General features: G+C 61.0%; 59 protein-coding genes (2 of these 59 cut by a window edge). 22 read left to right on the forward strand and 37 right to left on the reverse strand.

Features of this window, described 5'->3' with window-relative positions:
- Window positions 1-108, reverse strand: partial view of a nitrogen regulation protein NR(II) gene (locus QN222_RS19635; RefSeq protein WP_283964718.1) — the 5' portion only. Its footprint begins 1,050 nt before the window's first position; the window shows 108 of its 1,158 coding nt (coding positions 1-108); the start codon lies at window positions 106-108; the stop codon falls past the left edge of the window.
- Entirely contained in the window at window positions 105-1,133 is a 1,029-nt protein-coding gene (gene dusB, locus QN222_RS19640; RefSeq protein WP_283964717.1) for a tRNA dihydrouridine synthase DusB, read from the reverse strand. The genes QN222_RS19635 and dusB overlap by 4 nt, the downstream gene beginning before the upstream one ends.
- A gap of 164 nt (window positions 1,134-1,297) precedes the next feature.
- Between dusB and QN222_RS19645 the strand changes: the two genes are divergently transcribed.
- Both QN222_RS19645 and QN222_RS19650 read left to right on the forward strand, forming a co-directional pair.
- Window positions 1,298-2,512 (forward strand): bifunctional 2-C-methyl-D-erythritol 4-phosphate cytidylyltransferase/2-C-methyl-D-erythritol 2,4-cyclodiphosphate synthase, encoded by a 1,215-nt coding sequence (locus QN222_RS19645; protein ID WP_283964716.1) that lies wholly within the window; start codon window positions 1,298-1,300, stop codon window positions 2,510-2,512.
- A complete protein-coding gene (locus QN222_RS19650) occupies window positions 2,512-3,009 on the forward strand; it encodes a CinA family protein (RefSeq protein WP_283964715.1) in 498 nt (165 codons plus the stop codon). Before QN222_RS19645 ends, QN222_RS19650 begins: the two co-directional genes overlap by 1 nt.
- Here QN222_RS19650 and QN222_RS19655 read toward each other — a convergent pair.
- The 17 genes from QN222_RS19655 to tpiA all read right to left on the reverse strand — a co-directional run bounded on the left by QN222_RS19655 (window position 3,000) and on the right by tpiA (window position 19,143).
- On the reverse strand, window positions 3,000-3,446 hold the full coding sequence (locus tag QN222_RS19655) for a type II toxin-antitoxin system RatA family toxin (RefSeq protein WP_283964714.1): 447 nt from the start codon (window positions 3,444-3,446) through the stop codon (window positions 3,000-3,002). The two genes, QN222_RS19650 and QN222_RS19655, sit on opposite strands and share 10 nt — an antisense overlap.
- Window positions 3,447-3,455: 9 nt before the next feature.
- Entirely contained in the window at window positions 3,456-4,013 is a 558-nt protein-coding gene (locus tag QN222_RS19660; protein WP_283964713.1) for an AAA family ATPase, read from the reverse strand.
- A gap of 76 nt (window positions 4,014-4,089) precedes the next feature.
- On the reverse strand, window positions 4,090-5,061 hold the full coding sequence (gene lipA, locus QN222_RS19665) for a lipoyl synthase (protein WP_283964712.1): 972 nt from the start codon (window positions 5,059-5,061) through the stop codon (window positions 4,090-4,092).
- Between the two features lie 135 nt (window positions 5,062-5,196).
- On the reverse strand, window positions 5,197-5,448 hold the full coding sequence (locus tag QN222_RS19670; RefSeq protein ID WP_180940923.1) for a GlsB/YeaQ/YmgE family stress response membrane protein: 252 nt from the start codon (window positions 5,446-5,448) through the stop codon (window positions 5,197-5,199).
- Between the two features lie 75 nt (window positions 5,449-5,523).
- On the reverse strand, window positions 5,524-6,969 hold the full coding sequence (gene lpdA, locus QN222_RS19675; RefSeq protein WP_283964711.1) for a dihydrolipoyl dehydrogenase: 1,446 nt from the start codon (window positions 6,967-6,969) through the stop codon (window positions 5,524-5,526).
- An 18-nt stretch (window positions 6,970-6,987) separates the two neighbouring features.
- On the reverse strand, window positions 6,988-7,569 hold the full coding sequence (locus QN222_RS19680) for a GNAT family N-acetyltransferase (protein WP_283964710.1): 582 nt from the start codon (window positions 7,567-7,569) through the stop codon (window positions 6,988-6,990).
- A gap of 2 nt (window positions 7,570-7,571) precedes the next feature.
- Complete coding sequence (locus QN222_RS19685; RefSeq protein WP_283964709.1) at window positions 7,572-8,213, reverse strand: SGNH/GDSL hydrolase family protein; 642 nt, start codon at window positions 8,211-8,213, stop codon at window positions 7,572-7,574.
- A 57-nt stretch (window positions 8,214-8,270) separates the two neighbouring features.
- The gene (locus QN222_RS19690; protein ID WP_283964708.1) at window positions 8,271-9,620 is read right to left on the reverse strand and encodes a pyruvate dehydrogenase complex dihydrolipoamide acetyltransferase; all 1,350 of its coding nucleotides are present in this window, start codon (window positions 9,618-9,620) and stop codon (window positions 8,271-8,273) included.
- Between the two features lie 15 nt (window positions 9,621-9,635).
- The gene (locus QN222_RS19695; RefSeq protein WP_284005561.1) at window positions 9,636-11,009 is read right to left on the reverse strand and encodes a pyruvate dehydrogenase complex E1 component subunit beta; all 1,374 of its coding nucleotides are present in this window, start codon (window positions 11,007-11,009) and stop codon (window positions 9,636-9,638) included.
- Window positions 11,010-11,026: 17 nt separating this feature from the next.
- Window positions 11,027-12,073, reverse strand: a complete 1,047-nt coding sequence (pdhA, locus tag QN222_RS19700) for a pyruvate dehydrogenase (acetyl-transferring) E1 component subunit alpha (RefSeq protein WP_283964705.1) — start codon at window positions 12,071-12,073, stop codon at window positions 11,027-11,029.
- A gap of 134 nt (window positions 12,074-12,207) precedes the next feature.
- Window positions 12,208-12,528, reverse strand: coding sequence for a septum formation initiator family protein (locus QN222_RS19705; RefSeq protein WP_136504430.1), 321 nt, complete (start codon window positions 12,526-12,528; stop codon window positions 12,208-12,210).
- 173 nt (window positions 12,529-12,701) lie between these two features.
- Window positions 12,702-13,976, reverse strand: coding sequence for a phosphopyruvate hydratase (eno, locus tag QN222_RS19710; protein ID WP_283964704.1), 1,275 nt, complete (start codon window positions 13,974-13,976; stop codon window positions 12,702-12,704).
- 130 nt (window positions 13,977-14,106) lie between these two features.
- Window positions 14,107-14,949: a 3-deoxy-8-phosphooctulonate synthase gene (gene kdsA, locus QN222_RS19715; protein WP_283964703.1), complete on the reverse strand. Its 843-nt coding sequence runs from the start codon at window positions 14,947-14,949 to the stop codon at window positions 14,107-14,109.
- The gene (locus tag QN222_RS19720) at window positions 14,949-15,836 is read right to left on the reverse strand and encodes a VOC family protein (protein WP_283964702.1); all 888 of its coding nucleotides are present in this window, start codon (window positions 15,834-15,836) and stop codon (window positions 14,949-14,951) included. The genes kdsA and QN222_RS19720 overlap by 1 nt, the downstream gene beginning before the upstream one ends.
- Before the next feature lie 157 nt (window positions 15,837-15,993).
- Window positions 15,994-17,631 carry a CTP synthase gene (locus QN222_RS19725; RefSeq protein WP_283964720.1) on the reverse strand — a complete coding sequence of 546 codons (1,638 nt, stop codon included), beginning with the start codon at window positions 17,629-17,631 and terminating at the stop codon, window positions 15,994-15,996.
- A gap of 137 nt (window positions 17,632-17,768) precedes the next feature.
- Window positions 17,769-18,239 (reverse strand): preprotein translocase subunit SecG, encoded by a 471-nt coding sequence (gene secG, locus QN222_RS19730; protein ID WP_283964701.1) that lies wholly within the window; start codon window positions 18,237-18,239, stop codon window positions 17,769-17,771.
- A 133-nt stretch (window positions 18,240-18,372) separates the two neighbouring features.
- Window positions 18,373-19,143, reverse strand: a complete 771-nt coding sequence (gene tpiA / locus QN222_RS19735; protein WP_283964700.1) for a triose-phosphate isomerase — start codon at window positions 19,141-19,143, stop codon at window positions 18,373-18,375.
- A 215-nt stretch (window positions 19,144-19,358) separates the two neighbouring features.
- On the opposite strand from tpiA, the gene QN222_RS19740 reads away from it, so the two are divergent.
- Together QN222_RS19740 and QN222_RS19745 are read left to right on the forward strand one after the other, a co-directional pair.
- Complete coding sequence (locus QN222_RS19740; protein WP_284005562.1) at window positions 19,359-19,979, forward strand: cytochrome b; 621 nt, start codon at window positions 19,359-19,361, stop codon at window positions 19,977-19,979.
- Between the two features lie 3 nt (window positions 19,980-19,982).
- Entirely contained in the window at window positions 19,983-20,582 is a 600-nt protein-coding gene (locus QN222_RS19745) for a YceI family protein (RefSeq protein ID WP_283966017.1), read from the forward strand.
- 9 nt (window positions 20,583-20,591) lie between these two features.
- Here QN222_RS19745 and QN222_RS19750 read toward each other — a convergent pair whose 3' ends face one another.
- Together QN222_RS19750 and QN222_RS19755 are read right to left on the reverse strand one after the other, a co-directional pair.
- Window positions 20,592-21,914, reverse strand: coding sequence for an FAD-binding oxidoreductase (locus QN222_RS19750; protein ID WP_283966016.1), 1,323 nt, complete (start codon window positions 21,912-21,914; stop codon window positions 20,592-20,594).
- Between the two features lie 22 nt (window positions 21,915-21,936).
- Window positions 21,937-22,866, reverse strand: a complete 930-nt coding sequence (locus QN222_RS19755) for an alpha/beta hydrolase (RefSeq protein WP_284005563.1) — start codon at window positions 22,864-22,866, stop codon at window positions 21,937-21,939.
- 211 nt (window positions 22,867-23,077) lie between these two features.
- Here QN222_RS19755 and parE point away from each other — a divergent pair, with 211 nt between their 5' ends.
- Window positions 23,078-25,141, forward strand: a complete 2,064-nt coding sequence (parE, locus tag QN222_RS19760) for a DNA topoisomerase IV subunit B (RefSeq protein WP_283965686.1) — start codon at window positions 23,078-23,080, stop codon at window positions 25,139-25,141.
- Window positions 25,142-25,207: 66 nt separating this feature from the next.
- Here the strand turns inward: parE and QN222_RS19765 are convergent, their stop codons facing one another.
- Window positions 25,208-25,678: a GNAT family N-acetyltransferase gene (locus QN222_RS19765; protein ID WP_283965687.1), complete on the reverse strand. Its 471-nt coding sequence runs from the start codon at window positions 25,676-25,678 to the stop codon at window positions 25,208-25,210.
- A gap of 239 nt (window positions 25,679-25,917) precedes the next feature.
- On the opposite strand from QN222_RS19765, the gene QN222_RS19770 reads away from it, so the two are divergent.
- Window positions 25,918-26,355 carry a hypothetical protein gene (locus QN222_RS19770; protein WP_283965688.1) on the forward strand — a complete coding sequence of 146 codons (438 nt, stop codon included), beginning with the start codon at window positions 25,918-25,920 and terminating at the stop codon, window positions 26,353-26,355.
- Between the two features lie 30 nt (window positions 26,356-26,385).
- Here QN222_RS19770 and QN222_RS19775 read toward each other — a convergent pair whose 3' ends face one another.
- Window positions 26,386-27,525, reverse strand: coding sequence for a DUF2336 domain-containing protein (locus QN222_RS19775; protein ID WP_283965689.1), 1,140 nt, complete (start codon window positions 27,523-27,525; stop codon window positions 26,386-26,388).
- A 72-nt stretch (window positions 27,526-27,597) separates the two neighbouring features.
- On the opposite strand from QN222_RS19775, the gene QN222_RS19780 reads away from it, so the two are divergent.
- A complete protein-coding gene (locus QN222_RS19780; RefSeq protein WP_283965690.1) occupies window positions 27,598-28,314 on the forward strand; it encodes an aldolase/citrate lyase family protein in 717 nt (238 codons plus the stop codon).
- 137 nt (window positions 28,315-28,451) lie between these two features.
- A complete protein-coding gene (locus tag QN222_RS19785) occupies window positions 28,452-29,168 on the forward strand; it encodes a hypothetical protein (protein ID WP_283965691.1) in 717 nt (238 codons plus the stop codon).
- 120 nt (window positions 29,169-29,288) lie between these two features.
- On the opposite strand, the gene QN222_RS19790 is transcribed toward QN222_RS19785, so the two are convergent.
- Together QN222_RS19790 and QN222_RS19795 are read right to left on the reverse strand one after the other, a co-directional pair.
- A complete protein-coding gene (locus tag QN222_RS19790) occupies window positions 29,289-29,891 on the reverse strand; it encodes a flavin reductase family protein (protein ID WP_283965692.1) in 603 nt (200 codons plus the stop codon).
- Entirely contained in the window at window positions 29,891-30,475 is a 585-nt protein-coding gene (locus tag QN222_RS19795) for a nitroreductase (protein WP_283965693.1), read from the reverse strand. Before QN222_RS19795 ends, QN222_RS19790 begins: the two co-directional genes overlap by 1 nt.
- 100 nt (window positions 30,476-30,575) lie before the next feature.
- Here QN222_RS19795 and QN222_RS19800 point away from each other — a divergent pair, with 100 nt between their 5' ends.
- On the forward strand, window positions 30,576-31,577 hold the full coding sequence (locus tag QN222_RS19800; RefSeq protein ID WP_284005564.1) for a hypothetical protein: 1,002 nt from the start codon (window positions 30,576-30,578) through the stop codon (window positions 31,575-31,577).
- A 48-nt stretch (window positions 31,578-31,625) separates the two neighbouring features.
- On the opposite strand, the gene QN222_RS19805 is transcribed toward QN222_RS19800, so the two are convergent.
- The 6 genes from QN222_RS19805 to QN222_RS19830 form a co-directional block, all read right to left on the reverse strand.
- Window positions 31,626-32,465, reverse strand: coding sequence for a 1-acyl-sn-glycerol-3-phosphate acyltransferase (locus QN222_RS19805; RefSeq protein ID WP_283963904.1), 840 nt, complete (start codon window positions 32,463-32,465; stop codon window positions 31,626-31,628).
- A 43-nt stretch (window positions 32,466-32,508) separates the two neighbouring features.
- Window positions 32,509-34,527 (reverse strand): threonine--tRNA ligase, encoded by a 2,019-nt coding sequence (thrS, locus tag QN222_RS19810; RefSeq protein ID WP_283963905.1) that lies wholly within the window; start codon window positions 34,525-34,527, stop codon window positions 32,509-32,511.
- Window positions 34,528-34,754: 227 nt separating this feature from the next.
- On the reverse strand, window positions 34,755-35,291 hold the full coding sequence (locus QN222_RS19815; RefSeq protein WP_283963932.1) for a DUF1697 domain-containing protein: 537 nt from the start codon (window positions 35,289-35,291) through the stop codon (window positions 34,755-34,757).
- A gap of 7 nt (window positions 35,292-35,298) precedes the next feature.
- Window positions 35,299-35,718 carry a DUF2267 domain-containing protein gene (locus QN222_RS19820; protein WP_283963906.1) on the reverse strand — a complete coding sequence of 140 codons (420 nt, stop codon included), beginning with the start codon at window positions 35,716-35,718 and terminating at the stop codon, window positions 35,299-35,301.
- 19 nt (window positions 35,719-35,737) lie between these two features.
- Entirely contained in the window at window positions 35,738-36,088 is a 351-nt protein-coding gene (gene yidD / locus QN222_RS19825) for a membrane protein insertion efficiency factor YidD (protein WP_283963907.1), read from the reverse strand.
- Between the two features lie 3 nt (window positions 36,089-36,091).
- A complete protein-coding gene (locus QN222_RS19830) occupies window positions 36,092-36,538 on the reverse strand; it encodes an iron-sulfur cluster assembly scaffold protein (protein WP_283963908.1) in 447 nt (148 codons plus the stop codon).
- Window positions 36,539-36,878: 340 nt separating this feature from the next.
- Here QN222_RS19830 and folE point away from each other — a divergent pair, with 340 nt between their 5' ends.
- From folE to QN222_RS19845, 3 genes are all read left to right on the forward strand, one after another.
- On the forward strand, window positions 36,879-37,496 hold the full coding sequence (folE, locus tag QN222_RS19835) for a GTP cyclohydrolase I FolE (protein ID WP_283963909.1): 618 nt from the start codon (window positions 36,879-36,881) through the stop codon (window positions 37,494-37,496).
- Window positions 37,497-37,579: 83 nt separating this feature from the next.
- Complete coding sequence (hisI, locus tag QN222_RS19840) at window positions 37,580-38,032, forward strand: phosphoribosyl-AMP cyclohydrolase (RefSeq protein WP_283963910.1); 453 nt, start codon at window positions 37,580-37,582, stop codon at window positions 38,030-38,032.
- Window positions 38,033-38,334: 302 nt separating this feature from the next.
- Entirely contained in the window at window positions 38,335-39,297 is a 963-nt protein-coding gene (locus QN222_RS19845; protein ID WP_283963911.1) for a patatin-like phospholipase family protein, read from the forward strand.
- Window positions 39,298-39,419: 122 nt separating this feature from the next.
- On the opposite strand, the gene QN222_RS19850 is transcribed toward QN222_RS19845, so the two are convergent.
- On the reverse strand, window positions 39,420-39,848 hold the full coding sequence (locus QN222_RS19850; protein ID WP_180940887.1) for a CBS domain-containing protein: 429 nt from the start codon (window positions 39,846-39,848) through the stop codon (window positions 39,420-39,422).
- Window positions 39,849-40,386: 538 nt separating this feature from the next.
- Window positions 40,387-41,118 carry a rhomboid family intramembrane serine protease gene (locus QN222_RS19855; protein ID WP_283963912.1) on the reverse strand — a complete coding sequence of 244 codons (732 nt, stop codon included), beginning with the start codon at window positions 41,116-41,118 and terminating at the stop codon, window positions 40,387-40,389.
- 345 nt (window positions 41,119-41,463) lie between these two features.
- Between QN222_RS19855 and QN222_RS19860 the strand changes: the two genes are divergently transcribed.
- From QN222_RS19860 to QN222_RS19885, 6 genes are all read left to right on the forward strand, one after another.
- Entirely contained in the window at window positions 41,464-42,075 is a 612-nt protein-coding gene (locus tag QN222_RS19860) for a PAS domain-containing protein (RefSeq protein ID WP_283963913.1), read from the forward strand.
- Window positions 42,076-42,168: 93 nt separating this feature from the next.
- Window positions 42,169-42,777 (forward strand): PilZ domain-containing protein, encoded by a 609-nt coding sequence (locus tag QN222_RS19865; protein ID WP_283963914.1) that lies wholly within the window; start codon window positions 42,169-42,171, stop codon window positions 42,775-42,777.
- 600 nt (window positions 42,778-43,377) lie between these two features.
- Entirely contained in the window at window positions 43,378-43,986 is a 609-nt protein-coding gene (locus tag QN222_RS19870) for a transglutaminase-like cysteine peptidase (RefSeq protein WP_283963915.1), read from the forward strand.
- A 376-nt stretch (window positions 43,987-44,362) separates the two neighbouring features.
- Complete coding sequence (locus QN222_RS19875) at window positions 44,363-45,094, forward strand: hypothetical protein (protein WP_283963916.1); 732 nt, start codon at window positions 44,363-44,365, stop codon at window positions 45,092-45,094.
- 181 nt (window positions 45,095-45,275) lie between these two features.
- Window positions 45,276-46,766: a D-alanyl-D-alanine carboxypeptidase gene (locus QN222_RS19880; RefSeq protein ID WP_283963917.1), complete on the forward strand. Its 1,491-nt coding sequence runs from the start codon at window positions 45,276-45,278 to the stop codon at window positions 46,764-46,766.
- Between the two features lie 78 nt (window positions 46,767-46,844).
- Complete coding sequence (locus tag QN222_RS19885; RefSeq protein ID WP_283963918.1) at window positions 46,845-47,114, forward strand: hypothetical protein; 270 nt, start codon at window positions 46,845-46,847, stop codon at window positions 47,112-47,114.
- 34 nt (window positions 47,115-47,148) lie between these two features.
- On the opposite strand, the gene QN222_RS19890 is transcribed toward QN222_RS19885, so the two are convergent.
- Entirely contained in the window at window positions 47,149-47,586 is a 438-nt protein-coding gene (locus tag QN222_RS19890; RefSeq protein ID WP_283963919.1) for a DUF1489 family protein, read from the reverse strand.
- A gap of 146 nt (window positions 47,587-47,732) precedes the next feature.
- Window positions 47,733-49,133 carry an L-serine ammonia-lyase gene (locus tag QN222_RS19895; protein ID WP_283963920.1) on the reverse strand — a complete coding sequence of 467 codons (1,401 nt, stop codon included), beginning with the start codon at window positions 49,131-49,133 and terminating at the stop codon, window positions 47,733-47,735.
- Window positions 49,134-49,694: 561 nt separating this feature from the next.
- Between QN222_RS19895 and QN222_RS19900 the strand changes: the two genes are divergently transcribed.
- The 3 genes from QN222_RS19900 (at window position 49,695) to QN222_RS19910 (ending at window position 52,107) form a co-directional block, all read left to right on the forward strand.
- Entirely contained in the window at window positions 49,695-50,399 is a 705-nt protein-coding gene (locus QN222_RS19900; RefSeq protein ID WP_283963921.1) for a DUF599 domain-containing protein, read from the forward strand.
- Between the two features lie 214 nt (window positions 50,400-50,613).
- On the forward strand, window positions 50,614-51,630 hold the full coding sequence (locus QN222_RS19905) for a DUF1624 domain-containing protein (RefSeq protein WP_283963922.1): 1,017 nt from the start codon (window positions 50,614-50,616) through the stop codon (window positions 51,628-51,630).
- Between the two features lie 3 nt (window positions 51,631-51,633).
- Entirely contained in the window at window positions 51,634-52,107 is a 474-nt protein-coding gene (locus QN222_RS19910; RefSeq protein WP_283963923.1) for an isoprenylcysteine carboxylmethyltransferase family protein, read from the forward strand.
- 219 nt (window positions 52,108-52,326) lie between these two features.
- Here the strand turns inward: QN222_RS19910 and QN222_RS19915 are convergent, their stop codons facing one another.
- Both QN222_RS19915 and mgtE read right to left on the reverse strand, forming a co-directional pair.
- Window positions 52,327-52,713, reverse strand: coding sequence for a MerR family DNA-binding transcriptional regulator (locus QN222_RS19915; protein WP_136504391.1), 387 nt, complete (start codon window positions 52,711-52,713; stop codon window positions 52,327-52,329).
- A gap of 73 nt (window positions 52,714-52,786) precedes the next feature.
- Window positions 52,787-54,205 (reverse strand): magnesium transporter, encoded by a 1,419-nt coding sequence (gene mgtE, locus QN222_RS19920; RefSeq protein WP_283963924.1) that lies wholly within the window; start codon window positions 54,203-54,205, stop codon window positions 52,787-52,789.
- Window positions 54,206-54,563: 358 nt separating this feature from the next.
- Here mgtE and QN222_RS19925 point away from each other — a divergent pair, with 358 nt between their 5' ends.
- Window positions 54,564-54,829: the 5' portion of a peptide deformylase gene (locus tag QN222_RS19925; RefSeq protein ID WP_283963933.1), read on the forward strand. It continues 238 nt past the right edge of the window; the window shows 266 of its 504 coding nt (coding positions 1-266); the start codon lies at window positions 54,564-54,566; its stop codon lies off the right edge, out of view.

A 54,829-nucleotide genomic window follows, 5' to 3' on the forward strand; every position in this document is an offset into this window, starting at 1 on the left:
GCCGTTTTCATCGACCAGGATCACGGGGTTCTGGATCGCGTTCAGCACCGCCATGGAAAGATCGTTCGCATCCCCCGCCGGCTCTACCGCCGTTGCCTTCTCCGTCATGCCGCCAACTCCTTCTTGACCGGTGCGAGGTCACAATTCGCGATCGCGGTAGCGATCCGATCGCTGACCAGAGCCGGATCGGTGGACGTCAGGATCGCTGCCTTGTCCGCGGACGAGAGATTCGGAGCGAAACGCTCGATGTACCAGCCGACATGTTTGCGGGCGTGCCGAAGGCCGATCTGAGGCCCATAGAATTCAAGCATCATCGTGTAGTGCTCGGCGAAGATCTGCGCGATCTCCAATCCGTCCGGATGAAGACGAACGCCGGCCAGAACGCCGGCATGCCATGGCCGTCCCTGCGATGACCGCCCGACCATGACGGCGTCAGCACCCGACCGACCCAGGATTTCCTTGGCGTCCGCCAGGGTGTCGACGTCGCCATTGGCGATCAGAGGAACCGAGATGACGTCGCGAACCGCATGGATCGCGTCCCAATCCGCCTTGCCGCTGTAAAATTGCATCCGGGTGCGGCCATGGATCGTGATGGCCTGCACACCCGCTTCTTCAGCCCTTCGCGCGATCAATGGAGCATTGATCGAATTTTCATCCCATCCGAGCCGCATCTTCAATGTTACCGGCACGGAAACAGCCCTGACGGTGGCTTCGACAAGCGACAATGCATGGTCGGGATCACGCATCAGTGCCGAACCGGAATAGCCACCGGTCACTTTCTTGGCCGGGCAGCCCATATTGATGTCGATAATGTCGGCGCCATTCGCCTCGACGATCCTTGCGGCCTCCGCCATCCAGTGCGCCTCGCGGCCGGCAAGCTGGACGATATGCGGCTCGATGCCGGAATTCTTCAGCCGCGCCCAGGATTCGGCGGCGTTGCAGACCAGTTCGCGGCTGGCGACCATTTCCGTCACCACAAAGCCGGCACCGAAACGCCAGGCGAGCATGCGGAAAGGCAGATCCGTCACCCCCGACATTGGCGCGAGCGCCACCCGGTTGCGGATTTCAACTTTCCCGATCCGGAGCGACGATGACAGGGCCGATGGTGGCAAATGCATATCTTTCAGGCACATGTTCTTCTTGCACTATTTTTAGACATTGTTATTCGGCTTGCCAAGCGATTTCCACGTCCCCGACAAAATTCCCCACATGGCCGGTAGCGGCCGGGCTGGCAATGGCGGAGCCTTCGCGGTAGATCACGGCGAAGAGTGGTGAAACTCGGGACCACATACATAAGATGCAGCCTGAAGAACAGTTCTCCTGTGGTATCGTCATCGTCGCGGCCGGCCGCGGCGAGCGCGCCGGCCAATCGGCCGAGGGGCCGAAGCAGTACCGGACGATTGGCGGCCGTCCGGTTATCGCGCATACGCTTGACACTTTCGCGACATGGGCGGGAACGGGACCGATCGTCGTCGTCATCCATCCGGACGACAAGGAGCTCTTTGCCTCTGCTCTGAAGCGCATGCCCACGCCAGCCGCTCTGACCGTGGTGCATGGAGGGGCTACGCGACAGCTTTCGGTCCTCGCGGGCTTGGAGGCGATTGCGGCTGCCGGCGCCAAGTACGTCATGATCCACGACGCCGTGCGTCCGTTTGCGGACCACGCACTGCTCGATCGCTGCCGTCAAGCGCTGCTCAGCGGTGCCGATGCGGTCCTGCCGGCGCTTGCGGTCGCCGATACGTTGAAGCGGGCCGACGCAAATGGCGTCGTGCAGGAGACCGTCGCGCGGAGTAACCTATACGCGGCACAGACGCCGCAATGCTTCACGTTGGAGGCCATTCTCTCCGCCCACCGCGCCGCCAACGGCGACGCAAAAGCGGATTTTACCGATGACGCGTCCATTGCCGAATGGGCGGGTATTCCCGTTGTCATCGTCGAGGGTATGGTGGACAACATCAAGCTCACGTTGCGGAGGGATATTTCGATGGCTGACGAAAGGCTCAAAGACAGCACGATTCCCGACGTGCGCACCGGCAATGGCTATGACGTCCACCAACTCGTCGAAGGCAACGGCGTCACCCTTTGCGGCGTATTCATCCCGCACGACCGCAAGCTCTCTGGCCATTCCGACGCGGACGTCGCTCTGCATGCGCTGACCGACGCGCTTCTCGCGACCTGCGGCGCCGGCGATATCGGCGATCACTTCCCACCGTCGGATCCGCAGTGGAAGGGCGCGCCTTCCCGCATCTTTCTGGAGCACGCGGCGCGGATCGTGCGCGAGCGTGGCGGTGTCATCACCAATGCGGACATATCGCTGATCGCCGAAGCGCCCAAGGTCGGGCCGCACCGCCAGCAGATGCGAGAGAACCTGGCAGCAATGCTCGGCGTGACCATCGACCGCTGCTCGATCAAGGCAACCACCAACGAACAGCTTGGCTTCATCGGCCGCAACGAAGGTATCGCCGCAATCGCCACCGCAACGGTCGTCTATACTCCGGGGAGGAACGCATAATGTGGCCGGCCGATATAGAACAGAAAGCGCGGGAGATCGTCACGGATCTTACCGCACGCAACCTGAAGCTCGCGACGGCGGAATCCTGCACCGGCGGCCTGATTGCGGGCGCGTTGACGGAAGTTGCCGGCTCGTCGCTCGTCGTCGACCGCGGCTTCGTCACCTATTCCAACGATGCCAAGATACAGATGCTCGGGATCGAACTCGCGACGCTTGCCGCCCACGGCGCCGTCTCGCGCGAGACAGCTGTCGAGATGGCACGCGGCGCCGTCTCCCATTCAGGGGCGGATATTGCCGTCGCCGTAACGGGGGTCGCCGGCCCCGGCGGTGGCTCGGTGGAGAAACCGGTAGGGCTCGTGTACTTCGCGGCGGCGAGCCGGAATGGCGCGACGCTTCACAAGGAAATGCGCTATGGCGACGTCGGCCGCGACGTGGTTCGAATGTCAGCAGTCAGAACCGCGTTTGAGCTCCTCGAAGCCATCTCTCATCAAGCGTAGACCTCGTCGGCGCGCTTTTCGAAGGCTTCCGAAAACATGCGGAATGCCCGGTCAAACATGGAGCCCATCAAGGCGCCGAGAAGCCGGCTCTTGAATTCGTAGTCGATGTCGAAATGCACGATCGACAGCTTGTCGCTGGTCGGTTCGAAGCGCCATTCGTTATCGAGATATTTGAATGGTCCGTCGATATAATTGACGTCGATCGTCCGCGCGGCCTTGTTGAGCAGAACCTGGGTCGTGAAGGTCTCGCGGATCGCCTTGTACCCGACCGTCATATCGGCCAGCAACAATACCTTCCCGTCGCGCTCCTTGCGTGAGCGCACGCTCAAGGCCTCGCAAAGCGGCAGAAATTGCGGGTAGCGCTCGACGTCGGCGACGAGATCGAACATCTGGTCGGCCGAATGCTTGACGACATGGTTTGTTTCAAAGTGCGGCATGACTTGCAGTTAAGCGCGTGCTGCGAGAAGTTCAAGCAGCGTGCGCATTTGTGCCCGGCTTCTTATCTGCAGGACTGGAACGCCTGGTCCGTGTTTCTGCAGGCTTTCCTCGATCCGTGGAACGAACTTGCGCTCGAAAGTCCAGATGTAGCGGACGAACTCCCAATTCACCCGCTCCGGACATCCCTCGGCCATTTCCGGCCGTGCCGCCCCTCGCCATTTCAGCCAACGCCGCGTCACACCCATCAGGCACCGCAAGCGCGGCATTCTCACCCAGAGCACGATGTCGGCGCGGGGCAGTCGCAGATCGAAGGTCGACGGATTGGTCCCATCCATCACCCACTGCGCTTCGGCGACCTTGGTGGCGATGAGCTTCCTTTGCTCCTCGCGCGCTCTAGAAATCCATCCGGGCAGCCAAAAGAATTCTCTATCCATCGAAACGAACGGCAGGTCACAGAGTTCCGACAACCGGCGGGCAAGTGTCGTCTTGCCACCGCCCGAGCAGCCGATCACCAAAACACGTTTTGCGTCCGAGAGGATCGATGCAGCCCGCGTCGTGTCCGTCATCTGCCCGCTTTCGGCTCAAATAGAAGAACCGCGACGATGCAACGCCGCGACTGTTTTTCACCGGCAGTAGGCTGAATTACTCCGCTTCGGCCAGAAGCTTCCTCTCGCGTGCCGCCCTCAGCCGTGCGAAGTCGTCGCCGGCGTGATGCGACGAGCGTGTCAGCGGGCTCGAGGAAACCATCAGGAAGCCCTTCGTGTAGGCGACCGTCTCATAGGACTTGAATTCCTCGGGCGTCACGAATTTCTCGACCTTGTGGTGCTTGCGAGTCGGCTGCAGGTACTGGCCGATCGTCAGGAAGTCGACGTCGGCGGTACGCAGATCATCCATCAATTGCAGCACCTCGTTCCGTTCCTCGCCGAGGCCGACCATGATGCCGGACTTGGTGAACATGGACGGATCGAGTTCCTTCACCCGCTGCAACAGTCGCATCGAGTGGAAATAGCGAGCGCCGGGACGCACGGTCAGATAGTTGGAAGCGACGGTTTCGAGATTGTGATTGAAGACGTCTGGCTTGGCGGCGACCACACGCTCCAGCGCGCCGGGTTTGCGCAGAAAGTCGGGGGTCAGGACCTCGATGGTCGTTTCCGGAGAGACCTCGCGGATCGCAAAAATAACCTTTTCAAAGTGTTCGGCCCCACCGTCGTCCAGATCGTCGCGGTCGACCGAGGTGATGACGACGTGGCTGAGCCCCATCTGCTTGACCGCCTTGGCGATGTTGGCGGGCTCCTCCATGTCGAGCGCATTCGGTTTGCCAGTCGAGACGTTGCAGAAGGCACAGGCGCGCGTGCAGATCTCGCCCATGATCATGAAGGTCGCGTGTTTCTTGTCCCAACATTCGCCGATATTCGGGCAGCCGGCTTCCTCGCAGACGGTGACGAGGTTGTTGCCCTTCACGATCGAACGGGTTTCCATGTATCCCTTCGACGTCGGCGCCTTAACGCGGATCCAGTCCGGCTTGCGCAGGACTTCCGTGTCGGGCTTGTGCGCCTTTTCCGGGTGACGGACGCGTTGCGCCCGATCCGAAACAGCATCGAAAAGCGTTACCATGTGTCTTCCTTTGTCGCGGCGGGCGCGCGGCTTGGCGCCGACTGCCCATTTTCGATCTATATAGACGGCCCGACAGGAAAAGTCAGGCCACCAGTTGCAAGGCGGCCCGACAGCAGACGCATGGCTTGCGTGGCGCTACCTTCTGACGGCGCGCCCAGCGGCAATCAACAGGCAGGCGCCGATGAAGCCGATGACCAAATAGGCGAGCCAGCCCGTATAGGCCATGCCGAAGGCGGCCAGGATGAAGTTCAGGACGACCGCGCCGATGATGCCGAGAATAATATTGGCGAACAGTCCCATCTGACTGTTCATAAATCTCTCCGCAAGCCAACCCGCCAGCCCGCCGATGATGATTGCCGCCAGAATACCCACGCCGTTCACGCTCATGACAACCTCCGAGCACTGAAGATGCCACACAATCAGTGCGTGAGTATACCGCAAGTTCCGGGCGACTGCACGTCATCAGGCGTTCAATACCCGGCCGTAGGCGTCGAGCACGCTTTCCTTCATCATCTCCGACAGTGTCGGATGCGGGAAGATGGTGTGCATCAGCTCTTCCTCCGTCGTTTCGAGGTTCATCGCGACAACAAAGCCCTGAATGAGTTCGGTTACCTCGGCGCCGACCATGTGCGCACCCAAAAGCTCGCCCGTCTTCTTGTCGAAGATCGTCTTGACCAGGCCCTGGTCCTCGCCGAGTGCGATCGCCTTGCCGTTGGCGCCGAAGCTGAAGCGGCCGACGCGGATCTCGCGGCCGAGCTCCTTTGCCTTCGCCTCGGTGAGCCCCACGGAGGCGACCTGCGGGTCGCAATAGGTGCAGCCCGGGATCTTGTTCTTGTCGAGCGCGTGTACGCCCGGGACGCCGGCGATCTTCTCGACGCAGATCACGCCCTCGTGCTCCGCCTTGTGCGCGAGCATCGGCGGTCCGGCGACATCGCCGATCGCATAGATCCCCGTCACGTTGGTCTTGCCGTAACCGTCGGTCACGATGCAGCCGCGATCGGTCTTGACGCCCAGCGCTTCGAGGCCAAGGTTTTCGATATTGCCCTGCACGCCGACGGCGGAGATCAGACGGTCGGCCTTGATCTGCGTTACCTTGCCGTCCTTCGTTTCGACGTGCGCGGTCACATCGTTCGCGCCCTTGTCGACCTTCGTCACCTTGGCGTCGGTGAAGATCTTCATGCCGCGCTTTTCGAGCTGCTTGCGGGCGAAAGCGGAAATCTCCGCATCCTCGACGGGCATCACCTGCGGCAAGAGCTCGACAACGGTGACATCAACACCCATCGACTTGTAGAAGCTTGCAAACTCGATGCCGATCGCACCGGAGCCCATGACCAGCATGGATTTCGGCATTTCCTCGGGCTTCATCGCCTCGAAATAGGTCCAGATCAGCTTGCCGTCCGGCTCGATGCCTGGAAGTGCGCGCGGCCGGGCGCCGGTCGCGATGATGATGTGCTTGGCCGTATAGGTGCCTTCGCCCTTGACGCCCTTCGGAACGGGATTTTGCGGCTGGACAGCCGGCTTCGAGGGCGCACCGACGACGATCTCGCCGGGTTTGGTCAGCTTCGCCTCGCCCCAGATCACATCGACCTTGTTCTTCTTCATGAGGAAGGCGACGCCACCGGTTAACCGCGCAGAGACGGCGCGCGAGCGGCCGACGACCTCCTTGACGTTGGCGGTCATCTTGCCTTCGAGCGTCAGGCCATAGTTCTTGGCGTGATTGGCATGGTCGAGAATTTCGGCCGAGCGCAAGAGTGCCTTGGTCGGGATGCAGCCCCAGTTGAGGCAGATGCCGCCGAGGTGCTCGCGCTCGACGATCGCCGTCTTCAAGCCCAGCTGCGCCGAGCGGATGGCGGTGACATAGCCGCCCGGGCCCGAACCGATAACGATGACGTCGTAATTCTCAGCCATGTGTTTCCTGCCTTTGTCTCAAGCGATCTTTCGGGTGAAAAGCACCCAGTCGTGTTTCCTGCTGTCTTCGAAAAGCGGCACGGCTTCAACGCGCACCACCTCCTCGAAGCCGTTGATCTTGTAGAGTGCCTGAGCCCTTTCATTGTGGCTTTCGGTGATCAGGCTCACCGGCGCCGACCCGGCGCGGGCAATTTCATGTTCAAGCAATGCGCGGCCGATTCCCCCGCCACGACGATGCTTGTAGACTCCAAGGCTATCGATGAACCAATGACCGACAACCTGCTTCTGCAGAGCAAGCAGCGGGACGAGCACCGGATGTTTCGCCTCGATATCGTGGACGGACGGGTCGATCGCGTAGGAGACGGCTGCACCTGCGACCTCGTCCTCAACCTCGGCGACGATCGCGTCGCGCCATGTACCCCGCCCCTCATCTTCGCGAAGCTTGTTGCGGCCGTGTTCGAACGCCGTTTCGGCGACGCCGCGCAAGACACCGCCATACCAGAGCCACGCAGCAAATCCGTGCGAGGCGATGTCGATCAGGACGGCGAGCTCCGCTGCCTCGCTTCGCTTCGCCGGCCTGAGGGTCGCGCCAACCGCCATCGTCAGAGCCCGAGCATCATCCGCACGACCGGCTCCAATCCACGACCGATCGCCCGGGTGTTCTCAGCGTCGAGATGAACGCCATCGAGCGGGGTCGTTCTTGCCACCGAGCCGGCATCGAAGAAGCCGCACTCGAGGTCGTCCGCGAGATCCCGGTAAAGAGATGCCAGCATCGCCGACTGCTCGACGCCGCCGGCATACATGGCTGCGAAGGCACTGTTGGCGGTTTCGCAAAGCGGCGGCGGCGAGACGATCAGGATGTCCGGCCCATCTCCCGTCTCGGTCGGCCAGTCGTGCTTGCGAACCAGGCTGACAAGCCGCTGAATACCCTTGACGGCACCGAAGGCCGTGCCGTGAATCACCGGTTTCATGTCGTTCGACCCCAGCATGAGGACGATCAGATCGAGCGGCGCGTGGCTATGGAGCACGGTCGGCAGGAAGCGCCCGCCGTTGCGGTCGCAATCGGCGAGATGATCATCATAGGCTGTGGTCCGGCCGTTCAGCCCCTCGGCAATAATGTTCACGCCGGTACCGAGTGCTTTCTGAAGTACGCTCGGCCAGCGATCCTCCAATGCGTGCCGACCCGCAGCGCCCGCGTCATAGCCCCAGGTCAGACTGTCACCGTAACAAAGGACTGTCTTCATCGCTTGTGCTCGCGTTTAAGGGGAATGGACCGGCCCGAAAGGCCGGTCCCGATCGCATCAGACCAGCATGCCCATCGGGTTTTCGATGTAGCGCTTGAAGGCGGCGAGCAGCTCGGCGCCGAGCGCGCCATCGACGCAGCGATGGTCGGTGGAGAGGGTCACGGTCATCATGTTGGCGATGACCATTTCCTTGTTCTTGACGATGACACGCTCCTCGCCGGCACCGACCGCGAGAATGGTCGCATGCGGCGGGTTGACGACGGCGGCGAAGTCCTTGACGCCCATCATGCCCATGTTGGAGACGGCCGTCGTGCCACCCTGGTACTCTTCCGGCTTCAGCTTGCGCTCCTTGGCGCGCTTGCCGAAGTCCTTCATCTCGTTGGAGATGGCCGAAAGGCTCTTCAATTCCGCCTGACGGATGATCGGCGTGATCAGACCACCGGGGATCGAGACGGCAACGCCGACGTCGGCATGCTTGTGCTTGACCATGTTGCTGTCGGTCCAGGAGACGTTGGCATCCGGAACGTCGCGCAGCGCCAGCGCCAGCGCCTTGATCACCATGTCGTTAACGGAGAGCTTGTAGACCGGCTTGCCGTCCTTTTCCGGAGCAGCGGCATTGAGCTGTGCGCGAAGGGCAAGCAGGGCGTCGAGTTGGCAATCGATCGAGACATAGAAGTGCGGGATCGTCTGCTTCGATTCTTGCAGGCGCTTGGCAATGGTCTTGCGCATGCCGTCATGTGGGACGAGCTCGTAGGAGCCCGGCTCGAAGAGCTTGAGCACGGCGTCCTCGGACATACCCTTGGCGAGCGCCGCGGGAGCCGGTGCAGCCGCTTCCGCGGGCGTTGCGGCCGGCTTGGCGCCACCGCCGGCAACGGCGGTCTCGACGTCCTTCTTGACGACGCGGCCATAGGGGCCGGACCCGGTGATCGCCGACAGGTCAATGCCGGCTTCCTTCGCAAGGCGGCGCGCCAGCGGCGAAGAAAAGATCCGCTTGCCATCGCTTGCGGCGGGGGCCGACGATACCGGTGCTGCCGGTTGCGCTGCGGCAGGTGCCGCAGCAGGCGCTGGCGCAGCTGCCGGTGCTGCCGGTGCCGGTTCTTCGGCTTTGGCTGCGGGTGCTGGCGCGGCCGCGCCATTGCCCTTCGCAGCCGCTGCCACGTCTTCGCCATCGGCCGCCAGAACCGCGATCAGGGCATTGACCTTGACGCCTTCCGTACCAGCCGGAACGACGATCTTGGCAACGGTGCCTTCATCGACGGCTTCCACTTCCATGGTCGCCTTGTCGGTCTCGATCTCGGCGATGACGTCGCCGGACTTGACCTTGTCGCCTTCCTTGACCAGCCACTTGGCCAGATTGCCTTCTTCCATGGTCGGAGAGAGGGCAGGCATCGTGATGTTGATTGGCATCGAAGCGCCCTCCCCTTATTTGTAGCAAACAGCTTTCACGGCATCGACAACCTCGGCGACGCTCGGAAGCGCCAGTTTTTCGAGGTTGGAGGCATAGGGCATCGGCACGTCCTTGCCGGCGATCGTCAGGATCGGCGCATCAAGATAGTCGAAGGCCTGCTGCATGACGCGCGTAGCAATCTCCGTGCCTACGGAGGATTGCGGGTAGCCTTCTTCCACGGTGACCAGACGGCCGGTCTTCTTCACCGACTCGATCACTGTCGGAAGATCCATCGGACGGATCGTGCGAAGGTCGATGATCTCGACGTCGATACCCTGCGCCTCGAGCTCGGCCGCGGCCTTGACCGCATAGGTCATGCCGATGCCGAAGGAGACAATGGTTGCATCCTTGCCGACGCGATGAATGCGGGCCTTGCCGATCGGCAGCACGAAATCATCGAGCTTCGGAACCTCGAAGGAGTGGCCGTAGAGAATTTCGTTCTCGAGGAAGATCACCGGGTTCGGATCGCGGATCGCCGCCTTCAACAGGCCCTTCGCGTCAGCCGCCGTGTACGGCATGACGACCTTGAGGCCCGGGATGTGGCTGTACCAGGCGGCATAGCACTGCGAGTGCTGCGCGGCGACGCGGGCGGCCGCACCGCTCGGGCCGCGGAAGACGATCGGCGCGCCCATCTGGCCGCCCGACATATAAAGCGTCTTGGCAGCCGAGTTGATGATCTGGTCGATCGCCTGCATGGCGAAGTTGAAGGTCATGAACTCGACGATCGGCCGCAGGCCCGTCATTGCCGCGCCGACACCGACACCGGCAAAACCATGTTCGGTGATCGGGGTGTCGACTACGCGACGCGGGCCGAACTCCTGCAGCAGGCCCTGAGTGATCTTGTAGGCGCCCTGGTATTCGGCGACTTCCTCGCCCATGACAAAGACGTCGTCACTGGCGCGCATTTCTTCGGCCATCGCGTCGCGAAGCGCCTCGCGCACCGTCATCGACACCATTTCCGTTCCGGCGGGGATCGCCGGGTCGGCAGGAATTTCCGTCTTCGGCTGAGCGGCAACAGGTGCCGGCGCCGGTGCGGCGGCTGGCGCTTCATTCTGAGCCGGCTTCGGCGCCTCGGCCTTCGGCGTTGCAATGTCGCCGGCAGCCTCGCCATCCTGCAATAGCACGGCGATCGGCGTATTGACCTTCACGCCTTCGGTGCCGGCGGCGATCAGGAGCTTGCCGATCGTGCCTTCATCGACGGCCTCCACTTCCATCGTCGCCTTGTCGGTTTCGATCTCGGCAATGACATCGCCGGAGGACACCTTATCTCCCTCGTTCTTCAGCCATTTGGAGAGCGTGCCTTCCTCCATCGTCGGGGAAAGGGCGGGCATGAGAATTTCTACTGGCATGGTTGTCCCTCCCCGGATCAAAGCAGGATGTCGGTATAGAGCTCGGATGCATCCGGCTCCGGATCAGACTGGGCGAAATCGGCACTGTCCGCAACGATGTCGCGAACGTCCTTGTCGATCTGCTTCAGCTCGTCCTCGCTCGCCCAGCCCTTTTCCGTAAGCCGGGCCTTTACCTGCTCGATCGGGTCATGCTCGGAGCGCATCTTCTGCACTTCGTCCTTCGACCGGTACTTCGCCGGGTCGGACATCGAGTGGCCGCGATAGCGATAGGTCAGCATCTCGAGGATGATCGGACCCTTGCCGGAACGGCAATATTGAACCGCTTCGTCGGCTGCCGCCTTGACGGCCCGAACATCCATGCCGTCCACCTGATAGCCGGGAATACCGAAGGAGGCGCCGCGCTGCGAGAAATCGGTCTGCGCCGATGCACGGGACACGGATGTGCCCATGGCGTAACGGTTATTTTCGACGATGTAGATCACCGGCAGCTTCCAGAGAGCAGCCATGTTGAAGCTCTCATAGACCTGGCCCTGGTTGGCGGCACCGTCGCCGAAATAGGCGAGGCTGACATTGTCGTTGCCGCGGTACTTGTTGGCGAAGGCAAGGCCGGTGCCGAGCGACACCTGCGCGCCGACGATGCCGTGGCCGCCATAAAAATGCTTTTCCTTGGAGAACATGTGCATCGAGCCGCCTTTCCCCTTGGAAAGGCCGCCGCGACGACCGGTCAGTTCCGCCATCACCCCGCGTGGGCTCATGCCGCAAGCGAGCATATGGCCGTGATCACGGTAACCGGTGATGACCTGATCACCTTCCTTGAGCGCCAGTTGCATCCCGACCACGACGGCTTCCTGGCCGATATAGAGGTGACAGAAGCCGCCGATGAAGCCCATGCCGTAAAGCTGGCCGGCCTTTTCCTCGAAACGCCGGATCAACAGCATTTCGCGGTAGGCGTTGAGATCATCTTCTTTGGAGAATTCGGCGATCGTGCCGCCGGCAAAGTCCTTTTTTGCAGACTTGGCAGCGGTCTTGCGGCTGGAGACGGACGCGGTTTTTCGCGGAGCCATTCATTCCTCCCAATGGTTAGCCTTTGCCGTACCATAGGGAAAGAAGAGCAACACAGCAATGCCATATTTGCATGGCTATTATTCTGTATAACTATCTGATTTTCATTCTGAATTTTGAATTAACTGAATTTGGGTTAATTCTGCCCGCGATGAAAAATAACGATCTCGTCGCTCCGCGACATGTTGAGCGCGAGGCGAGCTTTCTCATCCAGCATGTCTCGTTCCAGCGAACCGTCGCTCATCAGCTCGACCTCCTTTTCCAGGATTTTTCGCTGATGAGTGAGCTCATCCAATCGAGCTTGCCGCACGGCAATCTGGCGGTCGAACTCCTCCGTCGCCCTCAGGCCGTAGCCTCCATGGATCGAATGATAGCCGAAATAGGAAAGAAAGGCGACCGCCATGAGCGGCACAACCAGCCGCCCCAATCTCCGTTTCTTGTGATGCCGTGTCCACATGGTCCATGCCCTGATACGCAATACGAGACAAGACTAGCGTCGATTGATTAACCGACCGTTGACCATGAATGGCAAGGAAAAGGAAACCCGCCTGCCCTGAGGCAGACGGGTTTGAAATTGCCTAGGTGGGTAAACTCCACGCGGATCTGGCGAACAACCGCGCGCGCCGGCGATCAGCCGCGCAGGATCGAGCGGCCGGCGTATTTTGCCTGCAGGCCGAGCTGCTCCTCGATGCGGATCAACTGGTTGTACTTGGCAAGCCGGTCGGAGCGTGCGAGCGAACCGGTCTTGATCTGCCCGCAATTGGTGGCGACTGCGAGATCGGCGATCGTCGAGTCCTCGGTTTCGCCGGAACGGTGCGACATCACGGCGGTGTAGCGGGCCTTGTGGGCCGTCTCGACAGCATCGAGCGTTTCGGAGAGCGAGCCGATCTGGTTGACCTTGACCAGGATCGAGTTGGCGACGCCCATTTTGATGCCGTCGCGCAGGCGAGCCGAGTTGGTGACGAAGAGATCGTCGCCGACGAGCTGAACCTTGGAGCCGATCTTGTCGGTTAGCGCCTTCCAGCCGTCCCAGTCGTCTTCGGCCATGCCGTCCTCGATCGAGATGATCGGATACTTGGCGGCGAGTTCGGCGAGATATTCCGCCATCGCGCCCGGCTCCAGCGAGCGGCCCTCGCCTTCGAGCACGTACTTGCCGTCCTTGAAGAACTCCGTTGAGGCGCAGTCGAGCGCGACATACATGTCCTCGCCCGGCTTGTAGCCGGCTTTCTCGATCGACTTCATGATGAAGTCGAGAGCTGCAGGTGCGGAAGCGAGGCCCGGAGCGAAGCCGCCTTCATCGCCGACATTGGTGTTGTGGCCATCGGCGGCGAGCTGCTTCTTCAGCGTGTGGAAGACTTCCGAGCCCATGCGCACGGCGTCCTTCAGCGTTTCCGCGCCGACCGGCATAATCATGAACTCCTGGAAGTCGATCGGATTGTCGGCATGCGCACCGCCATTGATGATGTTCATCATCGGAACCGGCAGGAGATGTGCGTTCGGGCCGCCGACATAGCGATAGAGCGGCAGGCCGGCGGCTTCGGCGGCAGCCTTGGCAACCGCCAGCGAAACGCCGAGAATGGCGTTGGCGCCGAGGCGCGACTTGTTCGCGGTGCCGTCGAGCTCGATCATGGTCTTGTCGATCTGGATCTGGTTTTCGGCATCCAGACCGCCAATCGCCTCGAAAATCTCTCCATTGACCGCTTCGACAGCACGCTCGACACCCTTGCCGAGATAGCGGGTGCCGCCATCACGCAGTTCGACTGCCTCGTGGGCACCGGTCGAGGCGCCCGACGGAACAGCCGCACGGCCGAAACTACCGTCTTCGAGATGAACGTCGACCTCGACGGTCGGGTTGCCGCGGCTATCCAGAATTTCGCGGCCAATGATGTCGATGATTGCAGTCATGATCTCTTCCCTGGTTAGGACGACGGTATGGTCGGGCCTGTCTTAGTTCATGGCCCCGAAATTACAACGGCGCGCGAGATGCAAATGCCCAAGCGCCGTTACGGTTCATGAAAATTTCACGAAGGCCCGTTCAGGCCTTGGCGATCCGATCGAAGGCAAGCAGCTTTTCGAGAAGCCGCGGCATGTCCTTCAAATGCACCATATTGGGGCCATCCGAAGGCGCATTGTCGGGATCTTCATGCGTCTCGATGAAGAGGCCGGCGACGCCGACGGCGACGGCAGCACGCGCCAGGGTCTCAACGAACTCGCGTTGGCCGCCGGTCGAGCCACCCTGCCCCCCTGGCTGCTGCACCGAATGGGTGGCGTCAAAGATCACCGGTGCGCCCAGCCCCGCCATGATCGGTAGCGAGCGCATGTCGGAAACCAGCGTGTTGTAACCAAAGGAAGCGCCGCGCTCGCATAGAAGAACGTTCGGATTGCCACTCATCGTGAACTTGGCGAGCACGTTCTTCATGTCCCAGGGCGCTAGGAACTGGCCCTTCTTGACGTTGATCGCGCGCCCGGTCTTGGCGGCCGCGACGAGCAGGTCGGTCTGCCGCGACAGAAAGGCCGGGATCTGCAGGATATCGACGGTCTCCGCCACGATCGCGCACTGCTCTTCGGTGTGAATATCGGTCAAGACCGGAAAGCCGAACTCCTTCTTGAGGTCGGCAAAAATCTCCATCGCGCTATCGAGGCCAATGCCGCGCTTGCCGGAGAGCGAGGTGCGGTTCGCCTTGTCGAAGGAAGACTTGTAGACGAGGCCGACCCCGAGCGACTTGCAAAGCTCGACGAGCTTTCCAGCCATCATGAAGGCATGATCGCGGCTCTCCATCTGGCAGGGACCGGCGATCAGCGCCAGCCGCTCCTTCTGCGAAAAGACCACGTGGCCGGCACCCTCGCCGACGACAACCCTGGCATTGGTTTCCATCATCACACTCCAAATGCGAAAATCACCCCTTGCCCCGGCGCTTCCGGGACAATGAGGCGTCCGCCCAATTCTGCAAACTCGATATCGTTCTTGGCGAAGAGCGCACGCGTCGCCTCAAGATCGGCGACTCGGAACACGACGGCGCGCCCGCGCAGGCCGCGCTCGGCGCCACTGACCGAACGGCCGAAGAAGGCCTCCATTCCGGCAACGGTAAGCACCGAAAGCTTGGCGTTGCCGGTTTGAATGTCCATGCCGAAGGAGTGGGCGGAAACCTCGCGGTCATCGACGCCCTCCTGCAGCAGATACTGGAAATCGGTGGGATTTGGCTCCGACAGCACCACTTCGGCAATACCAAGGACGCCGTTTTCATGACGCTGAAGGGCCGTCTCTACTGGCAGGGCACGGATGCGCTGACAGCTGAAGAGAAAGAAATCCGGAGAACGGAGGTCCGCAGCAAAAGCCAGGCGGAAGGAGCCGAGGCCTTCGCGCCCATCCGGCAACCGCATCGGCCGCGAGAACTCCAGCATGTCGCCGCCGGAGACGCCGCTCGCCCGGAACCGCATATGATCGGACGCGGCATCGGAGGTTCCCATGACGATCGCCGACAGGCCTTCCGGGCCCTGACGGAAGCGGAAAGCCTGATCGCGCGCGACAAAGACGTTGCCGGCGAGCGCCGCAGCCTCGCACTCCTCGCGCGACGCGATCGCAAGCGGCTCCAGATAGGTGTTGTCGGCGAAGAATACGCACGCATTCTCGGTGCCGAAGGGGTGGCGCGCATCCTCGGCGACTACAAAGCCGAGGTCGGTCAAGCGCCGCCTCGCCTGCACAAGCTCGGCCACCGGCAGCACGACATGATCGAGCGGGCGGGTGGTGCGCTTGGATAAGCTCATGGCGTGTTCCCTGATGGCCGGTTCCGTCGCTGTTTGCAACTTTTGCCGGCCGATTGCAAGCGCGGCCGCTCTGCAGGCGGCGGGACATACCGAAAACGGAAACGGCCGGTCCTTGAGGACCGGCCGCAAAGGACGGGGCGTGGCCAGGGTCGCGGCGTCAGACGAGGCGCGACTGCTCCAGCGCGGCCTCGACGAAGCTCGCAAACAGCGGGTGCGGATCGAGCGGCCGCGACTTCAGTTCCGGGTGGTACTGAACGCCGATAAACCAGGGATGGTCCTGGTATTCGACCGTCTCGGGCAGGACGCCGTCCGGCGACATGCCGGAGAAGACGAGGCCGCAGGATTCCAGTCGTTCCTTGTAGTCGACATTGACCTCGTAACGGTGGCGATGCCGTTCGGAGATATCCGTCGATCCATAGATGCCGGCGATCTTGGTGTTCTGCTTGAGGGTCGCGCGATAGGCGCCGAGCCGCATGGTGCCGCCGAGATCGCCCGCGGCGGAGCGCTTCTCAAGCTCGTTGCCCTTCACCCATTCGGTCATCAAGCCGACGACCGGCTCCTTGGTCGGGCCGAATTCTGTCGAAGAGGCCTTCTCGATGCCGGCGAGGTTGCGGGCAGCCTCCACCACTGCCATCTGCATACCGAAGCAGATGCCGAAATAGGGAACCTTCCGCTCGCGCGCAAAGCGGGCGGCGTTGATCTTGCCCTCGGAACCGCGCTCACCGAAGCCGCCGGGGACGAGGATGCCGTGGACTTTTTCGAGATAGGGTGCCGGATCTTCCTTCTCGAAGATTTCCGACTCGATCCATTCGAGCTTGACCTTGACGCGGTTGGCGATGCCACCGTGGTAGAGCGCTTCGATCAGCGACTTATAGGCGTCCTTGAGGCCGGTATACTTGCCGACAATGGCAATCGTGACTTCACCTTCCGGCGTGCGGATACGGTGGGCAACGTCTTCCCAGGCCTCCATACGCGGCTTCGGCGCCGGCTCGATACCGAATGCGGCGAGAACCTCGTTGTCGAGGCCCTCCTTGTGATAGGCAATCGGCACGTCGTAGATCGAGGCGACATCGAGCGCCTGAATGACGGCGGACTGGCGAACGTTGCAGAAGAGCGACAGCTTGCGACGCTCGGCTTCCGGGATCTCGCGATCGGCGCGAACGAGCAGGATGTCCGGATGGATGCCGAGCGCCTGCAGTTCCTTGACCGAATGCTGCGTCGGCTTGGTCTTGAGCTCGCCCGCCGCCGGGATATAGGGCATCAGCGTCAGATGGACATAGACAGCGGTGCCGCGCGGCAGGTCGTTGCCGAGCTGGCGGATCGCCTCCATGAAGGGCATTGCTTCGATGTCGCCGACGGTGCCGCCGATCTCGCAGATGACGAAGTCGTAGTCGTCATTGCCCTCGGTGACGAAATTCTTGATTTCATTGGTGACGTGCGGGATCACCTGGACCGTCGCGCCGAGATAGTCGCCGCGCCGTTCCTTGTCGATGATGTTCTTGTAGATGCGGCCGGTGGTGATGTTGTCGGTCTTCGTCGCAGAACGCCCCGTGAAGCGCTCGTAGTGACCGAGATCGAGATCGGTCTCCGCCCCGTCGTCGGTAACGAAAACCTCACCGTGCTGGGTCGGGCTCATCGTGCCCGGATCGACATTGAGGTAGGGGTCGAGCTTACGCAGTCTCACCCGGTAGCCACGCGCCTGCAGCAGCGCTCCGAGAGCGGCTGCAGCGATGCCTTTTCCGAGGGAGGAAACCACGCCGCCAGTGATGAATACATATCGCGCCATGGGAGTCACCGGATACCTTTTCACAAACGATTCCGCCACCGAAAAATTCGCTTTCCGGAATTTTTCGTCTTGGGAGGGGACAGATTTCACACAAAACAAAACCGGCGGATGAAGCATCCGCCGGTGGGTTCTTCTGATTTGCGACCTTACTGGCCGCTCGGAACTTGCGATCCCGAATTGCCGTTGGCGCCGTTTGCAGGCGCTTGCGGCGCCGGTGCGGCACCGGCCGGTGCCTGGCCCGTGGGGGCTGTACCATTGGCCGGCGCGTTGCCGTTAGCCGGCTGTTGCGCGTTTCCGCCACCCGGAGGCGTCTGCTGACCGCCGCCGAGCGAATCGAGGACGCCGCCGCCGCTCGAGCTCGTGCCCGGGATGCGGTCGAGAATGTCGGTCGCCTGCGGCTCGTAACGGGAGAGAATGCCCATTGCCAGCGCCAGACCGAAGAAGAGGAAGGCAAGAACGGCAGTCGTGCGGGTCAGCGCGTTGGCCGTCCCACGGGCGGACATGAAGCCCGAACCGCCGCCAATGCCGAGACCGCCGCCTTCGGAACGCTGAATGAGGACGACGCCGATCAAGGCGACGACGACCATGAGATAGATGACGAGTAGTACGGTCTGCATCAGCTTCCAGTCCTGCCCTCTTGGGCACACGAATCAAACCCGGCGCGAAACACGGCACGGCCGGGCGCAAATTTGGCGCCTGTTTATACCAAGCCGTCAGCTATTCCAAGCCCCTGCCCGCGCGGCAGAGCAATCAGGCTGTCAATTCTTCATATGCCCTGTAGATGGCGAGGAAGTCTTCCGCTTTCAAGCTCGCGCCGCCGATCAGGGCGCCGTCCACATTGGCAACACCCATCAGTTCCTTGGCGTTGCCGGGCTTGACCGAACCGCCGTAGAGGATGCGCATCCTGCCGCCTGCATCTGCGAAGCGCGAGACCAGTTCGCTGCGCATGAATGCATGCGCTTCCTCGACGTCGGATGCAGTCGGCGTCAGGCCGGTGCCGATCGCCCAGACGGGCTCGTAGGCGATGACCGTGTTCTCCGCCGCCGCGCCATCCGGCAGGCTTTCCGCGAGCTGGCGCTTCAGGACGTCAAGCGTCTTGCCACCCTTGCGCTCCTCGCCGGTTTCGCCGATGCAGACGATCGCGACGAGACCGGCTGCATGAGCGGCTTCGGTCTTGGCGCGCACCAGCGCGTCGCTCTCGGCATGATCGGTGCGGCGTTCGGAATGGCCGACGATGACATGGGTACCGAAGCAGTCGGCGATCATCTCAGCGGATATGTCGCCCGTGTGGGCGCCGGATTGTTTCTGGTGGCAGTCCTGCGCTCCGATCATCAGCGGGCTGTCGTCACAAAGTGCGGTAGCGACGTAAAGCAGCGTTGCAGGCGGGCAGATCAGCGTTTCTACCTTCTCGGACAGACTGCCCTTGACGCCCTCCGCCATCGCCTTGATCTGGTCGAGCGAGGCGCGCGTTCCGTTCATCTTCCAGTTTCCGGCAACGAGCGGGCGGATGTCGGGCGTCATGAAGTTCCTCCGTGTCGGGTCTATTTCTCCGGCAAGCGGCCTAGCAAATCGCCCGGGCAAAAAAAAGCACCCGGCACGGAATAATCTGGTGCTTGCCACCGCCGTGGTGTCCGTTCGTTGAGCCACGGAGCGAATAAAAGCCAAGCTTTGGGCGTCTCATAGGGGTGACTGTGCGGTGGCGAAGAGGAATTGGCTTCCTTCATCCGGAGAGTCCTATGCTGCGCAACAGCGAGAGCGGATTTGGAGCGGTGACGATCGTCCTCCATTGGGCGATTGCGGTGCTGATCCTCGGCCTCATCCTTCTCGGCTTCGTCATGCGGCGCACCGAGATCGATCCGGCTTTGCAGTTCTCCCTCTATCAGTGGCACAAGTCCTTCGGCTTCACGGTGCTGGGGCTGGCGGTCCTTCGGGCCGTGTGGTGGTCCATCGAACGCAATCCGGCTCCCCCTCCGGGTCTCGGCCCGCTGGAGCATACGGCGGCCCAGATCATGCATCGGGCGCTGATCGTTCTCGCGCTGATCGTAGCGCTTGCCGGTTGGGCGGTCGCATCGACCTCGACACTGAATATCCCAAGCTTCTATTTCAATCTGATCGTCATTCCGCATCTGCCGCTCCGGCAATCGGAAGCTTCCGAGGCGTTCTGGACCTTCGCCCACGCGCTGCTCGCCTATCTCATGCTTGGACTGGTCGCGGGGCACGCGGCGGCGGCGTTCTACCATCATTTTCTGCGACGAGACGAAGTCCTCGTCCGCATGCTTCGCCCCGGCGCACGCCGAAGGGATGCCAAGACGTTCAACACTCAGGAAAATGACGACACCCTCGTCGAGAGGAAATGATCCATGATGACTCCACGCAGGCCAGTTTTTAAAGCGATATGGTTGTTCGCGCTTCTCGCCATGGCGACGACTCCGGCGGCTGCCGCGGCCGCGCCGGCGCTTGCCGACGCGGCCGGCAACTACCGCATCGCCAGCTCGTCGACCGTCCAATTCAGCGTCCCGCAGACCGGAGGCGGCGGCGGCATCGCCGGCAAATTCGCGAAGTTCTCCGGCGGCTTCCGGATAGATGGCAGCAACATCGAGCGATCCTCGGTCGAGTTCACCCTCTATCCGGAGAGCGTAAGGTCCAGCGAGCGACGGATCGAGGACTTCCTGCGCTCAAGCGCTGTCTTCGACACGGCCAACTATCAGACGGTGACCTTCCGATCCACCAGCGTCACACAGACCGGGGCCGATTCGGCAACCGTAGTGGGTACGCTGACGGCGCGCGGCAAGGCCCGCAAGGAGCGGTTTGAGGTGACGCTCACCGACTGGAACAAGCGCTCGATCGCTTTCACCATCCGCGGGAGTATCCGCCGCGCACCCTACGGCATGGACGTCGGAACACCTATCTACTCCAACGTGGTCGAGTTCGACATGAACATAAGAGGGCAGAAGCGTTGATCCCTGCCTTCAAGCTTTTAAAGTCAGCGCCGTACGCCGCCAAAAGTCCGACGCCATAGCGGGGTCGCGCAGCGCCTCGAGCCTTTCCCAGGAGGGGAAAGACGCTTCGAAGGCTTCCGGGCTCATGCGCGTGTCAACGCACGGACTTACCGCGCCTCCAGCATCCACGACGATGCGGTCGAGAGCATCCATGAGCATGGCCGTTGCTTCACCTCGATTGGCAAAATCCAACGTCAAGGCAAAACCGGGCCGCGCAAATGAAAGGGGGCCGCGCGAGAGGATGTCCCCAAAGCGTCTCAGCGCCGTCAGAAACGAAGCATGCCCCGCACGGCGCGCTGTTTCCAATAGCCGCGCCGTGATCTCCGGCGCATTCTCCGAAGGATAGACACTTTGATGCTGGCACGGCCCGCCTGGGCCATAGAGCCGGTTCCAGGAGCCGATCGCATCCAGAGGATAGAAGTACGAGTTCCATGTCATCGTCGATACGGTCTCATCGCCCCTTTCACGGCGATAGCGGTATTCGTTCACAGCCCTCATCGTCACCGTATTCAGGGGATTGACCGGCAGCGCGAACGGCACGGAAAGCGGCAATCTCTTGGGAACGTCTGGCAGCTCGCACGACCCATCCGCGTGATCGCCGGCAAGAAACACGCCCCTTCCCATGCGACGCCCGGTCGCGAGCTGGTCGATCCAGGCCACGGCGTATTCATGCTCTTCATCGACGCGCTCTACGCGTGCGAAATAGTCGTCGAGATTGTCGAAGCGGATCACATGCTGCTGGATATGCGGCGATGGCACCTTCATCAGTTGAAGATCGACGTCAAGGATCAGCCCCGTCAGCCCCATGCCGCCGATCGTCGCGGCAAAGAGGTCGCCGTTCTCATCGGCTGAGCAAACCAGCCGCTCGCCGGTCGAACGCAAGAGGGTAAGGCGCTGGACATGATTGCCGAAGGCGCCGCGAGCATGGTGGTTTTTGCCGTGCACGTCATTGGCGACGGCACCGCCGACTGTCGCGAAAGCCGTGCCCGGCGTGACCGGCAGAAAGAAGCGGTGCGGGATCGCCCGCAGAAGGATATCGTAGAGCGTGACGCCGCCCTCGCACGAGATTTTGCCCGTTCCCGGATCAAAGGCGAGAATGCGATTGTGCCGCGAACCGTCAATGAGAATGCCGCGATCGTTGCTGCGGCTGTCGCCCAAACTTAGACCACTGCCCATCGGCAGATACGCCATCGGTTCGATCGAGCCGACCCGATCCTCGTAATCGTCCGGCGACACGGTCCGTTGCGGCCGACGCGCTGTCGGGTCGGAACGCCCCAACTCATTCATCTTCATCGCGTGTCCACTTCAGAATTTCCTATCGGCTGGCGATCCAGTTCAACGCATCGCGCCAGTCGGTCATACGAACCGGCGTGCCATGCGAGCCCGTCTCGAACAGCACGAAGCGTGTCGGATAATCCTTCGACTTGAGCGAGCGATAGAGCGCGACCTGATCCTCGGCACGATAGACGCTGTCGCGGCTGCCGTGGCTGAAAAACATCGGCAACCTCGCCTTATAGGCGGCACTTTCTGCAAAGCTCGGATCGGCGGCGCCGCCCATGATCATCATGCCGCCGAGAGCCGACACCGCTCTCTGCTCGCGCGCGACGCCCCAGCAGATGAAGCTCCCCATCGAAGCGCAGGAGAGCACGACCGGCCGGCCGCCGGAACGCTCGGCGGCAAAGCGTATCAGCGCCGAGACATCAGCCACGCCCGCGGCATCGAATGACCGCACGCTGGGCGCATAATAGGTGCCGCCATTGGCGGCGGCGAGATTTTTGAGGCGATTGAAGTTGCCGCCGAAGGAAAAATCGTTGGCACCGAGACGCCGGTCACCGCCACGGCCGTGGATGAAGATGACCGTGAATGCGGCGTCGCGCTCAGGGCCGACGCGCATGACATCGAGTGGGCGCCCGCCAAGGTCGAGCGTCTCGTTGACCTGTGCGCTCTTGACGCCAAGGGAGACATAGGCGCGCTTGACGCGCCGTTCCGGGATCTGGTCGCGCTCGTTGATGTCGCGCAGCTCCTTGTAGCCGATGACACGGAAATCGCCGTCATCGGCCTCTTCGAGCACATTGCGATAGGCGAACAGTTCGTCCTTGTATGGCTTGAGGGCCGCCGCCTCTGCGGCGAAGCCGACAAGAAGAAGGCTCGGGAGCAGAAGCGCGAGCATCAAGCGCCGAGCGAAAAAAACAGTTGTGGACATAAACAGCCGACGGGCTCCCTCGTTCGGTCGATGCCTTGCCATTGCCACTTCCGCAAAGCAACACTGAAGCAGCTTGCCGACGCTCTTACGGTATTCTGCTTGGCTAATACACCGGAATTCGCCTTTTGTTCGCGCCTGGCGTAAGACTCTGGCAAAATTCGGGTGATTCGCGCGACACAAAGATGGCGGCAGCGCCCAGCTCTTGCTATGGGCCTTCGCGACGCCAGACGACAGGAACGATCTGAACGACCCCATGGACGACAGCAGCGACCTCTTTTCCGCAATGCCCCCGAAGCCGATGCCGGCGGAAGCCAATGCGCCTTCGCGCAAGCCTGCGCCACCTAGCGGCGGCGAAGCACCGCGCCCTGCACCGAGGAGCAGCGATGGCAGCGACTACGACGCCTCGGCGATCGAGGTGCTCGAGGGCCTGGAGCCTGTGCGGCGCCGTCCCGGCATGTATATCGGCGGCACCGATGAGAAGGCGCTGCATCACCTCTTCGCCGAAGTCATCGACAACTCGATGGACGAGGCGGTCGCCGGACATGCGAATTTCATCGAGGTCAGCCTCGATGCCGAAGGTTTCCTGACGGTCACCGACAACGGCCGTGGCATCCCGGTCGAAAACCATCCGAAGTTCCCCAACAAGTCGACGCTTGAAGTGGTCATGACGGTGCTGCACGCCGGCGGCAAGTTCGATGGCAAGGCCTACGAAACCTCCGGCGGCCTGCATGGCGTCGGCGTCTCGGTCGTCAACGCACTGTCGGACTCTCTCGAAGTCGAGGTCGCGCGCAACCGCAAGCTCTACCGCCAACGTTTCTCCCGCGGTATTCCGCAGGGAGGTCTCGAGGACCTTGGCGACGTTCACAATCGTCGCGGCACGAAAGTGCGTTTCCATCCGGATCCGCAGATTTTCGGGCCGCACGCGCACTTCGAGCCGGCGCGGCTCTTCCGCATGGCCCGCTCCAAGGCCTATCTCTTCGGCGGCGTCGAAATCCGCTGGTCGTGCGATCCGTCCCTGTTGCCGGAAGGTTCGGAGACCCCGGACAAGGCGGTGTTCCATTTCCCGGGCGGCCTCAAGGACTATCTTGCCGCGACACTCGGCAAGGAATTCACCGTCACGCGTGAGATCTTTGCCGGTAAATCCGAAAAATCCGGCGGCCACGGCTCGCTTGAATGGGCGGTCACCTGGTATGGCGGCGACCAGCAGGTCCACTCCTACTGCAATACGATCCCGACCCCGGAAGGCGGAACGCATGAGGCGGGGTTCCGCATTGCGCTCACCAAGGGGCTCAAGAACTATGCGGAGCTGACCCAGAACAAGCGTGCGGCGATTATCACCACCGACGACGTGATGATATCGGCGGCCGGCATGCTCTCGGTCTTCATCCGCGAGCCGGAATTCGTCGGCCAGACGAAGGACAAACTGGCGACCGTCGAGGCGCAACGCATTGTCGAAAACGCACTGCGCGATCCTTTCGATCACTACCTCGCCGACAATCCGGCGGAAGCAGCCAAGCTCCTTGACTGGGTGGTCGAGCGCGCCGAGGAGCGCGTTCGCCGGCGCAAGGAAAAGGAAGTCAACCGCAAGACGGCGGTGCGCAAGCTGCGTCTGCCCGGAAAACTCGCCGACTGCTCGCAGAACACGGCGGAAGGTGCCGAACTCTTCATCGTCGAGGGCGACTCGGCGGGCGGGTCGGCAAAGCAGGCGCGCAACCGCGCGAACCAGGCGATCCTGCCGCTCCGCGGCAAGATCCTGAACGTCGCCAGCGCCGGGCGTGAAAAGCTCAGCGCCAACCAGCAGATCGCCGATCTGGTCCAGGCGCTCGGCTGCGGTACGCGATCGAAATATCGGGATGAGGACCTGCGTTATGAGCGCGTCATCATCATGACCGACGCCGATGTCGACGGCGCGCACATCGCGTCGCTGCTCATCACCTTCTTCTATCAGGAGATGCCGGAGCTCATACGCGGCGGTCACCTCTACCTCGCGGTCCCGCCGCTCTATCGCCTCAGCCAGGGCTCGAAGACCCTTTATGCGCGCGACGATGCACATCGCGAGGAACTGATGCGCACCGAGTTCAACGGCCGCGGCAAGGTTGAAGTCGGCCGGTTCAAAGGTCTCGGCGAGATGCTGCCGGCGCAGCTTAAGGAAACGACCATGGATCCGGCAAACCGGACGCTGCTCAAGGTCGAGATCGACGACGTCGATTTCGAGGGCACGCGCGAGGCTGTCGACAATCTGATGGGAACCAAGGCAGACGCCCGCTTCCGCTTCATCCAGGAACGGGCCGTGTTCGCCGACAACCTGGACATCTAGAGCAATTCCGCCCGGAATTGCGTGGTTTCAAGGGCGGAGACGTCGCATAACGATGATTCTTCGCGCTCAGGCTGTCTGCCGGACCGGCTTTTCCATGAACAGGCTCAGGGGATCAGGCAGATAGCTCCCGAACGGCGAGCGTTCCGCGTAGCCGAACGCCTTGTAGAGGCCGATCGCCTCCGGCTGGTAGATGCCCGTCTCAAGCCGGATTGCCACAAGCCCGAGCCTCTCGGCTTTGGCTTCAAGCGCTCCAAGGAGATGCTTGCCGGCCTTGAGCCCCCTCGCTTCGGGATCGACGAACATCCGCTTGATTTCGGCCGTGCCGTCGCCCGCTTCCACGAGTGCGCAGCAACCGACGATTTCACCATCGCGCCGCGCGACGAAAAAGGAAACCGTCGGCTTTTCCAGCGTGGCGAGGTCGACAAGGTGATTGCTCTCTGCGGGATAAAGCGATGCCGCATAGGCATCGGACAGTTCGAGCAGACGGACGACGGCCGGCTGGCTGGGGCTTTCCTCGGCAATGGTGACAGCGGTCAATTTTAAGTTCCTCGACGGAAGTCTTGCGTACGACACGCGTGGCTATGGATAGCGCTGCATGTCGAACTGTCCAATACGACAAATGGCGCAAACCTGCGGGCGGAGATTTCAAAACCGCTAACAAGCGGAAACAATTTTTTCCACTGGCGCAACAACTTTGCCCTACTCCGGAAAGAATCGGTCAGTCATAACAACGTCCAGACTGTGCGGCCGCAGCCCGCTCAAAGACCGGAGAGACCATGAAAGCCGCACTCATCGTCATGACCATCCTCGGCTGCGACGACAATGTCAGCCAGTGCCACTATATCTCGACCGTCAACGGCAGCTGGCAGTCGATTGCCCATTGCGATACGGAATCCCAGCAGGAACTGCCCAAGTTCTCCAACAACAACTATCCGGTCGTCGTTGCCGTATGCGAGACCTCCGGACCGGATATGATGGCATCCACCGTCCCTCAACCGGACAGTGCCGCCGCCCCGCAGCAGACGGCCGTGTTGCCGCCGCAAACACCAACACAACCGCAGCCGATCGAAGCGAAACCGGGCATGCCGAAACGCGCCTTGGCATTGCTCAGCGGCGCAGTCCCGGATCGAGAAAAACTAAAGGCGATCGTCAGCGCGCCCGTCCACTACATCGAGGATGGTTATTCCTGGGTCGCACGTCGTTTCGGCGACTGATCCTTCAGCCTCGATCCGCAGCCGAGCGGCTCAAGCCGCGTGGCGGGCGGCCAGGAGTGCATAGTTGCGGGCTGTCTGCCGCTGTTCGGCGAAGGCGAGGCGTTCCACGAGCTCGGCCATCGCACTCAAGGCTGCCGAAGGCATCGGCTGATGGCGAATGTGTGCAAGGAGGGCAGTGGCGACCGATTGCGGTGCGCCATCTGCGGCTTCGCCAAGGTCCCTTCGCCACAGAAGCACGGCCTCCGCGAAGGCTTCGCTCACGTCCCGACCAAGCCCGGCACTTTCAAAAAGGGCGCGGATCGGATGGACGCGACCACCGGAAAGGATTGCACGCACGCGCCTTTCGGCGACACCTGAGAGATCGACGATAGCGGCGGAGAAGAATTCCGTTCTGCCGCTGCAAAGCGCGTGCAGGAGGAAAGCGGGCGTCAAACGACCTGCCTCGCGCAAATGGGTGGCGAGTTCAGGCAACTCCTTTTGCGACGCCGCCTCTATGATGACGAGGGCAGCCGCGTCGCAGGCCTCTCGGGCGACGCGCTGCAACCGCCCTTCCCCGATCGTGGCCTGGACGAATCCGCAAACAGCAAGTGCGGCGCCGACCTTCTCGACAAGCTCATGGCGCGCTTCGCTCGGCAGGTCGGGGCGCGCCAGCAACCGATCGCGCACGGCCGCCGCATGGCCAAGACGGTTGGCAATCCTCTTCAGCGACCAGCGCGTCAGCACTGCGCCTTCGTTCTCAAGCAGGATCAACACCTCGTCCTCGCCGCCTATTTCCGCGATCGCCGCCGCGACGGAGCGGGATACGATGCTGCGCGCCGCGATCAAGGCGCGGGTCTCGGCCGTTCCCCGTGCGGCCAAATCAACGAGGTCTTCATCGGTCAATACCGGCGAACGGGAAATGGCGACATAGGCAATCTCGGGCTGGTCTTCCGCAAGCGACATGACAATACCACGCGGAACCATGGAGAAATCGGCAAGCGCTTCCACCAAAGCGTGCCGCACCTTCGGCGAAGGATCATCGAGCAGGAAGGTCATCGCCATTTCGGCGGCGCGCCGGTCGATGCCGTTCGTCTCGGCTTCGACATAGGCGCGGCCCAGCGCGCTCGCGGCGCGGGCGCGATCGCTTGTTCTCGCCGTTTCCGCCCAGCGAAGAAATGCTTGTATGATCACCTATGCCCCACTAGACACCCAACAGCCCCAATGTTCGAAGCCTAGCGGTCAAAGGTTTAAGATTGGTTCACCATGTCTGTTAACCGCCAGCAAACCATGAAGCCGCTCCTCTATCTGCCGGCATCCGCATCATTCCCCGAAGCGGATATCCTCGATGCAGTTCAGGCCATCGTCTTCGACGCAGCCGGTGGCAACGACGTGCGGGATATGGCTTCAAAGGGCCCCGCCCGTACGGCCTCGTGGCTCCGCTTCGTCCGCCTCGGACCGGTCGAAAACATCACCGAGGCAGATCTTCAGACCGTCCTTGCGTCGAGGATCAACGGTATCGTCCTTGCCGGATGTCGCGGGCCTGCCGATGTCCAGAAGCTGGATGTGCTGTTGAGGGTTGCCGAAGCGATCGCCGGCAGCGCGGCCGGGAGCGTAGCAATTCTGGCGGAATATGCGACGACGCCGCAAAGCGTGTTGTCGCCTCACGCGCTGACAGGAGTCTCGCCACGCCTCAAGGGGCTCATCTTCAGCGCGGCATTGCTCGCCGAACCCGCCGGCTGCGCCCTGCCCTCCGAGGAAATGGACGCGGCACCGGTGATTGTCGCCGGTCGCGCCGCGGTTGTGCTCAGGGCACGCGAGGCCGGCATTGCCGCCTATGACGTGTTGCCAGGGGACGCCAACGACGAGGCCGCCGTCAGGCGATATTGCGCGGCGAGTACGAGGAACGGCTTTTCGGCCGTGGTCGCACAGTCATCGCGGCAGGTCGCTCTACAAGCTGCTCTCTTTGGTTGTGCATCCTGAAATCTTCGCGCATTATTAAGAGGTGTGCTCTATCGTTGTAGCAGCACAACCATCACAATCATCGTTCCGAGCATGACACTCGAACTCCTGACGTACTTCTCCCACAATGATGCAGCGGCGGAGTATGAGGAACGACCATGACGTCCATCTCCGCCACGACCAATGCGGCCCTGTTGATTCTGCAACAGGTTCGCGCGCCTGCAAGCCAGGAAAACGGCAATGAATCAAGCGCAACCGACGAGATTACCGCCATCGTGAACAAGGTCTCGACCCGAGACAGCCCGGTGAAGATGCAGGCGGCGTCCCAGATCAACAGTGGCTTATTGGATGTCAAGCAGACCAATGGTGAAATTGTCTCAGGCGCCTTGCAGTTTTTGGAGTCCGAAGATTTCAAGTCGAGTGACCCAAGCGTCAAGGACACACTCAAGAAGCTTATATCCGAAGACGGTGATCGCTTCGCGGCGCTGGTTAAAGCAGAAAAAGCAAACCATGCCGGCATAACGGACGACAACGCGATCGCGAATGCCATCTACGGCCTCATTAAGGGCAATCGCGACAGGTTCACGGACAATGAATTTGTCATCGGCTTCCGTTTCTCAAACGGCGGATCAAACATGCTCAACATCGAGGATATAAACGGCAACAGCACCAGTGGCGCCCTCTCCGCTCGTCATTCAGCAAACATGGCTGAATGGGCCGCCGCGGTGGACGGGTTCCTTGAGGCCGGCAACGACACGACGAAGTTGACCAATTCCGAAGGTGGGAAACTGAAGAGCGTTATCACGTCAGTGTTTGCGGGCCTCGCCGAGCAAGCTGCATGGAACAACAAGTGGCGGGAGGCTTTCGGTTTCTAGCTGTCCGCCAAATTCTCCTTATTCTGGCCGCTCACCAAGCGCACACAACGGTTTAGGCATCGCCAACGGCAAACCCACACGTCGACCGATGGAGCCGGCGTTGCGGACATCGATATGGTTTCAGCGCTTGGGCCGGATCATTTCGAAGACGTCGCCGCCGTCGCAGTAATCCATGTAGCCGAGCCGAGCGAGCGGGCGGACAATCGCCGGGTCAAACCGGCCATCGCGAATCGCTTCTTCACGGATGTGAATGCCCACAACCTCGCCGAAGACGACGTAGTTCTCGGAGGCGACACCATCGACGCCCTTGGGCCGGAATACTTCCGTCATTCGGCATTCGAGCGCCGCGAATGCCTCGCCGACGAAGGGCGCCTTGACGAGGGTGCCCTCGACCGACGTCAAACCCGCGATCTCGAACTCGCTTTCGCCATGCGGTGCGGCGACTGAAGTGAGATTGACGGCGGCACTGAGGTTGCGGCTGGCAAAGCTTGCGGTGAATTCGCCGGTCTCCTCGATGTTGCGTACGGAATCCTTGTAAGTGCTCGAGGAAAACATCACGAGCTTCGGGCGATCGCTGATCGCGTTGAAGAAAGAATAGGGTGCGAGGTTCTGCGACCCGTCTGCGGCTCGGGTGCCGATCCAGCCGATCGGCCGCGGCGACACGATGGCCTTGAAGGGATCGTGCGGCAGGCCATGCCGGTTCGCGGCCGTGTCGTAGAACATCAGGTTTCGTCTCCGACCCAGGTGACGATCTCAGCGAGTTCCGGCCGCGGCCGTTCGGTCGGCGGCACCGTGGCCGTGCCGATATGAATGAATCCGGCGACCCTTTCGCCCGGCTCGACACCCAGCAGCGGATAGGCCCGCTCGTCGAAGGCGAACCACTCGGTGAGCCAGTTGGAGGCATAACCGAGCGCATTTGCAGCCATCAGCAGGTTGAGGCAGACAGCGCCTGCCGACATCACCTGCTCCCATTCGGGGATCTTGAAGTGCGGTGCGGCCTTGCTGACTACGGCGACAACGACCGGAGCGCGCGTAAGGCGCGTCTCCTCCACCTTGATCAGGTCCTCGGGCAGATCCGGCCTGGCGGTGAGCGCCATCTTCTTCAGTTCGGAGCTGATGCGTGCCCTTTCCTCGCCACGGTAGACGATGAAGCGCCAGGGTGCGAGCTTGCCATGGTCCGGCACGCGCGAAGCGAGTCTCAGCATCTCTTCGACCTCCGCTTTGCTCGGCCCCGGTGGGCCCATCTGGAAGGCGGGAATGGATCTGCGGGAGGCGAGGTAATCGACAAGTTTTATTTCAGTTTTCATATTGCCTGAATTCCACTAATTTGCCGCCGGACCGACAGCCACGAAAATGCCATACCGGCGTCTCAAGTGGAGTCACCCAGTCAGGAAGTCAACTGTTCTCATGCGCGTCCGTCATCGTATTTTTCCGAGTACCGTTTTGGCGATCATGCTCGTCAGTGCTGGTGCCGGACATGCGCTTGCAGAAGATCCGACCGACGCCTTCAAGAGCTTCCCGTCGATTACCGGCACACGCAAAATGCCGAAGCTCACGAGTTTCAACCCGCTGATTTCCGATCCGACCCAAGGCGGCGAAGTCAAGGACGTGAAGCTCGAGGCATTGCTGACTGCGAAAGGTGAGCCGGTCGAATCAGGCCTGACGTGGCGGGTCTTCAGCCCGATTCCCGGGAGCGACGGTAAGCTGCCGTTGCTCGCCACCTCCGAGGGCGGCTCGACAGCCTTCAACCTCGTTCCCGGCGAATATTTCGTCAATGTCGCGTTCGGCCGAGCCGGCGCCACCCGCAAGATCCGCGTTCCCGAACAAGGCCCGCTCGACAAGCAGGTGCTGGTGCTCGACGCCGGCGGCGTCAACCTCAATGCCGTTTCCGGCAGCGACGTACGCATCCCGCCGAACGAACTCAGTTTTTCGATCTTCTCCTCCGACGTGAAAGAAGACGGGGAGCGGGCTCTGATCATCGCCGATGTGAAGCCCAACACCGTTATCCGGCTCAATGCCGGGACCTATCACGTGGTCTCCGACTACGGTTCGGTCAACGCCGTGATCCGCGCCGATATCCAGGTGGAAGCCGGTAAATTGACCGAGGCGACGATCCAGCACCGCGCCGCGAAACTGACATTGAAGCTCGTCTCGGAGGCGGGCGGCGAAGCGATCGCCGATACGGCCTGGTCGATCCTCACCTCCTCAGGCGACGTCGTCAGTGAAAGCGTCGGCGCATTTCCGACGCTCGTTCTCGCCGAAGGCAGCTATACCGCCGTGGCGCGGAACAAGGACAAGATCTATCAGCGCGATTTCGCCGTGAAGGCGGGCGTCAACACCGATGTGGAAGTGCTGCTGAACGGGAACGACGCGGCCAACACCACCGCGAACGCGGAAGCGCAAGACTGACGCGAACGATCGCCCTGCCGCTGCCTACGGCAATCGACTGACGTTACGTCACCCAGCGCGCTTGAGGAGACGGCGACGCGGCGGCGCCATCGAGAACACCGCATCGTAGATCCGGGCAAGCAGGTCCTTGCGATCACCATGGGCGCACAATTCTTCCCAGGGAAGGATACCGCCGATGCGAGCGGCAATCGTCGTACCCGACAGCCGCCGGAACTCGCGAATCAGCAATGAAAGCCTGAGTGTCAGCGATAGCTTGCTGGCGAGATGAAAGAGCCGCCCGTTCTGCCCCTCGAAGTAGATCGGAATGACGCTTGCCCGGGCAGCCTGGATAAGCCTCGCCGGAAACATCTTCCACGGCAGATCCTCGGCTTTGCCGAAAGCCCTCTTCGCCGTCGCAACGCCGCCGGCGGGGAAAACGACGATCGTAACCCCCTCCTTCAACAGCCGCACCGCCTCATGTCGCGTCGCCATGTTGAGCGCCAAGGCCTCCTTGGTCTCCTCGAACGATACAGGGAGTGAATAGGGTGCAATCTCCGGCACCTTGAGGAGTTCGTTGTGGATCAGCACCCGGAATGGGCGGCCAAGTTGTTCTGCTAGAGAAAGGACGGCAATGCCATCGCCGATGCCGAAGGGATGATTGGCGACAATGACGAGCGGCGTATCGGGCAATTGGCGCGGCGGCCATTCACCCTGGACGCGCATGCGCACGTCGATCAATTGCAGCATGCCGCCGAAGACACGATCGCTCTTGCCGACGATTTCGGCGCGCCAGCGCGCATAGAGCCTGGCGTAGCGGTTGCGACCGGACAGGCCCTCGACAGAACGAATGAACCAACGCTTCAGGCGCGGGTCATTTGCATTCGCATAAGACAATTCTTTGAATTGCACGGAAACCGCTCACACTTGCCCGCCTCGACATAGTCCCGGAACATTACGGTTTTCTGACAGGACGAAGGTCCCGGGGCATTAGCCCCGGGGCTTTCTTTTCCGCCTTGCGCTTGAGGTCCGGGGCCATCGCGTCAGCCGAAAGCGACGTGATCGCTTCGTCGAGCGACATCGCCGTTTGCGCCTGCGAGCCGAGGCGACGGATGTTGACCGAACGCTCTTCCGCCTCGCGTTTGCCGCAGACGACGATCACCGGCACCTTCGTCACCGAGTGCTCACGGACCTTGTAGTTGATCTTCTCGTTGCGGAAGTCCGTTTCCACGGTAAGTCCCGCCTCGCGCAGAAGCGCTGCAACCTCGCGGCCGTAGTCGTCGGCTTCGGACGTGATCGTCGCGACCACGACCTGCAACGGTGAGATCCAGAGCGGCATGTGGCCGGCGAAGTTTTCGATCAGGATGCCAAGGAAACGTTCCATCGATCCGCAAATGGCCCGGTGGATCATCACCGGCTGGCGCTTTTCCGAATCCTTGTCGATGTAGAAGGCACCGAACCGCTCCGGCAGGTTGAAGTCGACCTGCGTCGTTCCGCACTGCCATTCACGGCCGATGGCGTCCTTCAGCGTGTATTCGAACTTCGGACCGTAGAACGCACCCTCGCCCGGCAGGATACCGGTCTTGATGCGGCCTTCGGACTGCGCCTCGATCGTCTTCAACACGTCCGTCATCACGGCCTCGGCACGATCCCAGAGCGCATCGGAACCGACGCGCTTTTCAGGCCGCGTCGACAGCTTGACGACGACTTCCTTGAAGCCAAAATCCTCGTAGACCGACAGGATCAGGTCGTTGATACGCAGGCATTCGGCCGCCATCTGCTCATCCGTGCAGAAGACATGCGCATCGTCCTGTGTGAAGCCGCGCACGCGCATCAGACCATGAAGCGCGCCCGACGGCTCATAGCGATGAACGTTGCCGAACTCGGCGAGCCGGACCGGCAATTCGCGGTAGGACTTCAGGCCGTGCTTGAAGATCTGGATGTGACCCGGGCAATTCATTGGCTTCAAGGCAAAGACGCGGTCATCGTCCGTTTCGTCGCCAGCAACGGTCACCTTGAACATGTTGTCACGGTACCAGCCCCAGTGGCCCGAGGTCTCCCATAGCGACTTGTCCAGTACCTGCGGGGCATTGACTTCCTGATATGTGTTGGCAAGTCGGCGCCGCATATAGGCGACCAGCGTCTGGAATATGCGCCAGCCCTTGCCGTGCCAGAAGACGACGCCGGGGCCCTCTTCCTGGAAATGAAAGAGGTCCATTTCTCGGCCAAGGCGCCGATGGTCGCGCTTTTCGGCTTCCGCAAGCACGTGCAGATATTGATCCAGCTCTTCCTGGGTATGCCATGCGGTGCCGTAGATGCGTGTCAGCATCGGGTTGTTGCTATCGCCGCGCCAGTAGGCGCCGGCCACCTTCATCAGCTTGAAAGCCGTGCCGATCTGGCCCGTTGAAGCCATGTGCGGCCCGCGGCAGAGGTCGAACCAGTCGCCCTGGTAGTAGATCTTGAGGTCCTGGCCTTCAGGAATCGCGTCAACGAGCTCGACCTTGTAGTCCTCGCCCTTGGCGGCAAAGACCTCCTTCGCCTTCTCGCGCGACCAGATCTCCTTGGTGAAGGGTTGGTTGCGCGCGATGATCTCCTTCATCTTCTTCTCGATGACGGGCAGGTCGTCTGGCGTGAAGGGCTCGTTCTTGGCGAAGTCGTAGTAGAAGCCGTTGTCGATTACAGGACCGATGGTCACCTGCGTTCCCGGCCACAGTTCCTGCACCGCCTCGGCCATCACGTGGGCGGCGTCGTGACGAATAAGCTCGAGCGAGCGCCTGTCTTCGCGCGTGACGATCTCGATGCGACCATCGGTCACGGCGTCCGAAAGGTCGCGCAGTTCACCATCGAGCGCGATCGCGACAGCCTTCTTGGCGAGCGACTTGGAAATCGACTCTGCCACATCGCGACCGGTCGTGCCGGCCGCGAATTCGCGAACGGAGCCATCAGGAAATGTAAGGGAAACGGTATGCGACATTATGATCTCCTATCCAGTCCCGCCAACGAATGCGGGTGGTATGGTTGCCGGGCTTCTGCATGAGAGCAGCCGCCGATTATTGACGCGCGCCTGATAAATGTTTTTGACGGTCGAGTAAAGGAGAGGCCTACAGCGCGACGCGCGTCCTACGCGCAAGGGACGCTGTAGCACTTTGAAGTGCTGCATGTGTCCTTAAATCGGCTACGATTTAAGGACACATGCAGCGGTCAACCGGACAGCATGTCGCGCAGACCGCGTACCGTGTTCCAGTTGCGGAATGTGCCAACGCCCAACCGCCTAGTGGTCAAGACCCCGAGCAGCTTCGACTCGCTGGCCTTTCCGCCAAAATCCACCCAGAGGTCGCCGCCGACGATTTCCATACGCTCACCCCTCGAACAATGGCCGCGGAACATTTCGAGCACGTCGCGGTGAAGCGGTGAGCGCATCACCCGAACATGGACACGCGTCGGATCTGCCTCGCTTTCGGCGGGAAACGGGTTGCCGGCGACAAGCCTCCGCCAATCCTCTCCGCGCCGCACGATAATGTCGACGTGGCGACCAAACGCTGCCGCAAACGCCGATTCCAGCTCGGCCTCGATGTCGGCAAGGGGTTCGTCGGACGCGCCGAATACGATGTTGCCTGTGGCAACGAGGGTGCGTGGCGCATGATAGCCGAGACGTTCTACCATCGCCCTCAGTTCCGACATCACGACACGCCGCTTGTCGCCAAGGATAATGCTGTACAGCAACGCCACATAGCCCATCGTCAGGTCACGCCCGCCAGAAATCGGTCGCACCTGCGGGCAGCCGCGCCAGCACGCGATCCAGCGTCACCTCGTCAATGTTCCGACGCAACGCCGCCGCAACGTCAGCGATTGCGGTATCCGGAGAAAGGTTGTGATCGGGGCGGAGAGATTGCACCTCGCGCGTCATGGCAAAGCGACCGGCGAAGGGCATCTGCGGCTCTTCCATATCCCAATCGGCGACAAAGATTGCCCGGAGCACCGGCGGCAACACATTTGCGAAAAGCAGCGCGTCTGGAACATCGAGGCGCCGGCGGAAGGTCTGCAGCACCGCCTGTACCATGGTATAGGCCTGATTGGTGGTCTGAAGACCGGCGATGTCGCGCACGTCCAGAATAAACCGGTCGAAATCGACAGAGGCATTCCGGTATTCCATCGGTATCGTCATGGCGGCCGGCCTCCTTCGTCTACTGCCAGTAGCGCCATGGCGCATACCAGATCTGGCGCGATGTCAGCTCATCCGGCACCGGATCGAAGCCATGGGTTCCCCCAGGGCCGCATCGCGCCACGCGAAAGAGGGTCATCCAGCCCCCGGCCCAGAGGCCGTGACGGGCTATTGCCTCGAATCCATATTCCGAGCAGGTCGGCAGATGCCGGCAGGAGTTGCCGATGAAACTCGACAGCGTCAGTTGATAGGCGCGGATGAGGGCCATGCCGAAGAGCCGTCCCGGCGTCTTGCGAAACGGGCCGGACCAGTTCCGCCCCCTGGTGCGAATCGCCGGGCGGAAGGCATGATCGTGGTGAGGCTCAGCGCACATTGCTCAGACCGCGGCGGCAAGCCGCCTTGCTTCTATCTGGCCTATGGCGTCGACCACCGCATCGAAGGTGAGCATGGTCGATGCATGGCGCGCCTTGTAGTCCCTAACGGGCCTCAGGAAACGCATGTCCTCGAAGCGGCCAGACGGGCCCTCGCCGTCCGCCTTCAGCATGGAGAGCATCTCCTCTCGGGCTGTTCGAATTTCACCGGCGTTGGCGCCGACGACATGGCGCGCCATGATCGAGGACGAAGCCTGCCCAAGGGCGCACGCCTTGACGTCATGGGCAAAGTCGGTCACGACGTCGCCCTCCATCTTCAGCCAGATCCTTACTTTCGAGCCGCACAGCTTCGAATGTGCCGCCGCTTCGGCGTCGGCATCCGCCAACATTCCGATGCGGGGGATGTTGCCAGCGAATTCCAGAATTCTGTTATTGTAAATGTCATCCATCATTTGACGCGATCCGGCTCATTTTTCGCGGTTTTGGGTAATTGGCGCATGATTTTCTCCGGTACACAGGAAAAAAGCACCGCACTGCACATTCGGCCTCTTTCATCCATGTGGCACCATACTATATGCTATGTCGTGTTGGGGCGACAGTTCCGCAAGGGAACATCAAGTCGCCTGTTGTTTGGGAAACCGTGCCGGACGGTCCAGTGCACTGCTAAGCCAGGACCCGAAAGCCCCGGAGCCCGCCAACGGAACCCAAGCCTGCAGGGTTAGGCGAATGGCCAGTGGCGAGTTGTCCGAAAGATAAAACGTCAGCAATCCCGTATTGCTTAAAGGGGCCATTATGGACGCCATAGTGAAGAATTTTCCTTTGCTCGACGATGCGAGCAGCCGACCGACCCAGAAGGAGGCTGAGGAAGCCGTTCGCGTGCTCCTGCGCTGGGCAGGCGACGATCCGGAACGCGAGGGTCTCAAAGACACGCCGGCGCGTGTCGTCAAAGCGTACAAGGAACTGTTCGGCGGCTACGAGCTCGCGGCCGAGGATGTGCTCGGACGGACCTTCGAGGAGGTCGCGGGCTACGACGACATGGTGCTGGTGAAGGACATTCCGTTCTTTTCCCACTGCGAGCATCACATGGTGCCGATCATCGGCAAGGCGCATGTCGCCTATATGCCGAACGGCCGTGTACTCGGCCTTTCCAAGATCGCCCGTGTCGTCGACATCTACGCCCGCCGGCTACAGACCCAGGAGACGATGACGGCACAGATCGCCAGAGCCATCGACGAAACGCTCGCGCCGCGCGGCGTTGCCGTCATGATCGAGGCCGAGCATATGTGCATGGCGATGCGCGGCGTTCAGAAGCAGGGATCGACGACGCTGACGACGACATTTACAGGCAGCTTCCAAAGCGATCCGGCCGAACAGGCTCGTTTCATGACCATGCTGCGGGGCTTCAAGTAAGCTCTACTGCAAATTCAAAATGCTACAGCGTCCTTTGCGCGTCCGATAAGACGCGCGGCGCTGTAGCTACGGAGCCTTACGCGATGACGTTCACCTTCGACGCTCCCTCGGAAGATAAGGCCGTACTGGAGACCGGGCCGGCCTTTACCCCCCGCTTCGACGAGAAGGGGCTGGTTACCGCCGTCGTCACCGACGCGCGCGACGGCGAGTTGCTGATGGTCGCGCATATGAACGCCGAGGCGCTGGCGCTCACCATTGAAACCGGCGTTGCGCACTACTACAGCCGTTCGCGCAAGGGGCTGTGGAAGAAAGGTGAGAGTTCGGGCAACCTGCAGACCGTGCAGGAAATACGAACCGATTGCGATCAGGACGCCATTTGGCTGAAGGTGTCGGTGGCCGGCCACGACGCCACATGCCACACCGGCCGCCGCTCTTGCTTCTACCGCACCGTGAGCCTCGAAGACGGCAAGGCCACAGTGACGACAACGGACAACCACCGGCATTTCGATCCGGCAACGGTCTACAGCAAAAATTAAGTATCTGCGTTTTCTTGGTTCAACCACGTGCTATATTTATTTTTTGGCAACCAAACGGGCGCCTAATCATTAATCAAGAAAGCGGTTACCGTCGAAACTGCGGCGAGCGAAAAGTGTTGCAGGCTGTATCTAATCTTTATCGCGCCCGCCAAAATTGACGACGGGAACCGTGGTATATCTCAGTTAAGGTGCCAGTCTTTCAGCAATGAATTCAAACAAGACGGCACCATCGCCGGCTTGGCAGGGGCCTCCTACCAGACGCGCGCACTTGGTAGTCTATTCGGCGATGTTGGAGGTGCCGGATGTTGAACTGGACATTCACGCGTAGCAACCAGATTCCCGACCTATCCGACCCGGATGGCTCTTCGCTCACAACTGCTCCTCCAGCGCCGGCTCCTCAATCCCCGAAACCGAAAATCGCCATAGCCTTGGGCGGCGGCGCGGCGCGCGGCTGGGCGCATATCGGTGTGCTGCGGGCACTCGATGAGGAAGGTATCGAGGTAGGCATGATCGCGGGCACGTCGATCGGGGCCCTTGTGGGCGGCTGCTATCTCGCCGGCAAACTGGACGAGTTGGAGGCCTTCGCCCGTTCTCTCACCGTGCGGCGCATCGCCGGCCTGCTGGATTTTGCGATCGGCGGCGGCGGTTTGTTCGGCGGCCTGCGACTGACCAAACGCATGCAGGAGCACTTGAAGGGCCTCAGCATCGAGGAACTCGATCGCCCCTTCATTGCTGTCGCCACCGAAGTTCACAGCGGCCATGAGGTCTGGATCGAGAAGGGTTCGCTTATAACCGCCATCCGCGCGTCCTATGCACTCCCCGGCATTTTCGAGCCGATCAGCGCCAATGGCCGGCTGCTTGTCGACGGTGCCTTGGTCAACCCGGTTCCGGTTTCCGTTTGTCGCGCTCACGAGCAGCAACTCGTCGTCGCGGTCAACCTCAACTACGATCTCTACGGACGCTCCGCCGTCGTCAAGCACAGCGCCGGCATGGAGGCCGTGGATGCGCCGATCAAGGACGGCAGCCCCTATTCTGCGCGTCTCGGCATGACAAGCGTCATGGTACAGGCCTTCAACATCATTCAGGATCGTATCTCGCGCGCCCGGCTCGCCGGCGATCCACCAGATCTCGCCCTTCACCCAAAGCTCAACGACATAGGTCTTTCTGAATTTCATCGCGCCGGCGAGGCGATCGACCGTGGCTATCACGAAGCGAAGGGGAAGCTAGCGGAGATCCGACGCATGCAGGAAGTGCTGATACGCTAAACGCATAGGCACGCCGGCGGATCCTTCTATCTTGATCGCGTAGCGTCTCAAGTGATTGACGTCTGATAGTACGCGCAGCGCCGCAGTTGCGTGGAGAGGGCGGCATCGCGCCGCCCTTCCCGTCAACCTGCGATATAGGCCTTGATCTGTTCGGTCTCGTGCTCCATTGCGCGGATATGGTGCTTAACCACGTCACCGATCGAAACGATGCCAGCCAGACGACCTTCCCTTTCCACCGGCAAGTGGCGTGCACGCAGCTTGCTCATCATTTCCATCAGCGTAGCAATGGACATTTCCTCGCGGCAGCAATAGACGTTCTGCCACATGACGGAAGAAACCGGACTGTCGAGACAGGTGGCGCCATATTTGGCGATCGAAGCTACGACATCACGCTCCGTCAGAATGCCAACGATTTGATCGTCCGGATCGACAACGACGACCGCCCCGATACGATTGTCATGCAGAAAGGTCGCAGCCTGATGAACTGTCACATCCGGGGTGACAGTCACGACGTTGTGGCCTTTTTCGTTGAGAATCGCTCTTACTGACATCCACACATCTCCCGTTATACCACGCCGGGCCGGTGGGAAGAGGTTCTGGCCGTCTCGTGTGCTTGCAGCGCCGCGCGTCACTTCGGATGCTTGATGGTCGCTTTAACACCCCGAGCCTCTGCACAATCAAAGATCTGTGCAGGGTTGCCGCAGGAACCCGCCCCAATATCCGATGTCGATCGTTGGCCCTCGCGCCTCTCCTGCACGAAACCCAGGCCGACACCCAGCCTTGCACGCTCGCCGTCTACGGCGCCGCGTGTCATATCAGACGCGCGAAGGACGCTGTAGCACTTTGAGTTGCTGCATGTTTTTATCCTTAAATCGGTTGCGATTTAAGGAAACATGCAGCAGGCGACCGTAGGGAATGGTGCTCCAGCGATCTTGGGAAATCAAGCCTTGTCGCTCGGCCGCCCGGATATGTCAGGCATCACATTTATGAATCCGCCTTGAAACAATTCGGGATCATAAATGTCACTGTTTTTCATAAGTTACGGGCAGGAACCAGGCTCAGACACGCATGCGGGCGGAATCCATGGTCTTAGTCGCGCGGATCAAAGAACCCGAACAGGAGAAAGCCGAAGAGGAAACCGCCGATATGCGCTTCCCAGGCGACGCTTCCCGCGCCGCCAACGGAAAACATGCCGAGGCCGACCAGAAAATTGGTCAGGAACCAGATGCCGGTGAAGACCAGCACAGAGCGGTTGGCAAGCGTTTCGGTTAGCGAAAGCCGCCGGTTAAGATGCGCGAACTGGCGGCTGATGCGACCGCTCGGCGAGAAGACGAAACGCGCTGCCGCCCCCATAAAACCGGAAACAACCCCGGAGGCGCCAACCACGACGATAATTTCACCCCAATGAAATACCGTGTGCAAGGCGACGGCAGCGGCGGCCGAAAGGCACCAGAACAAGGCCAGGCGCACCATGCCGATGCGCCGTACGACCGGCGCCCCGAAAGCAACCATCCAGAAGATGTTGAAGATGAGATGGTCCCAACTGCCGTGCAGAAACGAATAGGTGACCGGCGTCCAAAGCCAGACGAGCCCTTGTTCTGAAAGCGGGAGCGTGTAGCGCACGGGCAGGAAGGCGAAGTTCAGGATCAGTTCCTGATCTACGGCCGGCGACAGGAGATAGGTTCTCAGCGCGTGAACAGCGATGAGAAACAAGAGGATGCCGGTTAGTCCCGCCGGCAGATTGAAGGCGGGTTCGCGGGCACGGGCCGTGTCATTCTTGGCATCCGTTTCCGCTGGTGTCGCTGCCTGATCTCGTTCCATGCCTGCTCTCTTCCATCGCTGCTTGCGCGTTCGCGATCAGGTTCTATGGCAGTATCGCCACCGGACAGCGCGAAGGCATAAGCAAACAAAAAAAGACCGTCCAGTAAAAACTGAACGGCCGCTAAGCCCTTATACCGAGCTTCAATCGCGTGCTGAAGGCAAACCTTCGTGAAGTGATGACATCTAAGTGCCAGCGGGCGGCGCCGAGTGCAATCGAAACCGATCGTTAACCTTAATATCGGCGTGGCACGAAAATCGCTCCACCATTTCTGAAATCGAAGGAGCCGCGCCCGCTGTGCCAATTAGGAGCAGTGGGAGCCGGATCGACGGAATGAATGGGCCATCATGCGCAGCAAAACAACGATAGAGTTGTTCCGATATTGGAACACGTTACGCGGTGAACGGGACCTGCCGCGTCGCGACGAGATCGAACCTCAAGAAATTTGTGCGCTGCTGCCAAGCCTGTTCATCCTTGAACGGCAGCCGAGCGGCGACATTCGCTTCCGGCTCGCCGGCACCCATGTCTGCGCCCTTTTCGGTCGAGAGTTCCGTGGCCAACCATTTGGCGCGCTGTGGACCGCCAGCGAAGCGAGCGAAGCCGCGCGGATCGCCGATCAGGTAATGACGCAACGCGCTCTCGCGGCCCTCTCGGCCTGCGGACTGACGGCAGGCGGTGAGCGGCTGGAGACCGAATTGCTGCTGACGCCAATCGGATCGCCGGAGGGCGGCAGCGACCGCATCCTCGGTTCGCTGGCACCGCTGTCGCGCCCTTCATGGCTGCATATGACGCCGCTTGAATGCCTTGTCGCACGAGGTCTGCAAATTTTCGACAGCTCGTGCGGCGATCGTTCCGAGATGGCTGAGGCGTCCCATCCTGCGGATGCCACAAGACGACGTGAAGAAATCGGCCGCAAGGTCCAGCACCTGCGCATCTTCGAAGGCGGACGGGAACGCTGAGCCGCGAGAAGCAGCCAACCGCGGGGCCAACCTTCTATTAACCGAGACCGCCTATAATTTCACAGGCAAGGATGCTTCGATTGCAGAGTGACCATGTTCTCGTTTCAGCACGCACAAAACACCGGCCCGAAGCCGCACCAGGAAAGTGCCTTTCAGCGCGTTTCGGTAAATCTTTCGGGACGGCTGATGCTTGCCAATCGCGATGAATTTGATTGCACCGCAGTCGACATGTCGCCAGGCGACGTTCTCCTTTCCTCGCCCGCCCGCCCACGCGCCGGCGAGCGGATCATCGCCTATATCGAGCATGTCGGGCGCCTCGAAGGCACCGTGTCGCGGCTCGCTGACCACGCCTTCGTCATCCAGCTCAACGCGACGGAACGGAAGCGCGAGAAGCTGGCGGCGCAGCTCACATGGATCGCCAACAAGCACGAGCTCGGCCTGCCGGAGGATCGGCGCCATGACCGCCTCCTACCGCGCAGGGCGCTGACGGAACTCACGTTCGGCACCGGCGAAAAATACGCCTGCCGCATTATTGACCTCTCCCTCTCCGGCGCCGCGATCGACATCGAAACCCGGCCCGCGATCGGGACCCCGGTCAAGCTCGGCAATATGAAAGGCAGGATCGTCCGGCACTTCCAGGAAGGCGTGGCGGTCGAATTCTCCGGCATCCAATCTCGCGAAGCACTGGCCGAATTCCTTTGAGCCATCGGCGGCAAATCCCGTCGGCTGCCCCGCAGCAGAGAATATCGCCGATATTGCCCCGTGCTTCACACGGATTTGGCCAAGTGCACACCATGGCCGCCGCCGGACGATAGCGTTTTCATGCGATGGCGATCGTTCCCGCGACCGTCCTATGCGAGCCATGCTGAACGCGATGCGTGTTTTCCGGCGTGAGCACGACTCCATCCTGACGTGACCGTCGAGCATTTCTCAAATATTTTCCGGAAAAATTTCCCGCGTCTTGCCCCTTTAGCGTGGAATGGACGTAAATCCCGTTCTTAACAGCCTCTATCAGCGACCTCAGATCCCGCAAAACGCCCAGTCAGCCACTCCGAGCAAGAGCGGCTCTTCGCTTCGAATTACCGTTATTTTCCCGAACGATAACAATCTGAATCCGCTCCCTATGGCTCTCCGCGCGGGGGAACTTTCGCTAAAATTTGAATCAATATTTATTCTTATTTGATTGGCTTTTTATTCTTATTTTCTGCGCATACTATTCTTATTTGTACTTGTTTTTACCTCGCTTCTTCGCCGCGGATAAAAAACTCTGTGCCATTGTCGAACCACAACGGGGAGACAACAATGCACAGAGCCATCACCAAGACGATTGCGGTCGCGGCCCTTTTCGTCGGTTTCCTGACCGAGGCTGCCCTCGCCCTGCCGGCGAACATCGCGGTGGGCGGCACCACCAATCCGCCGATCGGCCACTATGAATTCTGCAAGCGCAATCCGTCCGAATGCACCGCCAATGGAACAGACGGCGGCCCGATGGTGCTGACCCGCGAGGGCTGGCAGAAAATTCTCGAGGTCAATTACGAGGTCAACGAGGCCGTGACCCCGATGACGGATATGGAAATCCACGGCGTGGAAGAAGAATGGTCTTACCCGGACACCGTCGGTGACTGCGAGGACTACGTGCTCCTCAAACGCCGCAAGCTGATCGAGAGCGGCTTTTCTCCCGCCGATCTGCTGATCACCGTCGTGTTGCAGCCGAATGGCGACGGCCACGCGGTTCTGACAGTACGCACCGACCGCGGTGACTTCATCCTCGACAACATGCGCAGCAAGGTGCTTCGCTGGTCGGAGACCGAATACACCTTCCTGAAGCGGCAGTCTTCCGAGAATGCCGGGCGCTGGATGAAACTGCAGGACGGCCGCGCCGTGGCGGTGGGCAGCGTAACGACGCAATAGAGGCACGCTATCGGGCCACCCTCCCTGATGACAGTTATCGGGCTTCGGTCAAATCCGCGTTCCCCGTGTCGACCAAGCCTCTCCAGCGCCGCGCGTGCAATCGGATGCACAAAGGTCGCTGTAGCACTTTGAAGTGCTGCATGATTTTGTCCTTAGATCGATTCCGTTTTAGGGAATCATGCAGTTGCCGGTTCCGTTGTCCCCGGAACCGGCTTTTTCTTTCCCAAGACCCGCAGGACCGGCTCCGCCCGAGGTGCATTTCACCGAAAATTAACCATCTTCATCGACCGTCGAAGGCGACATTCCGGCCAGATCACTTGCTCTCGCTTGAGGCCGGATTGGGCGCACAACAACAAGCCGCGACGGACGATCCTGCATGAATGCGCCAACCAGTGGCCCCGAACCGGAATTTTCGCCGCTCCTCTCGCCGTATTTTGTCTACAAGATTACCGCGGTCGTCGTTCTGCTGGCGGTACTAACTACGATCGTTTCGTTTTCCGGACACCGGCTTGGTGAAAAGCTCGTGCTTGCCGGACACACCTCCAGTCAAGAGATCTACGACATCTTCATCGGGCAGGATCACCTGCGGCTACCGGCCAACATCATCCGCTTCGAGAGCCAGCGTGCGACCAGTATTGCCGAGCGCATCGACCTTTACCTGACCTGGCCGTCTCTCGAGGGCTACGGCGAGAACAACCGGGACCTGTTCAACGACATCAACCGGCCGGAAAACCTGATCTTTCTGCAACTCTCGCAGAGCACGATGTCGCAAGACATGTCGGGACGGCTGGAGCCTATCTATCGCCACATCTTCAGCGAAGAGGTCCAGCCCGGTCCCGCAGGCTTGGTCCGGCACGACGCCAAGTCGAATACAAGCTACGCTGGTGAAGTTTTCTTCACCGCGGACCGTGCCGGGCAATCGCCTTACGTCCTGCGCTGCACCCTGCCCGCAGACGCGGAGGCAGCGACGAGCGCCGACTGCCAGCGCGACGTTCATGTCGGCAAGGATCTCACCGTGCTCTACCGTTTTTCGAGCAAGCTGCTGCCGCAATGGCGGATGATCGACAATTCCGTGGAAACCTTCGTTCGCAGCCGGCTGGCGCCCTGATTTTGTCCAAGAGTCATGGTGCAGGCGAAACGCCGACCCGGTTGGGTCGACGGTGTCGTTCCTGAACAAAACGGCCCACCCCAGGAAACCAATCATTCATCATAAACCGATTGGTAACGCTATCTCGATACTGTCGCAGGAACGATCGTTCCCGGCGACGCGTCCGGACGGCATCCATGACATGAGAATAAAGAGCAGCGTAGTGTCTCAATCCGTTTTTTTTGATATCGCGAAACGCCCGCTTGGCGCCTTTTCAAAAATCGCAGGACGGATTGTCCTCGCCGGCGCCATTGCCGTATTGGCCCTCTCCGCGCCGGCAATGGCCAATCCGAAATACGCCGGCATCGTCGTCGATGCCAAGACCGGCAAGGTGCTTTACGGCGAGGATGCGGACCAGCTGCGCTATCCGGCCTCTCTCACCAAGATGATGACGCTGTATCTGACGTTCGAGGCGCTCGAAGCCGGACGGATCAGCAGGTCCACGCCAGTCCCATTCTCCAAGAACGCCGCGGCAGAACCTCCATCCAAATTGGGTGTGCGAGCCGGCCAGTCGATCACGGTCGAGCAGGCGATCCTCTCGCTCGTGACGCGCTCCGCCAACGACGCTGCCACGGCACTGGGTGAGCTCCTTGGCGGTTCCGAGCAGCGTTTTGCCCGGATGATGACCAACAAGGCCCGCGCGCTCGGCATGACGCACACGACCTACCGCAATGCCAACGGCCTACCGAACCCGGATCAGAAGACGACGGCTCGTGACCAGGCGCGGCTCGGCATCGCGCTGCGGCAGCACTTTCCCCAATATTATGACTATTTCTCTACGCGGAGTTTCCGTTTCGGCAAGCAGACGATCGGCAACCATAACCGGCTTGTTGGCAGTGTCCGCGGCGTCGACGGCATCAAGACCGGCTATACCCGCGCATCCGGTTTCAACCTGGTGACCTCGGCACAGCTTGACGGGCGTAGCATTGTCGCCGTCGTGCTGGGCGGAACGTCCGGTGGTTCCCGCGATGCCCAAATGCGCAAGCTCGTCGCCAAATACATGCCGGCCGCCTCGCGCCGCGGCGGGGGCAACCTCATCGCGGAAGCGCCGACCGCCGAACCGCCTGTCGCCGCGGTGGCGCAGGCCGAAGTGAAGCCTGCAGCAGCGCCCGTCGCGGTCGCCTCGGCTGCCATGGACCTGCCCAACACCGGCCCGGTTCCGGATTTCCGCTACAGTGGCGAAAGCTCAAGCCGTATGGAAATGGCTTACGCGGCAACGCAGCCGGCGTCCGACAACCCGGTGCTTACGGGCAAGATCGCGCCGAACACGCTCGAAGCCCAAAGCGCCAAGCTCTCCGCGCAGCCGGCCGCTGCGGATGTCGACACACAGATCACCAACTCTGTTGCCGCCAAGGCTGAGACCCAGCTGGAAGCAGAGGCGCAGCCGCAGGGTTGGGTTATCCAGATCGGCGCTACCCCCGACAAGGCGCAGGCAATGACGCTTCTCGGCAATGCCAAGGAGAAGGGCGGCAAGATGTTGCGCAATGCGACACCGTTTACCGTCGCCTTCTCGAACGGCGGTGGCCAGGTCTACCGGGCACGGTTCGGCGGCTTCGACGACCAGGACAAGGCCGTCAATGCATGCAAGGTTTTGAAGAAGAAGGGTTTCGCTTGCTGGGCGAGCCAGCAGTAACGAACAAGACTTTCTGACGGGCGGGTGCGTTTCGCCTGGCCGTCTTCCTCGGATTTGTACAGCGTAACGAGGTTGGTCATGGCAGTGAACGAGAATGTTCCCGGTGTTACCGTGATGCCGGGAAAGAAAACGAGATCTTCGCGCATTGGTCTGCACCCCCTGCATGAGGCCGCAATGCGCATCGCCGACATCGGCTTGAACCGCTCGAAAGCGAAGACGCGAGATCTCGTCGGCATGCTTTTAACGCATGGTGCGCGTGCATGGCGCTCGACCCAGCCGCGCGCCGGCATCCACCTGCATGTGACTGCCGCCGGCCGTCGCCATCCGCTCCGACTGCGCATCCACTGATTTCCGAAAGTGAGGGCTGTTTGCTCGCCGATACCTAGAGAAGGCCAAGCTCGGCCAGTTCGCGTCTCAGTTCCAGCGGCATGTCCGCCTCCCCGGAGGAAAGCGAAGCCAGGTCGCGCGGCGCCTCCTTGTCCTGCAGGTAGCGCCATCCCTGGAAAGCGCGGCGCGGCTGGAGTTCGGTTTCAACCACTTCCGGTCCAAGGATGAGATTGCAGCGGCCGATGCCCTCGCCGTCGGTGAAGGTCTCGATGCCAATCAATGGCTGCCGCGCTTGCACATGCCCCTTGATCACCCAATAGAGTGAGCCGCCGGCAAGGAGTTCCTCAGTACGTTTCGGAACCATCCGCGTCGTATGAAACGAGTGAGGCTCCTGCCCGGCCGCGATCGCAGCCAGCGCCTTGCGCGACACCCATTCGCGCAAGTCCTCGACCGATTCTGCGCCAACGCAGAGCTTTATGAGATGCAACGCCATGAGAGACCTTGAACACCCGTCCGCCGGCCGTGGTCAAGCGTGTTGAACCTGTTCTTCCACAGGAGCGCCCCACCTCATGATCCTATGGCAGGATTGGGGCAGAAAACCGCGTGGGTCGCGCCGCGCGTCTCCGCGGCGCGAGAGCGTCAGCACTCCACTACATTCACCGCGAGGCCACCGGTGGAGGTTTCCTTGTATTTCTCATTCATGTCCACGCCGGTCTGCCGCATGGTCTCGATGCAGGCGTCGAGCGGCACGAAGTGTTTGCCATCGCCCTTGAGGGCGAGCGAGGCCGCGGTGACCGCCTTGACGGCACCAAGGGCGTTGCGTTCGATGCACGGCACCTGCACGAGGCCGGCAACGGGATCACAGGTCATGCCGAGGTGGTGCTCGAGCGCTATCTCAGCGGCGTTCTCGATCTGCTCCGGTGTGCCTCCCATCACGGCGGCAAGGCCCGCGGCCGCCATCGCGGAAGCGGAGCCGACTTCGCCTTGACAGCCGACCTCCGCGCCGGAGATCGAGGCATTGTGCTTGATGATGCCGCCAACGGCTGCGGCGGTCAGCAGGTAATCGCGGATGCCCTCCTGATCGGCGTCATCATGGAAATGGAGATAGTAGCGGATGGTCGCCGGGACGACGCCGGCGGCGCCATTCGTCGGCGAGGTTACAACCCGACCACCGGCAGCATTCTCCTCGTTGACCGCCATCGCGTAGACGCTCAGCCAGTCGTTTGCGAGCAGCGGATTGGTCTTGTTGGATCGCCATTCCTCCTGAAGCTTGTCATGAATCGCACGCGCACGGCGGCGAACCTTCAGGCCGCCCGGCATGATGCCGTCCTGGCTCAAACCGCGGTCGATACAGCTCTTCATCGCTTCCCAGATGCGATCCAGGCCGGCGTCGAGCTCCTCCCTCGACACCGTGCATTCCTCATTTGCCCGCTTCATCTGGGCGATAGTGAGCCCCGAACGAGCGGCCATATCGAGCATCTGCTGCGCGGTCGCGAAAGGATAAGGCACCTTTACCCCAGCCGGCTTGTTCTTGGCGGCGCGCATCGCCTCGAGCTCCGTGTCGGTCACGACGAAACCGCCGCCGATCGAGTAGTAGATCCGCTTCAGAAGCAGCCGTCCGTCGCGATCAAAGGCCGAGAAGGACATGCCGTTGGCGTGGCCGGGCAAAGGGACCTTCTTGTCGAAGACGAGGTCTGTTTTCGGCTGGAACGCGTAGGGCGGATGTCCGGCGGGCGTGATGCGGCCAGAGCGTTCCACATCGTAGATGATCGCGTCCATGCTGTCGGGATCGACGAGATCCGGACGCTCGCCCATCAGCCCAAGGATAACAGCGCGGCCAGTGCCATGGCCGATGCCCGTATGGGCAAGCGAACCGTGCAGACTGACCTTGATGGCGGCGACGCTCGCATGTGTCGGTCGCGGCCAGTCGTCGGAAAGGATCAGGTCGAGAAACCTGTTTGCCGCCGACATCGGTCCCATCGTGTGCGAACTCGAAGGACCGATACCGATCTTGAATACGTCGAAGACGGAAAGAAACATAAACTGCCTGCCCCGGAGCACGGAAACGCCGTCAGGTACGCCACCCGAAGCGTCAGCCGATGATTGCAATGCCGACGCCCACTTGGCTCCTCTTTGAGCGCCACGGTGTCGGCTGATCTATAGATATAGGATCAAACACTAAGCCATCCCATCCCCATCGATCAGGCGATCAACCGACATCGGATCTTGTTGGTGCGACATGACGCGAAAGCGGGTTGTCAGAAAGGTCTCCGTCGAATCAAAACGGCGCGGTCTCTGGGAAACCGCGTCGCCCTGACGGAATGCTCGATCTCAAAGGCCGCCGAAAAGATAGGCCAGGACGAGAACGCCGGCGAAGCCAGCCACAGCGCGCACAGTCACGCCCCAGCACGACTTCTGTATTGTATTGTCCATGATGTCTCCGAATGCCCACAGGTCGGCGGGTGCTCGCTGCCCGCGCATGCGCCATGCTTACTGAAGAATGTGTAGAGCCGCAACGTCGAAATATGGCAAAATCGTGTCAAGACGACAGCCGGCTTCCGCCGATCTTGCATTTTCAAACAGCCATGCCAAAAAACGTGCATGACCTTCGAAGATTACATCGCGCTCGGCATCTTCGTCCTGTTATGGGGCGGCTTCAACTGGGCAACCGACGGCCGGCGCAAATTCAAGCGTGTCAGCCTGACCCGGCTGATGAACGAAAACCGCCGACGATGGATTCGCAACTCGCTCAACCGCGACCTGAAGATGATCGACACGCAGATCATCGCCGGATTGCAGGCGGGTACCGCCTTTTTTGCCTCGACCACCATCTTCGCGCTCGGCGGCTGCTTCGCGCTGCTCGGAGCGACCGACCAGGTGCAGATGATCTTCAACGACCTTCCGCAGGTTTTCCGGGGCGGACGGACAGGTTTCGAGCTGAAGGTCGGCGGCCTGACCTGCCTCTTCGGCTACTCCTTCTTCAAATTCGGCTGGTCCTATCGCCTGTTCAACTATTGCTCCATCCTGATGGGCGGCATTCCGATGACGGCGGACATGACGCGCGACCGGCAAGCGGCCGAGCAGGCCGCCGAGCGTGCAATCCGCATGAACATCCTGGCGGCGAAGCATTTCAATGCCGGACTGAGGGCGATCTTCCTATCGATCGGTTATCTCGGCTGGTTCATCAGCCCTTACGTTTTCATCGTTCTTACCGGCTTCGTCATCTTCGTGCTGGTCCGCCGGCAGTTCTTCTCCGAGGCGAGAGAGGCTCTCGTCGAGGATGCATCCGAGGCCCGCAAGCAGTAGAGCATCTTATCTCTTTCAAATGGAATCGTTGAAAGCGGATAAGATGCTCTAGAATCAAAGTGCTAGAGCGTCCTTTGTGGGTTTATTTGAACGCACGGCGCTCTAAGATCTGCGCCAAAGAGATACGCGCTGCTCCTCATTCGAAGAACATCCACGCGTGGCCGGCGCAAGCCAGACATGCGAACTTATCGCGAAAACAGGATGGCAAGAGCCGATGTCGGAAAACACAGCAACAACGGTTAGCGAGACTCGACGCGCATCGCCAGAGATAGGAAAGCGCCATCGGATCGCCCTTCTGGACGGGCTCCGCGGCTCGGCGCTGGTCGCCATGGCGATCTATCATTTCGTCTGGGATCTCGAATTCTTCGGTTATGTGGCGGCGGGGACGGCGGCCACGGGCGGCTGGCGGCTTTTCGCCCGCCTCATCGCGAGCAGTTTCCTGTTTCTGGCGGGCTACAGCCTGGTGCTTGGCCAGCGTCCAAATTTTCGTCCGCGTGCCTTTGGGCGCCGCTTCGTGAAGATCGCCGGCGCGGCGCTGCTGATCAGCGTCGCGACGTGGTTCGCCTTCCCGGATTCTTTCATCTTCTTCGGCATCCTTCATTCGATCGCCGCGGCAAGCCTTGTCGGCCTGCTATTCCTGCCACTTCCCGCGATCGTCTCCTTTGTTGCCGCCGCGGCGGCCTTCGCTGCGCCGCTCTACCTGCGCTCGGCCATCTTCGATGTGCCGCTGCTATGGTGGGTTGGGCTCTCCGAGACAATTCCACGTTCGAACGACTACGTGCCTCTCCTTCCCTGGCTTGCCCCCTTCCTGGTCGGCATCGGCACGGCCAAGCTGCTGCACCCATTGCTCGTCAGCCGGGGGACGTCCACGAAACGGTGGGGAAGCCCGAGCAACCTGTGGATCAAGCCGCTCGCCTTCGGCGGCCGTCACAGTCTGGCCATATACCTCGTCCACCAACCGCTGCTCATCGGCCTCGTCTATCTCGTCGCCCAGATCGCACCCGCCGCAGCACCCGACCCGGAACAAGCCTACCGCGCAAACTGTGTGGCGGCTTGCAACCGCGCAGACCCCGCCGCGCCGTGCGAAGCCTTCTGCGGCTGCACACTCGACCGGCTGAAAGAACAAAGCCTGTTCGAGGACTTAAACATGGGCAAGATCGACGTAAACACGGATGAACGCATTGCGCGAATCGCCCGTCAATGCACAATGGACGTGCAATCAGGGGACTAGGACATGAATGCCTATCGTGCCAAGCCGCTGAACTTCCCTTGGCCCGCCGTGGTTTATGGCGCGGCCGCTCTGACTGCGCTGGTTTTCAACCGTTTCTTCCCGATTACCGTAGCGAACGGAAACGGCTGGTTTGCATGGCTCACCGGATGCGCACTGATCTTTGCGGCGATCTCGATCAACCTGTGGGCCGTCAAGACGCTTCTGGACCGCCACACCGCGATCCTGCCGACCCGGTGCGCCACCTGCCTCGTCACCTGCGGCCCTTTTCGCTTCACCCGCAATCCGATTTATCTCGGTTACACGCTGCTGCTGATCGGCATTGGGTTGATAACGGCCAACCCATGGCTTTTTATCGCGGCGATAGCGGCTGTCGCGCTGACGACCGTCTTTGTCGTCCGCAATGAAGAGAGACATCTGCTGTCGCGCTTCGGTTTCGAATTCGAACGCTATTGCCGTCGTACCGCTCGGTGGATCTGAGCCGAACGCAAAAAGGCGGCGCCCGGCCACCTTTGAACAAACCCTTTCATGCCCGCCTTAAAGTGCGTCGCATTCAATCGAGTGCGTGCGACGCGCTTTAGGTCATTGTTTTTATGCATGTCGTTGTCCCAAACTGCTGCACACTTTTGGGCGACATGCATTAGATGAAACTACGCAATTCCGGACGGAAAACCGTTACACACTTTTCCTGGAATTGCTCTAGGTGCCGACGCCGATCTCCGCGAGACGCGTCAGGCAGGCCTCCTCGACATTGTCGAGCTCGGCGAGCGTATCATCGATATCCTTGCGTTTCTGCCGCAACTCCTCGCGCTTTTCCTCGACGCGCGTCATCAGAAGCTGGAGTTGGCCCATCTCGCCCGGCGGATCCTTGTAGACCTGAATGATCTCGCGAATTTCGGCGATGGTGAAGCCGATGCGGCGGCCGCGCAGGATTTCCTTGATGAGATGACGGTCCGCCGGCCGAAACAGTCGCGTGCGGCCGCGGCGCTCCGGATGAATGAGGCCTTCATCCTCGTAGAAGCGCAACGTTCGGGTGGAGATACCGAATTCCCGCGTTAGCTCAGTGATGCTATAGTATTTGTTCACGCCGCCGTCCCATCAAATTCCGAGGCGTCACTATCGTTGACTTTGACGTAAAAGTCAAACAACGCACCGGCGGTCACGTGATGTGGAACCACCAGGTGGCAATGCCGAGAAAGCTGAAGAAACCGGTTACGTCGGTGACCGCGGTGACGAAGACCGCCGACGAAACGGCCGGGTCGGCACCGGATTTTTCCAGGAGAAGCGGAATCATGATGCCGGCGAGCGCTGCCGCCATCATGTTGATCAGCATTGCCGTGGCGATAATGCCGCCGATATTCGGATCCTGGAACCACAGGCCGGCAATCATACCGATGAACGTCCCGAAAATCATGCCGTTCAAGAGCCCCACGCCGGCTTCACGGCGGATGATCCGCGGCGCATTGTGAATGTCGAGGCCGCGGGTCGCAAGCGCACGGACGGTCACGGTCATGGTCTGCGAACCCGCGTTGCCGCCCATGCCGGCCACAATCGGCATCAGGATGGCCAAAGCCACAATCTGCTGGATGGTTGCGTCGAAAAGGCCGATCACCGAGGCGGATATGCAGGCCGTCATCGAATTGACGAAGAGCCACGGCACCCGCGAGCGCGAGGCCTCGGCAACGGAGTCCGACAGTTCCTCGTCGCCCACACCGCTCAGGCGCAGCAGGTCCTCCTCCGCCTCCTCCTGGATCACGTCGACCACGTCGTCGATGGTCAGCACGCCCACTAGCCGATCGTTGTCGTCGACGACGGCGGCCGACAGGAGGTCGTACTGTTCGAACAGTTGAGCCGCCTCTTCCTGATCCATCTCGGCTGGAATGGCGTGACTGGTGTCGCGCATGATGGCATCGACCTTGATCGACCGCTTGGTGCGTAGCACACGGTCGAGATCGACGGTTCCGAGAAGCTTGAACGTCGGATCGATGACGAAGATCTGCGTGAAACTGTCGGGAAGGTCTTCGTCCTCGCGCATATAGTCGATCGTCTGACCCACGGTCCAGAACGGCGGCACAGCGACGAATTCCGTCTGCATGCGCCGGCCGGCGGTGCTTTCCGGATAGTCGAGCGAGCGACGCAGCCGAACGCGCTCGGTGAACGGCAGCTTGGCGAGGATCTCTTCCTGGTCCTCCTGATCCAGGTCCTCCAGAATGTAGACCGCATCGTCGGAGTCCATCTCTCCGATTGCCTCGGCGATCTGCTCGTTGGGCAGGTGTTCGACGATGTCGAGACGAATGGCCTCGTCGACCTCGGTCAGCGCCGCGAGGTCGAACTCCTTGCCGAGCAGCGATACGAGCGCCAGCCGTTGTTCCGGCTGGATAGCTTCCAGAAGATCGCCAAGTTCGGAAGCATGAAGGCCGGCGACGTGCTGGCGCAGATAGATCGTGTCGCGGTCGGCAATCGCCGCGCCAACATGCATGAGGAAGTCGGAGCGCACAGAGCCGTCGTCGGCATAGATATCCGAGCCGTCATAAGCGGTGGTTTCTTCCGAACGGTCGTCGTCGCCGATATTGCTCATGGAGCCGCCCTCGAAAAACAAAGCCGCCCGAATCAATTGGGTCAAAGATCCCGAAAGGCGAGCGTGCATTCCAAACGACTGCCGCACCCACGAGAGGCAACGGCGTTCTGCCTTGCCACAGCGCCCCTGCTTTCCTCCCCGCAAAGTCGCTGTAACACTTTGAATTGCTGCGTGATTTTATCCTCGGATCGAATCCGACCCCGGAAGTCATGCAGTAGCGCAAAGCTTCCGCGAGGTCCACAGGCCAGAGGGTGCGAATAGAGGACCGGCGAAAGTTTTGCGCAAGCTGTTGCAAACGCATATGAAAGCCGTAGATCAAGGCGCCGAAACGGATGCCTGCCAAGACAAGGGGCCAGGGATGGCTATTCTCCCCATCGTACGCTTTCCGCACGCGGCGCTCACCACCGCGGCCGAAACGATCGAACATTTCGACGACGATCTTCGGCAACTGGCAAGCGACCTTCTTGAGACGATGCACGCCGCCCCGGGAATCGGCATTACGGCAAATCATGTAGGTGTGCTGCGACGGCTGACGGTGATCGAACTGGATCGGGCCAGCGCTTCGCGGGTCTTTGCCAATCCGGAGATTATCTGGCAATCCCATGACCTGATGCGGCATGCGGA

The sequence above is a fragment of the Sinorhizobium sp. 6-70 genome (assembly GCF_030124375.1).
In the GTDB taxonomy this organism is placed as follows: domain Bacteria; phylum Pseudomonadota; class Alphaproteobacteria; order Rhizobiales; family Rhizobiaceae; genus Sinorhizobium.

Bases quoted from the DNA above. Each gene is read 5' to 3' on its own strand.
- dusB (WP_283964717.1), bottom strand. From the start codon at position 1,133: ATGTGCCTGAAAGATATGCATTTGCCACCATCGGCCCTGTCATCGTCG.
- QN222_RS19645 (WP_283964716.1), top strand. From the start codon at position 1,298: ATGCAGCCTGAAGAACAGTTCTCCTGTGGTATCGTCATCGTCGCGGCC.
- QN222_RS19650 (WP_283964715.1), top strand. From the start codon at position 2,512: ATGTGGCCGGCCGATATAGAACAGAAAGCGCGGGAGATCGTCACGGAT.
- QN222_RS19655 (WP_283964714.1), bottom strand. From the start codon at position 3,446: ATGCCGCACTTTGAAACAAACCATGTCGTCAAGCATTCGGCCGACCAG.
- QN222_RS19660 (WP_283964713.1), bottom strand. From the start codon at position 4,013: ATGACGGACACGACGCGGGCTGCATCGATCCTCTCGGACGCAAAACGT.
- lipA (WP_283964712.1), bottom strand. From the start codon at position 5,061: ATGGTAACGCTTTTCGATGCTGTTTCGGATCGGGCGCAACGCGTCCGT.
- QN222_RS19670 (WP_180940923.1), bottom strand. From the start codon at position 5,448: ATGAGCGTGAACGGCGTGGGTATTCTGGCGGCAATCATCATCGGCGGG.
- lpdA (WP_283964711.1), bottom strand. From the start codon at position 6,969: ATGGCTGAGAATTACGACGTCATCGTTATCGGTTCGGGCCCGGGCGGC.
- QN222_RS19680 (WP_283964710.1), bottom strand. From the start codon at position 7,569: ATGGCGGTTGGCGCGACCCTCAGGCCGGCGAAGCGAAGCGAGGCAGCG.
- QN222_RS19685 (WP_283964709.1), bottom strand. From the start codon at position 8,213: ATGAAGACAGTCCTTTGTTACGGTGACAGTCTGACCTGGGGCTATGAC.
- QN222_RS19690 (WP_283964708.1), bottom strand. From the start codon at position 9,620: ATGCCAATCAACATCACGATGCCTGCCCTCTCTCCGACCATGGAAGAA.
- QN222_RS19695 (WP_284005561.1), bottom strand. From the start codon at position 11,009: ATGCCAGTAGAAATTCTCATGCCCGCCCTTTCCCCGACGATGGAGGAA.
- pdhA (WP_283964705.1), bottom strand. From the start codon at position 12,073: ATGGCTCCGCGAAAAACCGCGTCCGTCTCCAGCCGCAAGACCGCTGCC.
- QN222_RS19705 (WP_136504430.1), bottom strand. From the start codon at position 12,528: ATGTGGACACGGCATCACAAGAAACGGAGATTGGGGCGGCTGGTTGTG.
- eno (WP_283964704.1), bottom strand. From the start codon at position 13,976: ATGACTGCAATCATCGACATCATTGGCCGCGAAATTCTGGATAGCCGC.
- kdsA (WP_283964703.1), bottom strand. From the start codon at position 14,949: ATGATGGAAACCAATGCCAGGGTTGTCGTCGGCGAGGGTGCCGGCCAC.
- QN222_RS19720 (WP_283964702.1), bottom strand. From the start codon at position 15,836: ATGAGCTTATCCAAGCGCACCACCCGCCCGCTCGATCATGTCGTGCTG.
- secG (WP_283964701.1), bottom strand. From the start codon at position 18,239: ATGCAGACCGTACTACTCGTCATCTATCTCATGGTCGTCGTCGCCTTG.
- tpiA (WP_283964700.1), bottom strand. From the start codon at position 19,143: ATGACGCCCGACATCCGCCCGCTCGTTGCCGGAAACTGGAAGATGAAC.
- QN222_RS19740 (WP_284005562.1), top strand. From the start codon at position 19,359: ATGCTGCGCAACAGCGAGAGCGGATTTGGAGCGGTGACGATCGTCCTC.
- QN222_RS19745 (WP_283966017.1), top strand. From the start codon at position 19,983: ATGATGACTCCACGCAGGCCAGTTTTTAAAGCGATATGGTTGTTCGCG.
- QN222_RS19750 (WP_283966016.1), bottom strand. From the start codon at position 21,914: ATGAAGATGAATGAGTTGGGGCGTTCCGACCCGACAGCGCGTCGGCCG.
- QN222_RS19755 (WP_284005563.1), bottom strand. From the start codon at position 22,866: ATGGCAAGGCATCGACCGAACGAGGGAGCCCGTCGGCTGTTTATGTCC.
- parE (WP_283965686.1), top strand. From the start codon at position 23,078: ATGGACGACAGCAGCGACCTCTTTTCCGCAATGCCCCCGAAGCCGATG.
- QN222_RS19770 (WP_283965688.1), top strand. From the start codon at position 25,918: ATGAAAGCCGCACTCATCGTCATGACCATCCTCGGCTGCGACGACAAT.
- QN222_RS19780 (WP_283965690.1), top strand. From the start codon at position 27,598: ATGTCTGTTAACCGCCAGCAAACCATGAAGCCGCTCCTCTATCTGCCG.
- QN222_RS19785 (WP_283965691.1), top strand. From the start codon at position 28,452: ATGACGTCCATCTCCGCCACGACCAATGCGGCCCTGTTGATTCTGCAA.
- QN222_RS19790 (WP_283965692.1), bottom strand. From the start codon at position 29,891: ATGTTCTACGACACGGCCGCGAACCGGCATGGCCTGCCGCACGATCCC.
- QN222_RS19795 (WP_283965693.1), bottom strand. From the start codon at position 30,475: ATGAAAACTGAAATAAAACTTGTCGATTACCTCGCCTCCCGCAGATCC.
- QN222_RS19800 (WP_284005564.1), top strand. From the start codon at position 30,576: ATGCGCGTCCGTCATCGTATTTTTCCGAGTACCGTTTTGGCGATCATG.
- thrS (WP_283963905.1), bottom strand. From the start codon at position 34,527: ATGTCGCATACCGTTTCCCTTACATTTCCTGATGGCTCCGTTCGCGAA.
- QN222_RS19815 (WP_283963932.1), bottom strand. From the start codon at position 35,291: ATGGGCTATGTGGCGTTGCTGTACAGCATTATCCTTGGCGACAAGCGG.
- QN222_RS19820 (WP_283963906.1), bottom strand. From the start codon at position 35,718: ATGACGATACCGATGGAATACCGGAATGCCTCTGTCGATTTCGACCGG.
- yidD (WP_283963907.1), bottom strand. From the start codon at position 36,088: ATGTGCGCTGAGCCTCACCACGATCATGCCTTCCGCCCGGCGATTCGC.
- QN222_RS19830 (WP_283963908.1), bottom strand. From the start codon at position 36,538: ATGATGGATGACATTTACAATAACAGAATTCTGGAATTCGCTGGCAAC.
- folE (WP_283963909.1), top strand. From the start codon at position 36,879: ATGGACGCCATAGTGAAGAATTTTCCTTTGCTCGACGATGCGAGCAGC.
- hisI (WP_283963910.1), top strand. From the start codon at position 37,580: ATGACGTTCACCTTCGACGCTCCCTCGGAAGATAAGGCCGTACTGGAG.
- QN222_RS19845 (WP_283963911.1), top strand. From the start codon at position 38,335: ATGTTGAACTGGACATTCACGCGTAGCAACCAGATTCCCGACCTATCC.
- QN222_RS19850 (WP_180940887.1), bottom strand. From the start codon at position 39,848: ATGTCAGTAAGAGCGATTCTCAACGAAAAAGGCCACAACGTCGTGACT.
- QN222_RS19855 (WP_283963912.1), bottom strand. From the start codon at position 41,118: ATGGAACGAGATCAGGCAGCGACACCAGCGGAAACGGATGCCAAGAAT.
- QN222_RS19860 (WP_283963913.1), top strand. From the start codon at position 41,464: ATGCGCAGCAAAACAACGATAGAGTTGTTCCGATATTGGAACACGTTA.
- QN222_RS19865 (WP_283963914.1), top strand. From the start codon at position 42,169: ATGTTCTCGTTTCAGCACGCACAAAACACCGGCCCGAAGCCGCACCAG.
- QN222_RS19870 (WP_283963915.1), top strand. From the start codon at position 43,378: ATGCACAGAGCCATCACCAAGACGATTGCGGTCGCGGCCCTTTTCGTC.
- QN222_RS19875 (WP_283963916.1), top strand. From the start codon at position 44,363: ATGAATGCGCCAACCAGTGGCCCCGAACCGGAATTTTCGCCGCTCCTC.
- QN222_RS19880 (WP_283963917.1), top strand. From the start codon at position 45,276: ATGAGAATAAAGAGCAGCGTAGTGTCTCAATCCGTTTTTTTTGATATC.
- QN222_RS19885 (WP_283963918.1), top strand. From the start codon at position 46,845: ATGGCAGTGAACGAGAATGTTCCCGGTGTTACCGTGATGCCGGGAAAG.
- QN222_RS19890 (WP_283963919.1), bottom strand. From the start codon at position 47,586: ATGGCGTTGCATCTCATAAAGCTCTGCGTTGGCGCAGAATCGGTCGAG.
- QN222_RS19895 (WP_283963920.1), bottom strand. From the start codon at position 49,133: ATGTTTCTTTCCGTCTTCGACGTATTCAAGATCGGTATCGGTCCTTCG.
- QN222_RS19900 (WP_283963921.1), top strand. From the start codon at position 49,695: ATGACCTTCGAAGATTACATCGCGCTCGGCATCTTCGTCCTGTTATGG.
- QN222_RS19905 (WP_283963922.1), top strand. From the start codon at position 50,614: ATGTCGGAAAACACAGCAACAACGGTTAGCGAGACTCGACGCGCATCG.
- QN222_RS19910 (WP_283963923.1), top strand. From the start codon at position 51,634: ATGAATGCCTATCGTGCCAAGCCGCTGAACTTCCCTTGGCCCGCCGTG.
- mgtE (WP_283963924.1), bottom strand. From the start codon at position 54,205: ATGAGCAATATCGGCGACGACGACCGTTCGGAAGAAACCACCGCTTAT.